This window comes from Streptomyces sp. CC0208 (assembly GCF_003443735.1).
In the GTDB taxonomy this organism is placed as follows: domain Bacteria; phylum Actinomycetota; class Actinomycetes; order Streptomycetales; family Streptomycetaceae; genus Streptomyces; species Streptomyces sviceus.
Window position 1 is genome coordinate 2,745,065 of record NZ_CP031969.1, and the last position, 57,671, is coordinate 2,802,735.

The window sequence follows — 57,671 nt, forward strand, 5'->3', positions numbered from 1 at the left end:
CGTGCCGGGTACGCGGTCGTCGCGGGCGGCGAGGTGATCGGCGAGGTCACCTCCGGCGCCCCCTCCCCCACCCTGGGCAGGCCGATCGCGATGGCGTACGTCGACGCCGCGCACGCGACGCCCGGCACGACCGGTGTCGGTGTGGACATCCGGGGCAGCCACGAGCCGTACGAGGTCGTGGCGCTGCCGTTCTACAAGCGCCAGAAGTAGCCGCACAGAAGTAGCCGTCGTAGGTGATGCTGGGCACAGAGTCGCTGCTCACGCACGCCTTTCGCAGTCCCCCCTTCATCACCACTCCCCCGCGTACAGGAGAATTCAGGCCATGAGCAACCCCCAGCAGCTGCGTTACAGCAAGGAGCACGAGTGGCTGTCGGGCGCCGAGGACGGCGTCTCGACGGTCGGCATCACGGAGCACGCGGCCAACGCGCTCGGCGATGTCGTCTTCGTCCAGCTCCCGGAGGTCGGTGACACGGTGACCGCGGGCGAGACCTGCGGCGAGCTGGAGTCGACCAAGTCGGTGTCCGACCTGTACTCCCCCGTCTCCGGTGAGGTCACCGAGGTCAACGAGGACGTCGTGAGCGACCCGGCGCTGGTGAACTCCGCCCCCTTCGAGGGCGGCTGGCTGTTCAAGGTACGCGTCGCGGAGGAGCCGGCCGACCTGCTCTCCGCCGACGAGTACACCGCCTTTTCCGCCGGCTGAGGAGTCCGCACCTGATGTCCGCACTGAACACGCCCCTGCACGAGCTCGACCCGGAGATCGCGGCCGCGGTCGACGCCGAGCTGGTCAGGCAGCAGTCCACCCTCGAGATGATCGCCTCGGAGAACTTCGCTCCGCTCGCGGTCATGGAGGCCCAGGGCTCGGTCCTCACCAACAAGTACGCCGAGGGCTACCCGGGCCGCCGCTACTACGGCGGCTGCGAGCACGTCGACGTGGCCGAGCAGATCGCGATCGACCGGGTCAAGGAGCTGTTCGGCGCCGAGTACGCCAACGTGCAGCCCCACTCCGGTGCCTCCGCGAACCAGGCCGCCCTGTTCGCGCTGGCCCAGCCGGGCGACACCATCCTCGGTCTCGACCTCGCGCACGGTGGTCACCTGACCCACGGGATGCGGCTGAACTTCTCCGGCAAGCAGTTCAATGTCGTCGCCTACCACGTGGACGAGTCGGGTCTCGTCGACATGGCCGAGCTGGAGAAGCTCGCGCGCGAGCACCGGCCGAAGGTGATCATCGCGGGCTGGTCCGCCTACCCGCGGCAGCTGGACTTCGCGGAGTTCCGCCGGATCGCCGACGAGGTCGAGGCGTACCTGTGGGTCGACATGGCCCACTTCGCCGGTCTGGTCGCGGCCGGGCTGCACCCGAACCCCGTCGAGCACGCCGACGTGGTCACCTCCACCACCCACAAGACGCTGGGCGGACCGCGCGGCGGGATCATCCTCGCCAAGCAGGAGTTCGCGAAGAAGCTGAACTCCTCCGTGTTCCCGGGCTTCCAGGGCGGTCCCCTGGAGCACGTGATCGCGGCGAAGGCGGTGTCCTTCAAGGTCGCGGCCTCCGAGGAGTTCAAGGAGCGCCAGCGGCGTACGGTGGACGGTGCGCGCATCCTCGCCGAGCGTCTGACGGCCGACGACGCCCGGGAGGCCGGGGTCAACGTGCTCTCCGGCGGCACCGACGTCCACCTCATCCTCGTCGACCTGCGCGAGTCCGAGCTGGACGGCAGGCAGGCCGAGGACCGTCTCCACGAGGTCGGCATCACGGTCAACCGCAACGCCGTCCCGAACGACCCGCGCCCGCCGATGGTGACGTCGGGCCTCAGGATCGGCACGCCCGCCCTGGCCACCCGCGGCTTCACGGCCGAGGACTTCGCCGAGGTCGCGGACGTCATCGCCGAGACCCTGAAGCCGTCGTACGACGTGGAGTCGCTGAAGGCCCGGGTCAAGGCCCTGGCGGACAAGCACCCGCTGTACCCCGGCCTGAACAAGTAGTTCGAGCAGTTCCGCGGTGGGGGCACCCGACGATGTGTGCCCCCACCTTTTTGTGAAGGAGTTCCCGTGGCCATCTCGGTCTTCGACCTGTTCTCGATCGGCATCGGCCCGTCGAGCTCCCACACGGTCGGCCCGATGCGCGCGGCCCGCATGTTCGCCCGCCGCCTGCGCAACGAGGACCTGCTGCCGGCCGTCGCCTCGGTCCGCTGCGAGCTCTACGGCTCTCTGGGCGCGACCGGCCACGGCCACGGCACCCCGAAGGCGGTGCTGCTCGGCCTGGAGGGGGCGTCCCCGCGCACGGTGGACGTGGAGAACGCGGACGACCGGGTCGCGGAGATCAAGGCCGCGGGCGTCCTGAAGCTGCTCGGCGAGCGGGAGATCCCGTTCTCCTTCGACGACGACCTGGTCCTGCACCGCCGCAAGGCACTCCCGTACCACGCGAACGGCATGACGGTGTGGGCGTACGACGCCTCGGGCGCGGAACTGCTGTCCAAGACGTACTACTCGGTCGGCGGCGGCTTCGTCGTGGACGAGGACGCGGTCGGCGAGGACCGCATCAAGCTGGACGACACGGTGTTGAAGCACCCCTTCCGCACGGGTGACGAGCTGCTGCGCCTGACCAAGGAGACCGGCCTGTCGATCTCCTCCCTGATGCTGGAGAACGAGCGCGCCTGGCGCACCGAGGACGAGATCCGGGCCGGGCTGCTGGAGATCTGGCGCGTGATGCAGGACTGCGTATCCCGGGGCATGTCCCAGGAGGGCATCCTGCCGGGCGGTCTGCGGGTGCGCCGCCGCGCCGCCATGACGGCCCGTCAACTGCGGGCGGAGGGCGACGCGTTGGCCCACTCCATGGAGTGGATCACGCTGTACGCGATGGCGGTCAACGAGGAGAACGCGGCCGGCGGCCGGGTGGTGACGGCCCCGACGAACGGCGCGGCCGGGATCATTCCCGCGGTCCTGCACTACTACATGAACTTCGTTCCCGGCGCGGACGAGGACGGCGTGGTCCGCTTTCTCCTCGCCGCGGGCGCCATCGGCATGCTCTTCAAGGAGAACGCCTCCATCTCCGGCGCCGAGGTCGGCTGCCAAGGCGAGGTCGGCTCCGCCTGCTCGATGGCCGCGGGCGCCCTCGCCGAGGTCCTCGGCGGCTCCCCCGAACAGGTCGAGAACGCCGCCGAGATCGGCATGGAGCACAACCTGGGCCTGACCTGCGACCCGGTCGGCGGACTGGTCCAGATCCCCTGTATCGAGCGCAACGGCATGGCCGCGGTGAAGGCGGTCACGGCGGCGAAGATGGCGCTGCGCGGGGACGGCTCGCACATGGTGTCCCTGGACAAGGTCATCAAGACGATGAAGGACACCGGGGCGGACATGAGCGTGAAGTACAAGGAGACGGCTCGGGGCGGGCTGGCTGTGAACATCATCGAGTGCTGAGGTCCTCGCAGTAGGCCATCGCTCACCTACTGGGGTCGTGCGCGCCGCCTCCGGAGGTTCCTTCAGTGCCGTGCCGTGCCCCCAGCCCTCGCGGTCGACAAACCGCTCTACCTCGGGCATGACAGACCTGTACGGCGTGTCCCTCGCATTCCGCCCCACCGTTCCCCCGGAGGTGGAGGTCGGAGCAGGCGGACGTACTGCCCAGGTCCGGGGCTCCTGGTGGGCGAGGTTCTCCCGCCGGGCATGTGGGGCATCATCAACGTCCGTTCCCCCACTCTCACTTCGAGGAGCCCCCACATGCTCCGCGGCATCGATGTCAGCGCCTACCAGTCCTCCGCCTTCAGCACCGAAGGGCTCTCCTTCGTCTTCATCAAGGCGACGGAGGGCCGCTCCTACACCAACCCGAAGCTCTCGGCGCAGACCAAGCACGCCCGTGACGCCGGGCTGGTCGTCGGCTTCTACCACTTCCTGTGGCCCGGCAACCTCACCGCGCAGGCCGAGTACTTCGTCAAACACGCCCCCGAGAAGGGCGGCGACATCCTCGCGGTCGACTGGGAGACCACGGGCGACGGCACGCACGCGAGCAACGCGGAGAAGGACTCCTTCATCCGCAAGGTGCGCCAGCTCCGCCCGAACAACCGGGTCGTCCTCTACACGAACCGGCACTACTGGCTGAACGTCGACACCACGTCGTACGCCGGCGACGGGCTCTGGATCGCCGACTACGTCACCGCCGGCAAGCCCCGCATCAAGGCGAAGTGGCGCTTCCACCAGTACACCGACGACCCGGTGGACAAGAACGTCGCCGACTTCGCGAGCAAGGCGGCCCTGCGCGAGTGGGCGGCCGACGCCTGACCCGCGCCCCGCCCGTAGGCTTGCCATATGGGCGGGAAGATCACTGCGGTCAGCAGCAACGGGACGTACTCCTTCACCAAGCCGAACCGGGAGAGCATCACCCTGCTCGCCGGATTCGGGGTGGAGGGGGATGTTCATGGCGGGGCCACGGTGAAGCACCGTTTCCGGATGAAGAAGGACCCCTCGCAGCCGAACCTCCGGCAGGTGCACCTCATGCACGAGGAACTGTTCGACGAGGTACGGCGGGCCGGGTTCGAGGTGGCCGCGGGAGAGCTCGGCGAGAACGTCACCACGCGGGGGATCGACCTGCTCGCGCTGCCCCGCGGTACGCGGCTGCGGCTCGGCGAGACGGCCGTCGTCGAGGTGACCGGGCTGCGGAACCCGTGCGCGCAGATCGACCGGTTCCAGAAGGGGCTGATGAAGCAGGTCGTGGGCCGGAGTGAGGACGGCCGGGCGCTGTTCAAGTCCGGGATCATGGCGGTCGTGCTCGCAGGCGGCGTGGTGCGGGCCGGGGATGCCGTGGCAGTCGAGCTGCCCGAGGGCCCGCACCTGGCCCTGGAGATCGTCTAGCCAGCGAAGGGGGCGTCCCGGACTGCCGGTCGCCCCCTTCCGTGTATGCCCTACTTGTTCAGGTAGGCCCAGAACTCGTCGAACGACAGGAGCTTGTCGCCGTTGAGGTCGCGGCTCTTGATGATCGCCTCGGCGACCGACTCGGTCACGTTCCAGTCGCCGCCCTGGGCCAAGGCGGACTTGAATTCGGCGGCGGTGATGGTGCCGTCACCGTCCGCATCGATCCGCTCGAACTGCTTGCGTGCTTCCTCGATGTCGATGTGCGCCACCGGTCCGCCCCTTTTCTTGCCTTTGTCGTGTCCTGCTGGCTTGCTGCCGCAGGTCAGATTAGCGGCCCGGCGCGATCTCCGGTGCGGCGCCCACCCGGGGAAACGGCGGTGCCGTGCTCGATCATGTCTGCGAGTGTGGACCTTCCAGGGGGCGCGGACTCGGGGAGCGGTGTGATGGAGACCTTGCGGGACATTCTCGACGCGGCGGCCCGCGGGGTGTTCCCGCCCGCGGACGGCGGCACGACGGTCGTACCGCAGGCGTGTCACCGGGACGCGGGCGTGCTGTCCTTCACGGCGCACTCGGTCGTGTTCACCGACGAGGACCCGGAGTGGGTCCACGCCACCCTGCGCGGCCTGGACTGCGACGCGCTGGCCGCGACCCTGAACCCGCGGTTCCTGACCGCCTTCCTGGACCGGACCGGGCGCAGGTCGGAGACCGTCGACGCGATGCTGGTCGGCGACCCGCTGCCGGGCGGACCGCCGCTCGCGCTGCGGGAGATCGAGGACGCACACCATCCCCGCATCGCGTACGCCCGCAGGCGGCGCGACGACATTCGCGCCTGGACGGCGGAGGGCGGGGTGCTGGTGACGGGGCGGGGCGTCGGCGGCCGGCTGGAGGTCTCGGTCGAGGTGGACGCGGACGTACGGCACCGGGGGCTGGGGCGGGCGCTGGTGACCGCGGCCAGGCATCTGGTCGCGGAGCCGCTGTGGGCCCAGGTCTCGCCGGGGAACGCCCGCAGCATGCGGGCGTTCCAGGCGGCCGGTTACCGTCCGGTGGGCGCGGAGGCGGTGCTGCTGGCCCCGGCCCCACGGGGCGTCGACGGCTCAGCGGAAGATGCCGGTGTGACCGAGTGAGTACCGGCCCGGCTGGGGGTACACCGCGAGCCCGTGCGGTCCGCTGCCGACCTTGACGCGGGCGAGCTGGGCGCCGGTGCGGGTGTCGATGGCGTAGACCTCGGCGTTGTAGCGGCCGGACAGCCACAGGACCTTGCCGTCGGCGGAGACGCCGCCCATGTCGGGGCTGCCGCCGTCGGGCAGGTGCCACTTCTTGGTGACCCTGTTCTCGGTGAAGTCGAAGACGGAGACGGTTCCTTCGCCGCGGTTGGAGACGTACATCTCGCGGGAGTCGCGGCTGATGTAGAGGCCGTGGGTGCCCTTGCCGGTGGGCAGCAGCGTCGGCTTGTCGAAGGTGTCGCCGTCCAGGACCCAGACCCCGTCGGCCATCATGTCCGCGACGTAGAACCGCTTCCCGTCCGGCGAGACCTTGACGTCCTGCGGCATGGCCCCGCGGAAGGGGAGCTTCTGCTGCCCGATCACCTTCATCTTCTCGGTGTCGACCTTCAGCAGCTCTCCGCTGAACTCGCAGGACACGATGAAGTACCTCCCGTCCAGGGAGAAGTCGGCGTGGTTGACGCCGTAGCAGCTGACCGGAACCGTCTTCTTCCGCTCCATCGTGTGCGGGTCGCGGAAGACGAGTTCACGGTCGAGGGAGGCCATCACGACGGCGTATCTGCCGTTGGGCGTGAAGTAGAGGTTGTACGGGTCGTGCACCTCGACGGGCTTGCCCGCCCTCCCGGTGCTCGGGTCGATCGGGGTCAGGGTGTTCCCGCGGTCGTTGTTGACCCAGAGGGTCTTCATGTCCCAGGAGGGCACGACGTGCTGGGGCTGCCGCCCGACACGGATCGTGTCGACGATCTCGTACGTCCTCGGGTCGATCACGGAGACGGTGTCGGACTCGGTGTTGGGCACGTAGACCCGCGACGGGAAGTCCTTGACCACCGGTGACAGCTTGTTCGGCCGGTCGGCGGCGTAGACGTCCCGCGGGTCCAGGACGGGCGGCATCCCGGGCAGCCCGTGGACCTGCGCCTTCACCGGTTTCGCCGGGGCCGGGACGGCCGCCTTGGTGCCACGGGCCCGGTCCGTCCCGTCCTTGGCCCCGGTGCCGCAGGCGGCGAGGGCGACGAACGCGGCGCCCGCGATCAGGGTGCTCTTCACAAGGGTGCGCTGCAATGGAGTGGGGGGCATCAGCTGAACAACTCCGTGGTGGTCACCGCGGCCAGGCCGCGCCGGTCGAGTTCTTCCAGTACGACGGGGAGGGCGGCGACCGTGTCGTCGTACCCGAAGTGCAGGCTCACCACGGATCCTTCGCGGATCTCGGCGAGGACCTTGCGGGCGACGGCGGCGGCGCCGGGCGAGGTGAAGTCGAGGGAGTCGACGTCGTAGGAGAGGACATGGGGGTAGCCGGCCTCCTGGGCCAGCCGCGTGACGAGCGGGGAGGCGGTGGGCGAACGGGAGGGGCGGAACCAGCTCCCCACCGACCCGGTGAGCCGCTTCAGGCGCTCCGCGCACCCGGCGATCTCCGCTCTGGCCTCCGCCTCGGACATCGCGTTGATGTCGAGGTGGCGGAGGGTGTGGTTGCCGAGGTCGTGGCTGCCGTCGCGGATCCGGCGAGCGAGGTCGGGGTGCGCGTCGAGCCAGGTCCCGACGGCCAGCACGGTGACGCGCGCCCCGTGCTTCTCGGCCTCGGTGAGCAGGGCGCGGGCGGTGGCCGGATCGCCGCCGCCGTGGAAGGTGAGGGCGACCCGGGGACGGTCCCGGGGACCGTGGGTGAGCTGGGCGGGCAGGGCGGGCGGGGCCGGGGCCCTGCTGGAGGCGGGCACGGGATGGGCGACGGCATTCCTGGTCGCACATCCGGCGGCCAACGCCAGCCCGGCGCCGGCGAGAAGCACGGCTCGACGTTCGGTAGCGGTCACCCGCCCCATTTAAGGCGTTATGGCGGTGATTGCCGCTGACCGACCCACCGGCTACCTGTCGGCCACCCGCATCTCGAACCACGTCGTCTTGCCGCGAGGCAGCAGGTCGACGCCCCAGCGGTCGGACAGCTTGTCCACGAGGAACAGTCCCCGCCCGCTGACATCCGTCTCCTGCACCGGCAGCAGGCAGGGCAGTCCGCGCGAGGGGTCACGGACCTCTATGCGGATCCACCCCCGCCGACGCCGCATCCGCAGGCCGAACACCCGTGCCCCCGTGTGCCGCACCGCGTTGCCGACGAGTTCGGACACGAGGAGGACCGCGTCCTCGGTCATCTTCGGGGTGAGCCCCCAGTGCCGAAGAACGATCACCTGGGTCAAGCGCCGCGCGGTCGCCGCGGACTCCGGGCGGGAGGGCAGCGGGACCTCTGCCTCGGTGGGGTTTCCGAACAGTTCGAGCGCCTTCAGTGCGTGCTCGTCCTCGACCGCCGGAGACCAGCGCGCCGCCGTCAGACGGTTGTCTCCCCGCGGCTGTTCGAAACCCTCCAGCCCCGCCATGCCCCCATCATGGCCGCCCGCAGCGTCCTCCGGGGCCGTTCCTGACGAATACGCCCCCCGGAATGCGCCGTTCCGAAGAGGCTCATCGGCATATGCCACAGGCACTTCGGCGTCGTCAACAGCCCGTCTGACCTGCAGCGGAGGCTCACTGGGAGGCAATCGACGGACTCCCTCGACAAGGCAGACTTAAGGTTGCGTTAAGGCTCCCATAATCCGCCCCATCGAGGGACTCGGATCAGACATCGTGTCAATTGCAAGTGGTTCAGAGGAATTTCGCCTTGCCGGGGCCCTCCTCGACGAAGCTCTTCATGCCCCGCTCGCGGTCCTCGGTGGCGAACAGGCCTGCGAACCAGTTCCGTTCCACCGCGAGGCCCGTCTCGATGTCGGTCTCAAGACCCGTGTCGATCGACTCCTTGGCGGCGCGCAGCGCGATCGCCGGGCCCTGTGCGAGCTTCGCCGCCCAGGCGTGCGCCTCGGCGTACACCTCGCCGGCGGGTACGACCCGGTCCACGAGGCCGAGCGCCAGCGCCTCGTCGGCCTTGACCATACGGCCCGTGAAGATCAGGTCCTTCGCCCTGGACGGGCCGACCAGCCGGGCCAGGCGCTGGGTGCCGCCCGCGCCGGGGATCAGACCGAGCAGGATCTCGGGCTGCCCCAGCTTGGCGTTCTCCGCGGCGATCCGGAAGTCCGCGCACAGCGCGAGCTCGCAGCCGCCGCCCAGGGCGTATCCGGTGACGGCCGCGACGACCGGCTTGGGGATGCGGGCCACGGCCGTGAACGAGTCCTGGAGGGCGCGGGCGCGCAGGACCATCGCGGTGTGGTCCATGGCCTGCATCTCCTTGATGTCCGCGCCGGCCGCGAACACCTTCTCCCCGCCGTACACGATCACGGCGCGCACGTCCTCGCGCCGGGTCGCCTCCTCGGCGAGCTCCTTCAGCCGGTCCTGGGTGGCCACGTCCAGCGCGTTCATGGGCGGGCGGTCCAGACGGATGGTGCCGACGCCTTCGGCGACTTCGAGATTCACGGTCATGCCAGCAGGTTAACGGCGACTAACGGCGACCGGCCGGGTGCGGTCGCTCACATTCGGCCGGCGCGGCACGCCACCGACGACGGCGGCCCCGGTGTCGTATCCGCAACACCGGGGCCGCTGAGCGCCACAGGTCCTACGCCTTCCACTTCTCCCACGACATGTTCCAGCCGTTGAGGCCGTTGTCCGGTGCGACCGTCGCGTCGTCGGAGTTCTTGACGACGACCACGTCGCCGATCATCGAGTGGTTGAAGAACCAGGCGGCCGGTACCCCGCTGTCGTAACCGCCCTTGACGTCGCGCAGGCCCACGCAGCCGTGGCTGGCGTTGTAGTTGCCGAAGGCGTCGCCGCCCCAGTAGTTGCCGTGGAGGAAGGTGCCGGAGTCGGTGAGGCGGGAGGCGTGCGGGACGTCCTTGATGTCGTACTCGCCGCCGTAGCCGACCGTTTCGCCGTTCATCCGGGTCACCGCGAGCTTCTCGCTGATGACCATCTGGCCGTTCCAGGTGTCGTAACCGGGCTTGCCGGTGGTGACCTTGAGGGTCTTGATGGTCCTGCCGTCCTGGGTGATCTTCATCGTGTGCTTCTTGGAGTCCACGACGGAGACCTGGTTGCGGCCGATGGTGAAGGAGACGGTCTTGTCCTGCTTGCCGTAGACGCCGTCGCGGCCCTCGACCCCGTTCAGGTCGAGGTCGACGGTGACCTTGGTGCCTTCCTTCCAGTACCGCTCGGGACGGAAGTCCAGGCGGTCGTTGCCGAACCAGTGGCCCTGGACGTCGACGGCGGGCGAGGTCTTGATCGTGATGGCCTTCTCGACGTCCTCGGGGCTGGTGATGCCCCGGGTGAAGCGGATGGAGAACGGCATTCCGACGCCGACCGTCGAGCCGTCCTCGGGCGTGAAGGTACCGATGAAGGTGTTCTTCGGGGTCAGGGTGGTGAAGCTGGAGTCCTCGGCGGCCGTGCGGCCCTCGGCGTCCTTCGCGACCGCGTGCACCAAGTACTTGGTGCCGGAGGCGAGGTGGGTGGACGGCGTCCAGGAGGCGCCGTCCGCGGCTATCTTCCCGGCTATCGCGGTGCCCTTGGCGTCCTTGACCCGGACCTCGGTCAACTTGCCCTTGGTCGCGCCGACCTTGAGGGCACCGCTGGTGTCGACGGACTTCGCCCCGTCCTTCGGGCTGATGGAGACGACCGCCTCGGACTGCTTGGTCTCGGTGGCGGACGAGTCGCCCTTCTCCGCCTTGGCGTCACCGGAACCGGAATTCCCCCCGCCGCAGGCGGTGACGGCCAGCAGCAGAACTCCGAGTATCAACGCCAGCAGTCCTCTGGCCCCGCGCCCTCGCGCGTCAACCGACGCCCCCGATATCGGTCGCACGTTCAAGTGTTTCTCCCCTCGAAGGGCCAGGTCAGGCCCGCTCCCCCGCGCGTTCTCCGCACGCGTTGGCGAATATTAACCGCAGACTTTTGAGCATCGTGTAAGTCCAAGGTCACCATTTCGTCCCAACCGCGACGGAAAGTCGGGCCAAGCCGCCCCCCTGTCACCGTCCCTGTCGGGCTACTTCACCGCGCTGCCCGCCTTCCACTCCTTCCAACCCATATTCCAGCCACCGAGGCCATTGTCGGGAGCGACCTTTTTGTCATCGCTGTGGACGACCTCGACGACGTCCCCGACGAGGCTGCGGTCGAAGAACCAGCCCGCGGGCGTGTCCGAGCTGCCGCCCTTCACATCCCTGAGGCCCACACAGCCGTGGCTGACATTGACCCGTCCGGGGGCGGTGGGCGACCAGTAGTTGCCGTGCAGGAAGGTGCCGGAGTCGGTCAGCCGCAGGGCGTGCGGGACGTCCGGGATGTCGTACTCGCCGCCGAAGCCGACCGTGCGGCTGTTCATGCGGGTCACTTCGAGCATCTCGGTGACGACCATCTTGCCGTTGTAGGTGGTCGTCTTCGGCGCGCCGGCGGTGATCGGCACGGTGGCGAGCAGCGCGCCGTCCCGTCTGACCTGCATGGTGTGGGCGGCCGCGTCGACGAGGGAGACCTGGCTGCGGCCGACGGTGAAGGAGAAGGTCCGGTACTGGAGGCCGTAGACGCCGGGCGCGCCCTCCACATCGCGGAGTCGGAGCGCGACGGTCACCCGGGTGCCCGGTGTCCAGTAGTGCTCGGGACGGAAGTCGAGGCGGCCCTTGCCGAACCAGTGCGGACGGATCTCGACGGGCGGCTTCGCGGTGACGTGTACGGCGCGTTCGACGGCGGCGCGGTCCTCGATCTCCCGGTTGAACTCCAGGGAGACGATCATTCCGGTGCCGACGGTGGAGCGGTTCTCGGGGCTGACATACCCGATGAAGCGCTCCTCGGGGACGTAGGTGGTGAAGGTGGTGTGCCGGGCCGAGCGGCGGCCGTGGGCGTCGAGCGCGACCGCGTCGACCGTGTACTTGGCGGCCAGCGCCAGCTGTGCCTCGTCGGGTTCCCAGCGCAGGCCGTCGGCGGAGATGTGCCCGGGCACCGGGAAGTCCTGCGCGTCCTGGGACTTGACGACGGTGACCGACTCCAGACGCCCGCCAGGCACCCGGACCCGGAGCTTCTCCTCGGGCGGCACGCCCTTGGTCCCGTCGTCGGGGGCGACCCGGATGACGTCCTCGGGCGCGGGAGGCTTCCCGAACCCGCCGACGCCCTCGATCCCGCCACCCCCGTCCGCCGTGCAGCCGGCGGCTCCGGCCAGCAGTCCTGCCCATGTCATTACGGCGGCCAAAGCGGCCCCCACGCGCCGAGCGCGCCCATGTCCTTGCGTCACGGCAATCCCAACGACCGGGCCCACCCAGGGGAAACGTGAGGTCGGTGGCCGCGGGCGGGTGCGCCTCCTTGGCGACCTGACCTGGCAGATCCTCGGGCACCTCGCCCAAGCAAGCGCGGTGAAACGTGAGTGCGAGGCAAGCGGTGGGCAGAACAGTGGGGAGAACGACGTGAGAGGGTGCCGCGGACGGGACGCCGTGCGCTCGTTTCCACCTCGTTCCACGAGCCGTGGGAGGCCGACCGGTGTCCAGCGCAGCCGAGCAGGAGGCGGTGACGGAAGCCGCCGAGGAGCGCCCCGCCGCGCTGGTGAACGGCGAGCGGCGGGCGGTACCGGCCGTGCCGGTGTGGCCCGGTGCGCCGACGCCCTTGGGCGCCCGGTTCCGGGTCGGCCCGGACGGAGTGGCGGGGACCAACTTCGCCCTGTGGGCGGGCGGTGCCGAAGCGGTCGAGCTGTGTCTGTTCGACGCGCACGGCAAGGAGACCCGGGCCCGGCTCACCGAGCTCACGCACGAGATCTGGCACGGCTTCGTGCCCGGCGTCATGCCCGGTCAGCGCTACGGCTTCCGGGTGCACGGCCGCTGGGACCCGTGGACCGGCGGCCGCTGGAACCCGGCGAAGCTCCTCCTGGACCCGTACGCCCGCGCGGTCGACGGCGACTTCAGCCTGCCGCCAGAGGTGTACGGCCATGTCCGCGACTGGCCCGAGCAGCAGGTCGCGGACACCGTACGGGACGACCGCGACTCGGCGCCGTACGTCCCGAAGGGCGTGGTCGTCCACGATGACGCCACCGACGACGAATGGATGGAGGACCGGAGGCCGAAGACGCCGTGGGCGGACTCGGTGATCTACGAGGTCCATGTGCGGGGGTTCACCGCGCTGCACCCCGGCATCCCCGAGGAACTGCGCGGGACGTACGCCGGGCTGGCGCACCCCGCCGCGATCGAGCACCTCGTGAAGCTGGGGGTCACGGCCGTGGAGCTGCTCCCCGTCCACCAGTTCGCGCACGAGGACCATCTGCTGCGGCGCGGTCTCAAGAACTACTGGGGCTACAACTCCATCGGCTACTTCGCGCCGCACGCGGCCTACGCCGCCTCCGGTACGACGGGCCAGCAGGTCGGCGAGTTCAAGCGCATGGTGCGCGCGCTGCACGCCGCGGGGATCGAGGTCATCCTCGACGTGGTCTACAACCACACGGCGGAGGCGGGCGAGCTGGGCCCCACGCTGTCGCTCAAGGGCATCGACAACCGCGGGTACTACCGGTTGCAGTCCGACGCCCGGCGCTACGCGGACTACACGGGCTGCGGCAACACCCTGCACGTGGTCCAGCCGCATGTCCTGCGGCTGATCACCGACTCCCTGCGCTACTGGGTGACGGAGATGGGTGTGGACGGCTTCCGCTTCGACCTGGCCGCGGCGCTGGCCCGTTCCATGCACGACGTCGACATGCTGTCCCCGTTCCTCGCGGTCATCGCCCAGGACCCGGTGCTCAGGCGCGTGAAGCTGATCGCCGAGCCCTGGGACGTGGGCTCCGGGGGCTATCAGGTGGGCGCCTTCCCGCCCCTGTGGACGGAGTGGAACGACCGCTACCGCAACGCCGTGCGCGACTTCTGGCGGGGCGCGCTCCCGGACGTGCGGGACCTCGGCTACCGGCTGTCCGGCTCCAGCGACCTGTACGCGTGGGGCGGGCGGCGCCCGTACGCCTCGGTCAACTTCATCACCGCGCACGACGGTTTCACCCTGCGGGACCTGGTGTCGTACGAGAGGAAGCACAACGAGGCGAACGGCGAGGGCAACCGGGACGGCACGGACGACAACCGGGCCTGGAACTGCGGGACGGAGGGGGAGACGGACGACGAGCGGGTACGGGCGCTCAGGCGGCGGCAGTTGCGGAACCTGCTCACCACACTGCTGCTGTCGACGGGCGTGCCGATGCTGGTCGCGGGCGACGAACTGGGCCGTACCCAGCGCGGCAACAACAACGCCTACTGCCAGGACAACGAGATCAGCTGGGTGGACTGGGGACTGCTGGAGGACCCCGGCTGGAAGGCCCTGTTCGACCTCACCGCCCGTCTGATCGACCTGCGCCACCGGCATCCGGTGCTCAGGCGCCGGGCGTTCTTCTCGGGGCGGGCGCACTCGGCGGACGGGCTGCGGGACCTGGCCTGGTTCACGGCCCGCGGCACGGAGATGACCGAACGGGACTGGTACGCGCCGGCGGCCTCGCTCGGCATGTACCTGTCGGGGCGGGACATCCCCGGCCGGGACGAACGCGGCGCGCCGATCGTCGACGACAGCTTCCTCGCCGTCCTGCACGCCGGGGACCGCCCGGCGAGCTTCCTGCTGCCGGGGCCGCCGTGGGCGGAGCGCTACGAGGTGGTCGTCGACACGTCGAGGGAGGAGCAGGGCGAGGCGCCGGGGGTGGTACACCGGGCCGGGGCGTCGATCACGGTGCCGGCGCGGGCGGTGCTGCTGCTGCGGGTGGCGGGGTGAGATTGCAGTCCCGTGAACAGCCCAGGTGATCGCTGGCCAGGGCGCCGATCCGCTGACCAGACTCGATCACATGCCCGAGATCTCCCGCCGTGCCTTCGGCGGTCTCGTCGGCGGCGGTGCCGTGACCGCCGTCGCCGCCACGACGACCGCCGCCGAAGCCGCTCAAGCTCCCGCCGAACGTCCCTTCAGGGCCCGGACCGGGGGCTCCGCGGGCAGACGCCCCAATCTCCTGGTCATCCTCGGTGACGACCTCGGCTGGGCCGACCTGTCGTCGTACGGCGCCCCGCACATCAGGACGCCGAACCTGGACCGGCTGGCCCGGCAGGGCGTGCGGTTCACCGACGCGTACTCGGGGTCCTCGACCTGCTCCCCGACGCGGTTCAGCCTGTACACCGGACGGTATCCGGGCCGTACGAAGGGCGGCCTCGCCGAGCCGATCGCCAACCGGACGCAGGGGCTCGACCCGAACCACCCGACCCTCGCCTCGCTGCTGAGGAAGGCCGGCTACGCCACCGCCCTCATCGGCAAGTGGCACTGCGGCTGGCTGCCCGACTACAGCCCCACCAAGTCCGGCTGGGACGAGTTCTTCGGCAACCACGGGGGCGTCCTTGAGTACTTCTCCAAGCTCGGCCAGCTCGGTGACCACGACCTCTACGAAGGCGACGCCGAGTACCAGGACCTGCGCTACTACACGACCGTCCTCACCGAACGGGCCGTGGAGTACGTGAGCCGCGACCACGACAGGCCGTGGCTGCTCAACCTCAACTTCACCACCCCGCACTGGCCGTGGCTCGCGGAGGGCGACGAGGAGACCGGCGCGGAGATCGCCGAGAAGATCCGTAACGCGAAGAGCCAGGCGGAGGTCTCGGCCGCGCTCAACCACTACGACGGCGGTTCGGTCGCCAAGTACACGGAGATGGTGCAGAGCCTGGACGCGGCCGTCGGCGAGGTGCTCGCGGCCCTGCGCCGCTCCGGGCAGGAGGAGCACACGCTGGTGTACTTCGCCAGCGACAACGGCGGCGAGCGCTGGTCGTACCTGTGGCCGCTCAGCGGTGAGAAGTTCGTGCTCCAGGAGGGCGGCATCCGCGTCCCGACGATCGTGCGCTGGCCGCACCGGATCGACGGCCACCAGGTGAGCCACGAGCCGAACTTCTCCCCCGACTGGACGGCGACCTTCCTGGACGTGGCCGGTGCGCGACCCGATCCGGCCTACCCGCTGGACGGCACGAGCCTGGCCGGGTACCTGCTGCGGGGCGAACGGCTGCCGGAGCGGGACCTGTTCTGGCGGGTGCGGGCCAACCGGGCCCTGCGGCGCGGGAGGTGGAAGTACTACCAGGACGCGGCCGGCAAGGACCACCTCTACGACCTCGGCGCCGACCTGCGCGAACAGGCCGACCTGGCTCCCGACGAGCCGGACCTGCTCGCCGAGCTGAAGGCCGCCTGGGAGCGGACCGCCGCCGGACTGCTGCCATATCCCGGTTAGCCGAGGATCCCCCGCTCGTACGCCGTCGCGACCGCCGCCGCGCGGTCCTTGACGCCCAACTTGGCGTACAGGTGGGTGAGATGGGTCTTCACGGTCGCCTCGCTGATGAACAGCTCGCGGGCGATCTCGCGGTTGGACGTGCCCTTGGCGACCAGGGCCAGCACCTCGCGCTCGCGGGCGGAGAGGGTCTCGTTGCCGGGTGCCCCGGGAGCGCGGACCGCGGAGACCAGACGGGAGGCGACGGCCGGGGACAGGACGGTACGGCCCTGCGCCGCGGCCCGCACGGCGGTGAACAGCTCGTCGCGCGGGGCGTCCTTGAGGAGGTAGCCGGTGGCTCCCGCCTCGATGGCGGGCAGGGTGTCGGAGTCGGTGTCGTACGTCGTCAGGACGAGGACCTTCGCGCGGGCCCGGGCGCGGGTCAGCTCGCGGATGGCGTCCACCCCGCCCCCTCCCGGCATCCGCAGGTCCATCAGGATCACGTCCGGGTCGAGCACGGCGGCCCGCTCGACGGCCTCGACGCCGTTGGACGCCTCGCCGACGACGGCGAATCCGGGCGCGGACGCGAACATACCGCGCAGACCGTCCCGTACGACGGGGTGGTCGTCGACGATCAGCACCGAGATGTCACTGGTCATGGCGGACCAACGGTACGCGAGCCGACAGGGCGGTGCCGTGCCCCGGTTCGGACTCGACGGTCAGGGACCCCGCGACGCGTTCGGCGCGGGCCCGCATGCCGTCGAGGCCGAAGCCGCCGGTGCGGGTGCGGGGCGGGAGGGCGAGGGGGTCGAAGCCGACGCCGTCGTCGCGGATGTCGAGGATGACCTCCTCGTCCAGGAAGGTCAGGGTGACCCCTAGGCGGCCCGCCCGGGCGTGCCGGGAGGCGTTGGAGAGGGCTTCCTGGGCGATGCGCAGGAGGGTGGCCGCGATCTCGTCGTGGAGCTGCTGAGCGATGCCGGTGACCGTGAACTCGGCGCGCACGCCGGTGCGTTCGCCCCAGTCGGCGACGGTCTGCTTCAAGGCTTCGGGAAGTCCGGCGTCGTCCAGGGCGACCGGAGCGAGGTTGTGCACCGAGCGGCGGGCCTCGCCCAGGCTGTGGCGGGCGAGGTCCATGGCCCGGTGGACGTGCTCGCGGGCCTGTGCCTGGTCGGGGGTGTTCACGACGACCTGGAGCTGGGCGATGATCCCGGTCAGGCCCTGGGCGAGGGTGTCGTGGATCTCGGCGGCCAGCCGCCGGCGCTCGTCGGCGACGCCCGCTTCCCTTGCCTGGACGAGGAGTTGGGCGTGAAGGGCGGCGTTCTCGTCGAGCGCCTGTTGCAGGGCCTCGATGGTCGAGGTGCGCTCGCGTGAGCGCTGCTCCTCCTGCTCGGTGATGTGGGCGACCACCGACTGGAGGCCGAAGTTGGCGGCCAGGAGCGCGGCGAACCCGAGCCACTGGGCGATGCCTTCCGGCATCAGTCCGCCGGCCTGCGCGCCCGCCACGGTGACCGCGCTGGCGAACAGCCCGAGCCGCCGCCACCGGCCCGGGATCAGCTCGTCGGCGTCCATGTAGCCGCTGGCCGCGAAGAACGCGAAGAACGGGTTGAGCCAGGTGAGGAGGAAGGCGATCGCCCAGCGGGCGCAGTAGTAGACGGTCCCGGCCGCGGAGGGGCTGCGGCCGCGGCGGACGCGGCGGTGCCGGGTGCCCTGCCACCACGTCTGGAGCAGGAGAGCGGCGCCGACCAGGGCCCCGATGAGATACCAGTCGACGGGGCCGTCCATGATGCCCGCGGAGACGACCGCGAGGACGAGGCCCGTGCCGAGCAGTCCGTACGGCCCCCAGACGTGCAGCCGCTCCCAGTACCTGTCGATCCTGGCGTCCGACGCGTTCATCTGCCCAGTCTGCACGGCCCGTTCCTCACTCCCACCGGAACCAGCGCGACGCGGCGGCCGTGAGCAGCACCGTCCAGACGACGAGGACGGCCAGGTGGGTCCAGCCGGGCCAGTCGCCGGACGCGGCCCGGTTCAGGGCCTCGGCGGCCGCGCCGAACGGCGTGTACCCGACGATCCGGGCGAGCACGTCCGGCATGGTCTGCACCGGCGCCCACACCCCCGCGCAGAACATCGCCGGGAAGAACACGGCGGACCCGATGGCACCGGCGATCTTCGTGGTCCGGGACAGCGCGGAGACCACCGCGCCGAGCGCGAGGGCGGCCAGGACGGCCAGGACCAGCGCGAGCACGTATCCGAGGGGCTGTTCGGGCAGTCGTACGGCGAAGGCGAACCGGCCGACGAGGAGGGCGAGCAGCGCGGACGCCAGGGCGGCGCCGCCGTAGACGGTCATCTGCGCGGTGAGCAGGGCGGTGGGGCGGACCGGGGTGGTGGACATGCGGCGCAGGATGCCGCGTTCGCGGTAGCCGGTGAGGGTCTGCGGCATGGACTGGAGGCCGCCGACGATCATGCCGAGCAGCACGGCCACGGGGACGTAGACGTCGATGGTCCTGAGGCCGCCGAGGTCGGCGTCGTGGTCCCGGAAGGACGGGATCGAGCCGAGGATCACCAGGAGCAGGGTCGGGAACAGCAGGATCCAGAACAGGGCGCCGGGTTCGCGGCGGAAGAGGCGGACCTCGGTCCGCAGTACGGCGGTGTTCATGCCGTGGCCTCCTGGGTGTCGGTCTTCGTGAGGTCGAGGAACGCGTCGTCGAGGGTGGCGTCGACGACGCGGAGCTGGTGGGCGGTGACGTGCCGGCGGGCGAGCAGGGTGATCACGGCGTTCACGGTCTCGTCGGTACCGGACAGGGTGAGACGACCGTCCCGGTCCTCGATCGAGGCGAGGGCGGGCAGCGCGTTCAGCTCGTGCGCGTCGAGCGGGGCGGACGGCGTGAAGCTGATGACGGTGGCGCCCGCCGAACGCCGGATGAGCCCGGCCGGGGTGTCCAGGGCGGCGACCCGGCCCTTGTCGATCACGGCGATCCGGTCGCAGAGCCGCTGCGCCTCCTCCATGAAGTGGGTGACGAGCAGGACGGTGACGCCGCCCGCGCGGACGTCCTCGATGAGCTCCCAGGTGTCGCGGCGGGCCCGCGGATCGAGACCGGTGGTGAGCTCGTCCAGGACGACGACCCGGGGGTTGCCGACGAGGGCGAGCGCGATGAACAGGCGCTGCTTCTGGCCGCCGGAGAGCTTGCCGAACCGGGTGGTGAGCTTCTGGGTGAGCCCGAGGCGCTCGGCGAGGGGCCGCCAGTCGAGGGGGCGCTCGTAGAACGTCGAGTAGAGCTCGAGCGCCTCGCCGACGGTGAGTTTGGCCTGGAGTTCGCTCTCCTGGAGCTGGGCGCCGAGGATCCGGGCCACGCGCGCGTGGTCGGCGACGGGGTCGAGGCCGGTGACCCGGACCCGGCCCGCGTCGGGAATCCGCAGACCCTCGACGCACTCGACGGTGGTGGTCTTCCCGGCGCCGTTCGGGCCAAGAATTCCAAAAATCTCGCCCTCCTCGACGGCGAAGGAGACACCGTCGACGACGGCCCGGCCGCCGTAGAACTTGCGCAGTTCGCTGACTTCGATGACGGACATGGCATCAGCGTCCCGGTCCGGGCCCCGCCGCCACATCGCCCGTCGCGCTCGACCCGGCATCAGCCGATCGGTGGATGCGGCGGTACGACCCCTCGGCTCGTCCGGTACGGCCCCTCGAACATGCAGGTCGTAGGTCCAGCGGCCGATTCGGGTCCGGCCAAAACTCGGTGGGCGTTGTCAGTGCCGATCCGTAGGCTCGCAGCTGATGTCCACGACACATGCAACCACCAAGAACCGATCGGCCGTGAAGAGCCTGCTGCGCCTGTGGCCGTATGTCCGGCCGGTCCGCGCGCGGCTGTTCACGGCCGCGTCCGTGGCCGTCCTCGCCTCCTGTACGGGGCTGGTGATCCCACTCGTCCTGAAGTGGATGGTGGACGGGCCGGTCGCCGACGGAGACACGGCGGGCGTATGGCTCGGCGCGCTGTACCTGCTGCTGCTCGGGTTCGCGGAGGCACTGCTGTTCGGGCTGCGGCGGTGGCTGGTGGCGCGGCCGCTCTCCCATGTCGAGGCGGAGATGCGGGCGGGCCTGTACCGGCACCTCCAGCGCCTCCCGGTGGCCTTCCACGACCGCTGGGCGTCCGGCCAGTTGCTGTCCCGGGCCACCACGGACCTCATGCTGCTGCGCATGTTCCTCGCCTTCCCGCTGACCTTCCTGCTGGTCAACGGCGTGACGATCCTCGTCGGCGTGATCATCATGCTGCTCCAGGACTGGGCGCTCGGCCTGGTGATCCTCGGCCCCGCGATCCCGGTCGTCGTCACCTGTGTGATCTTCGAGAAGCGGTACGCCGGTGTGGCCCGCCTCGCCCAGGACCAGGTCGGCGACCTCACGACGGTCGTCGAGGAGAGCGTGCTCGGCATCCGCATCATCAAGGGGTTCGGGCGCCACCGGTCGCAGGCGCGGGCGTTCCGGGAACTCTCGGGCACCCTGCGCGGCACGGAACTGCACAAGGCCCGCCTCCTGGCCACGATCTGGGGCGTCATCGTGACCCTGCCGGAGGTGGCGATCGGAGCGGCGCTGGTGCTGGGCTGCGTACAGGTGGCGGACGGGGAGTTGTCGGCGGGGACGTTGGTGGCGTTTCTCTCCACCGCGCTGGCCCTGAGGTGGCCGGTGGACTCGATCGGCTTCCTGCTGGCGATGAGCCAGGAGGCGGCGACGGCGACGGAGCGCTATTTCGAGGCGATGGACGAAGTACCGGAACAGGAGACCTGCTCAAGTCGCGCGGCAGGCCCGCACCGGCCGGCGGACGGCCTCCGGTTCCACGACGTCCGTTTCCGCTACCCCGACGCCCCCGAGGACTCGCCGCCCGTCCTCGACCTGATCGACCTCCACATCCGCCCGGGCGAGTCCATGGCCCTGGTCGGCGCGACGGGCAGCGGCAAGACCACCCTCACCGCGCTCGTGCCCCGCCTCCACGAGCTCACCTCCGGCCGCATCACCCTGGACGGCGAGGACATCACCGCCATGCCCAGGGAAGAGCTGCGCTCAAAGGTCGCCGTGGCCTTCGAGGACCCCACCCTCTTCTCCGCCGGCGTCGGCGAGAACGTCCTGATGGGCGCGGACGAACGGGAACTGGACCGCGCCCTGTCCGTGGCCCAGGCCGACTTCGTGCACGCCCTTCCCCACGGCACCGGGACCCAGGTCGGCGAACAGGGCCTCAGCCTCTCCGGCGGCCAGCGCCAGCGCCTGGCCCTCGCCCGAGCCGTCGTGGGCAGACCGAGGTTCCTCGTCCTGGACGACCCGCTGTCCGCCCTGGACGTCCACACGGAGGCCGCGGTGGAGGCGGCCCTGCGGGACGTGCTGGCGGACACCACGGCACTGATCGTCGCCCACCGCCCCTCCACCGTGCAGCTCGCCGACCGGGTCGCCCTGTTGTCGGGCGGCCGGATCACGGCCGTGGGCACCCATCACGAACTCCTGCGCACGAACGCCGAGTACGCCCATCTGATGTCCGGGTCCGGGGATTCCGGAGAAGAGGAGGACACCCGATGACGGCCCCCACGACGTCCGCGCCCACCGCGGACCAGGAGCCCGGCCCGCCCGGGCCGAAGGACACCGACGACGCCTTCGACCACGACCGCCTGCCCGCTCCCCCGGGCGCCACCGCTCTCCTGCTGCGCTCACTGCTCGCGCCCATGAAGGCGCGGGTCGCCGTGACGACCCTTCTGCTGCTGCTCCAGCAGGCGGCCGTGCAGGCGGGTCCGCTGCTGGTGGCGTACGCCATCGACCGCGCGGTGCCCGCGTTCCGGGACCACGACAACGGCCCGCTGATCGCGGTCGGCGCCGGCTATCTGCTGTGCTCGCTGGCCTCCGGCGGGCTCCAGTACGCGTTCATCCTGGCCTCCGCGCGCGTCAACCAGGACGTGCTGCTCGACCTGCGCGGCCGGATCTTCCGGCACGCCCAGGCGCTGAGCATCGACTTCCACGAGCGCTACACCTCGGGCCGGCTGATCTCCCGTTCGACGACGGACGTGGAATCGCTGCGCGAGCTGCTCAGCGAGGGTCTTCAGGAACTCGTCACCGTCATCCTGTCCTTCCTCTACATCTCCGCCCTGCTGCTCTGGCTGGACCTCGGTCTCGGCGCGGTCGCGGTGGCGTCCTTCGTGCCGCTGTACCTGCTCGTGCGGGTCTACCGGCAGCGCGCGGGCCGGGTGTACCAGAAGCGCTCGACCGCGATCGCCGCCGTGATCGTGAAGTTCGTGGAGACGATGAACGGCATCCGGCCGGTGCGCACGTTCCGCCGCGAGGCCGCCAACGACGCCGACTTCGCCGTACTGAACAAGCGGCACGAGCGGGTGAACGGCGACGCGCTCCTCGAGATGGCCCGCTATGTCGTCGGGTCCCGGCTGGTCGCCAACACGGCCGTCGCGGGGATCGTGCTGTGGGGCGCCTACCGGGTGGCGCAGGACTCCCTGGAGCTGGGTGTGCTGGCCGCCGCGGTGCTGTATCTGCGCAGGCTGTACGACCCGATCGACCGGCTCGGGATGTTCCTGAACTCCTACCAGTCGGCGGCCGCCTCCCTGGAGAAGATCGCGGGCCTGCTCGCCCAGACCCCGACCGTGCCCGAGCCGTCCACGCCCAGGCAGCTCCCGGTGCTCGAGACCTCGGACCGTCCCGGCCGTGAGGTCGTCTTCGAGGGTGTCTCGTTCGGCTACCGCACCGGTGGCGAGGTGCTCCCCCGGTTCGACCTCACCCTGCCCGCCGGGCAGACCGTCGCGGTGGTCGGCTCGACCGGCGCCGGCAAGTCGACTCTGGCGAAGCTGCTGGCCCGCTTCTACGACCCCTCCCACGGGCGGATCCTGCTCGACGGCGTCGACCTGCGCGAGCTGGCGATGCCCGAACTGCGGCGCGGGGTGGTCATGGTGACGCAGGAGGCGTTCCTGTTCTCCGGCACGGTCGCCGAGAACATCGCGATCGGCCGCCCGGACGCCGGCCGCGAGGAGATCGAGCGGGCCGCGAAGGCGATCGGGGCGCATGACTTCATCAGCGCGCTGCCCGACGGGTACGACACGGACGTTCGCAAGCGGGGTGGCCGTATCTCGGCAGGGCAGCGCCAACTCGTGGCGTTCGCGCGGGCGTTGCTCGCCGATCCGGCGGTGCTGATCCTGGACGAGGCGACCAGCTCGCTCGACGTACCGGGCGAGCGAGCCGTGCAGCGCGCGATGGCGACGGTCCTGAAGGGCCGAACCGCCGTGGTGATCGCGCACCGGCTGTCGACCGTGGAGATCGCCGACCGGGTCCTCGTCATGGAGCACGGCAGAATCGTCGAGGACGGCACACCCGCCGAACTCGTCGCGGGCACGGGCCGGTTCGCCGATCTGCACCGGGCGTGGCGGGACAGTCTGGCGTGAGCCGCCACATGTACGACCAGGGGGATGTGTGATCGACGCGTACGAGGATCCCGGCACGCCCGATGTCCGGGGCGGCTGGCGGTATCTGTGGTGGCTGGTGCGCTGCCAGCCGGGGCGGTCCGTGGCCGGGGCGCTGCTGGGCAGTTCCTGGATGGTGCTGCTGGCGGCGACGCCGTATCTGATGGCGAAGGCGATCGACGAGGGCCTGGAGCCGGGCGACTGGGCGGCGCTGGCCGGCTGGAGCTGCGCGCTGTTCGTGGTCGGTTCGTTCAACGCCTGGCTGAGCATCATGCGGCACCGCACGATGACCCGGGTGCGGATGGACGCCAACTTCCGCACGGTCAAGGTGGTCGTCGGACAGGCGGTCCGTCTCGGCGCCGCCCTCTCGCGCCGCACCGGGGCCGGGGAGGTCGTCACGATCGGCGTGGGCGACGTGCAGACGATCGCCGGCGCCCTGACCGTCGTCGGCCCGGGCGTGGGCGCGTGTGTCGCCTACCTGACGGTCGCCGCCCTGCTGGTGTCGGTCTCCCCGGTCCTCGCTGCCGTCGTCCTCCTCGGCATCCCGGCGATCGTCGTGCTCGTGGGCCCCTTCCTGTCCCGCCTCCAGGGCACCGAGACGGAGTACCGCGACCGCCAGGGCGTCCTCACCGCCCGTATCGCCGACCTCGCGGGCGGCCTGCGCGTCCTCAACGGCCTCGGCGGCAAGAGCCTGGTCGCCGACGCCTTTCACCGCGACTCCCAACGCCTGCGGGCCCAGGGCTACCGGGTCGGCGCGGTCACCAGCTGGGTGCAGGCCCTCGGCGTCGGCCTGCCCACCCTGTTCCTCGCCGTCGTCACCTGGCTGGCGGCCCGCCTGGCCGCCGAAGGGGACATCACGGTGGGCGAGTTGGTGGCGGTGTACGGCTATGTCGCGGTCCTCGTGGGGCCGGTGGCGTTCTGGGTGGAGTGCGGGTACCAACTGAGCCGGGGGGTGGTGGCGGCGAGGCGGGTGGTGCGGTTCCTGCGGCTGGAGCCGCTGGAGGACCGGGGCACGAGGGATGCCCCGGCGGAACCGTCGGTCCTGCACGACCCGGAGTCGGGGGTGAGCATCCTCCCGGGCCGCCTGACGGCACTGGCCTCGGCGCACCCGGCGGATTCGGCAACGGTCCTGGACCGCTTGGCCCGCTACACCCCGTCGGGGGCGACCTGGGCCGGCGTCCCGCTGGACGAGATCAGGCTGCCCCAGATCAGAGAGCACATCCTGATAGCGGACCACGAGGCGGACCTGTTCGCAGGCGATCTACGTGAGATGGTCGCGCCCCAAAGGGGCGCGGGGCTGTATCAACATGCGGCTCCGCCGCAGGGCGCGACCAGCCACAACGAACTCGCAGCCGCCCTGCACGCGGCCGTGGCAGACGACATCGTGCAAGGTCTCCCGGACGGCCTCGACTCCCCCATCGACGCCCAGGCCCGTAACCTCTCCGGCGGCCAGCGCCAGCGCATCCGACTTGCAAGAGCCCTTCTCGCCGACCCGGACGTCCTCCTCGCCATAGAACCCACCTCCGCCCTGGACGCTCACACAGAGGCCCTCGTGGCCGAACGCCTACGCGCGGCGAGAGACGGCCGCACCACAGCCGTCACCACCACCTCCCCCCTGGTACTGGACCACGCCGACACCGTCCTCTACCTGGTCGACGGCAAGCTCGCGGCGACCGGAACCCACCAGCGACTCCTCACCGAGGAACCGGGATACCGGGCCCTGGTCGCCCGAGACGTGGAGGTCATGAAGTGAGCAAGGGCCACCTCCCGGTCGCCGACCAGGCCGCCGTCCGGCAGGCCGCGGTCCGCCTGATCCGCAAGGACGCCCGCGCCTTCACCGCCGTACTCGCCCTGAACGCGGCCGCCGCCCTCACCGGCCTCGCCGGCCCGTGGCTGCTCGGCCGGATCATCGACGAGGTGCGCGCCGGTGCGGGCGTGGCCGCGGTGGACCGGCTCTCCCTCGTCCTCGTGGGGTGCGCGAGCACCCAGCTCCTCCTCGCCCGCTGGGCCCGCTACGTCGGCCACCGCTTCGGTGAACGCACCCTCGCGCGCGTCCGCGAGGAGTTCGTGGAGCGCACGCTCGCCCTGCCCGCCTCCGTCGTGGAACGCGCGGGCACCGGTGACCTCACCGCCCGCGGTACCGCCGATGTCGCCACCGTCGGCACCACGCTCCGCGACGCGGGTCCCGAACTGCTCATCAACTCCGTGCAGTTCCTGTTCCTGCTCGCCGCGGTCTTCGTCCTGGACCCGCTGCTCGGCGCGGTCGGCGTGTTCGGACTGCTGCCCATCTGGTTCGTCCTGCGCTGGTATCTGCGCCGGGCGAGGGACGGCTACCTGGCGGAGGGCGAGGCCACCTCCGACGTCGCCGAGATCCTGGCGGCCACCGCGTCCGGTGCTCGCACGGTCGAGGCGCTGCGGCTGCAGGAGCGGCGCGTCCGGGCGAGCCGGGAGGCCCTCGACACGGCTCGCCGCACCCGCCTCTACACCCTGTACCTGCGCAGTGTGTTCTTCCCCGTGGTGGAGGTGGCGTACATCCTGCCCGTGGCCGGTGTGCTCCTGGTCGGCGGGATGCTGCACGCGCGGGGACTGATGAGCCTGGGCTCGGTCGTGGCGGCCGCCCTTTATCTGCAGCAACTGGTCAATCCGCTCGACCAGATCCTCGTACGGGTCGAACAACTCCAGTCGAGCGGCGCCTCGTTCGCCCGGGTGGAAGGCCTCGCCGAGGCTCCGCGCACCGACTCCGGGGACTCCCCCACCCCCGACGGCGACCGCATCGACGTCACCGACGTCCGCTACTCCTACGGCCGCGGGATCGAGGTCCTGCACGGCGTCGACCTGACCGTGCGCCCCGGCGAACGGCTCGCGGTGGTCGGGCCGTCCGGCGCCGGGAAGACCACTCTGAGCAGGCTGCTCGCGGGCGTCGACGCGCCGACCTCCGGATCGGTGACCGTGGGCGGGGTCCCGGTCGTCGGCCTGGATCCCGAGCAGCTGCGCCGCCAGGTCGTCCTGGTCACCCAGGAGCACCACGTCTTCCTGGGCACGGTCCGCGACAACCTCCTCATCGCCGAACCCGGCGCCCGGGACGAGGAGTTGTGGGCCGCCCTGGCCGCCGTGGGAGCCGACGGGTGGGTGCGGGAGCTGCCCGAGGGGCTCGACACCGCTCTCGGCGAGGACGGTTGCCGTACGGACGGCTCACAGGCGCAGCAACTCGCCCTGGCCCGGGTGGTGTTGGCGGACCCGCACACTCTGATCCTCGACGAGGCGACCGCGCTCCTCGATCCCACGACCGCGCGGCACACCGAGCGCGCCCTGGGCGCCGTACTCGAAGGGCGCACGGTCATCGCGATCGCGCACCGGCTGCACACCGCGCACGACGCCGACCGGGTGGCGGTGATGGAGGACGGCCTGCTGACCGAACTCGGCACGCACGAGGAACTGGTGGCGGCGGACGGGGCGTACGCGGCGCTGTGGGGGTCGTGGCACGGGGGGCCGGGCGGCAGCTGACCCGACGGGACCGTATATCGAACATGAACTACCGGACAACGGACCGTTTCCGGCCAAGTTTCTGACGCGCTCCTGACAGTACGGGCTTTCCGGTGCCACTCTTCCCACGGCCGCTTCACAGCAACCTCACAGATTTCTCGCTGTGTTCTGATCCGCGGCCGCCTGCACCTCGTTCCGCGTACCGCCCGGACGGTCGACCCACCGTCCGGTCTCCCCTGGCCGCGCGATCCGCGGCCGCGCAGAAGGAGTCAGTGTTGAGAGACAGTTCCTCCCACAGACGCGCCCCCCACACGCTGCACCGCAAGGCCGCCGCCGTGGCCCTGGTCGGTGTCTCCGCCCTGATCGCCGCGGCCGTCCAGTCGGGCGCCGCCACCGCAGCCCCGGCGAAGGCACCGTCGGCCGCGGGCAAGGTGCTCCCGGGCGCCGAGTCCCTCAAGCTCACCCCCGCCCAGCGCGCCGCGCTGATCCGCGAGGCGAACGCGACCAAGGCGGACACCGCCAAGGACCTCGGCCTCGGCGCCAAGGAGAAGCTGGTCGTCCGTGACGTCGTCAAGGACGGCAACGGCACGCTGCACACCCGCTTCGAGCGCACCTACGACGGCCTGCCCGTCCTCGGCGGCGACCTCGTCGTGGAGACCACGAAGTCGGGCGCGACCGAGGGCGTCGTCAAGGCGACCACCAAGACCATCAAGGTCGCCTCGGTGACGCCGAAGGTGTCCGCGGCCAAGGCGTCGGCACAGGCCCTCAAGGCAGCGCAGGCGGCCGGCGCCGACAAGGCCGGCACCGACCGCGCCCCGCGCAAGGTGATCTGGGCCGGCAACGGCACCCCGACCCTGGCGTACGAGACGGTCGTCGGCGGCCTCCAGGAGGACGGCACGCCGAACCAGTTGCACGTCATCACCGACGCCGCCACCGGCGCGAAGCTGTACGAGTACCAGGGCATCGAGACCGGCACCGGCAACACCATGTACAGCGGCACGGTCACCCTCGGCACCACGCAGTCCGGGTCGACGTACAACCTGACCGACGGGGCGCGCGGCAACCACAAGACGTACAACCTCAACCACGGCACCTCCGGCACCGGCACCCTCTTCTCGGGGCCCGACGACGTCTGGGGCAACGGCAGCGCCTCCAACGCGGAGACGGCCGGCGCGGACGCGCACTACGGTGCCGCGCTCACCTGGGACTACTACAAGAACGTGCAGGGGCGTTCGGGCATCCGCGGTGACGGGGTCGGCGCGTACTCCCGCGTCCACTACGGCAACAACTACGTCAACGCGTTCTGGGACGACAGCTGCTTCTGCATGACGTACGGCGACGGGTCGGGCAACACCCACCCGTTGACGGCGATCGACGTGGCCGGTCACGAGATGACCCACGGCGTCACGTCGAACACCGCGGGGCTCAACTACTCGGGTGAGTCCGGCGGGCTGAACGAGGCGACCTCCGACATCTTCGGCACGGCCGTGGAGTTCTACGCCAACAACTCCTCCGACGTCGGTGACTACCTCATCGGCGAGAAGATCAACATCAACGGCGACGGCACCCCGTTGCGGTACATGGACAAGCCGAGCAAGGACGGCGCGTCCAAGGACAGTTGGTACTCGGGGATCGGGTCGGTGGACGTCCACTACTCGTCCGGGCCCGCGAACCACTTCTTCTACCTCCTGTCGGAGGGCAGCGGCACCAAGACCATCAACGGTGTCACCTACAACTCCCCGACCTCGGACGGCCTTCCGGTCACTGGTATCGGCCGGGACAAGGCGGAGAAGATCTGGTTCCGCGCGCTGACCACGAAGTTCACGTCGACGACGAACTACGCGGCGGCCCGCACCGGCACCCTCGCGGCGGCCGGTGAGCTGTACGGCACGACGAGCGCCGAGTACACGGCCGTGGCGAACGCCTGGGCGGGCGTGGCGGTCGGCTCGCGTCCCGGCGGCGGTGGTGGCGGCACCTCGTTCGAGTCCACCACCGACGTATCGATTCCGGACAACGGGGTGGCGGTCAATTCGCCTATCACCGTCTCAGGGCGTACGGGCAACGCGCCCTCGAACCTCGCGGTCTCGGTCGACATCGTGCACACCTACATCGGTGACCTCCGGGTGCAGCTGATCGCCCCCGACGGCACGGCGTACACGCTCAAGGCGTACGGCACCGGTGGCAGCACCGACAACCTCAACACCACGTACACGGTGAACGCGTCCTCCGAGGTCGCCAACGGGACCTGGCAGTTGCGGGTCCAGGACAACGCGGCCCAGGACACCGGCTACATCAACGGCTGGAAGCTGACCTTCCCGTAGGTCGCTCCCGCGCGGACAGGGCGCCGCTCCGGTGGTTCGAATCCCCCGGGGCGGCGCCCTCTTTTTGCCTCTCCATGACCGATGGCTTGTTGGGGCTTTGCCCAGGTCAACGCGGTTTACATGCCTGCAATGTTCATCCAGCCGTCGACTTTCGGCCAACATCACTTGGGGGTCATGACATGTACGCGCCTTGATGCCACTCTTCCTCACAACCGCCGCACAACTTCACAACCACCCCGGCAGGCAACCCCACGCCGTCCGGGCTCCCCCACGAAGGAGCTTGTGTGACCCCCCTCTACGCGCGTCACAAGCGCACCACCCTGGCCATCGCCACCGCCGTCGCGGCCGGGGCCCTGCTCACCACCGGTCTGACCACCGGAAGTGCCGCCGCTGTGGCCGAAGGCACCGGCAAGGCCACCCTCGCGGGCGCCCCGGCCCAGCTGTCCGCGGCCGCGCGCACCTCCCTCATCAAGGAGCAGCAGGCCGACGCCGGGACCACGGCCCGGGAGATAGGCCTCGGCGCCAAGGAGAAGCTGGTCGTCAAGGACGTCGTGAGAGACGCCGACGGCACGGTCCACACCCGCTACGAGCGCACCTACGACGGCCTGCCCGTCCTCGGCGGCGACCTGGTCGTCCACGAGTCGAAGTCCGGTGCGACCGAGGGCGTCTCCAAGGCGACGAACAAGACCATCAAGGTCGCCTCCCTGACCCCGAAGCTCACCGTCGCCAAGGCCGAGGCCCAGGCGCTGACCGCCGCCAAGGCCGCGGGCTCGGACAAGACCGCCGCCGACGGCGCGCGCAAGGTGATCTGGGCCGGCTCGGGCACCCCCGTCCTCGCCTACGAGACGATCGTCGGCGGCTTCCAGGACGACGGCACCCCGAACCAGCTGCACGTCATCACCGACGCGGCCACCGGCAAGAAGCTCTACGAGTACCAGGGCATCGAGAACGCCACCGGCACCGGCAAGAGCCTGTACTCGGGCACGGTCAGCCTGGAGACCACCCTCTCGGGCTCGACGTACCAGCTGACCGACGGCACGCGCGGCAGCCTCAAGACGTACAACAAGTCGCACGGCACCAGCTCCTCCGCCGGCACCCTGTTCACGGACGCCGACAACACCTGGGGCACCGGCGCCGCCTCCAGCTCCACCACGGACCAGACGGCGGCCGTCGACGCCGCCTACGGCGCGGCGGAGACCTGGGACTTCTACAAGTCCACCTTCGGCCGCAGCGGCATCAAGAACAACGGCGTCGGCGCGTACTCCCGCGTGCACTACGGCAACCAGTACGTGAACGCGTTCTGGGACGACAGCTGCTTCTGCATGACGTACGGCGACGGCGAGGGCAACGTCAGCCCGCTCACCTCGCTGGACGTGGCCGGGCACGAGATGAGCCACGGCGTCACCGCGAACACGGCGGGCCTGAACTACTCCGGCGAGTCCGGCGGCCTCAACGAGGCGACCTCGGACATCTTCGGCACCGGTGTCGAGTTCTACGCCAACAACTCCAAGGACGTCGGTGACTACCTCATCGGCGAGAAGATCGACATCAACGGCGACGGCACCCCGCTGCGCTACATGGACAAGCCCAGCAAGGACGGCGGCTCGGCGGACTCCTGGTCCTCCTCCGTCGGCAACCTGGACGTCCACTACTCGTCGGGCGTGGCGAACCACTTCTTCTACCTGCTGTCCGAGGGCAGCGGCGCGAAGACGATCAACGGCGTGTCCTACAACTCGCCGACGTCCAACGGCTCCACGGTCACCGGCATCGGCCGCGCCAAGGCGCTGCAGATCTGGTACAAGGCGCTGACGACGTACTTCACGTCGACGACCAACTACAAGTCGGCGCGCACCGGCACGCTCTCCGCGGCGTCCGCCCTGTACGGCTCGACCAGCGCCGAGTACAAGGCGGTGGCGGCGGCCTGGTCCGCGGTCAACGTGAGCTAGTACCCCGAGAGGCTCCACGGGCGGTACCCGGAACGAAGGCAATTCCGGGTACCGCCCTACTCTTGGGTCCCATGTCCTTCACGTACGACGACGTCGGCGCGACCCGGCGGAGCGGTTTCTGCCCGCCCGGCTTCCACCCCCTGCATGTCCGCGCGCGCATAGGCGAGGGCCACGACGTCTTCCGGAAGGCCTCCGAGGCGGTCCTGACCTGGGAGATGCACCGCGCTCTGGGCGTGGGCATAGACGCCACCGCGGACCGCGCGGCCCCCGACGTGGACGTCACGGTCACCCTGGCCGGTGTCATCAAGGCCCCCTGCCGGGTCGTCTGGACGGTCGAGGAACACCGCCGCGCGGGCTGGGCCTACGGCACCCTGACCGGTCACCCCGAGTGCGGCGAGGAGTCCTTCGTCGTCGACCGCACGGGCGACGGCACGGTGTGGCTCACGGTGTCGGCCTTCAGCAGGGGCGCGAAGTGGTACTCCAGGGCCGGTGGCCCGGCGACCCGGGGCTTGCAGCACGCGTACGCGCGCAAGTGCGGGACGGTCCTGCGGAAGCTGTGCGGCGGAGAGGACGCGGGCTGAGCGGACAAGCCCGACCCGCGCCCCCCTCCGGTTCACCGCATGAGCACCCCGGCCCCCTCCACCACGTCCTCCGAAGGCACCGCCACCACTCCCAGTTCCGCGCCCGACGCGAGCAGTCGATGCGCGGGCAGGATGCGGACCGTGTAGCCGAAGGGGCCCGTGCGGTCCAGGGACAGCGGGCCTTCGTACACCCACCGGCCCTCCGGATCCGGGCCGCCCACCGGCTTCAGCGGGACCGTCGCCGCGTCCGCGATGCGGTCCTCCTCGTCCACCCGTCCGGAGACCGCCTGGACCTCCACGTCGTCCGGGCCCAGCGTGCCGAGGCCGACGCGGACCCGGAGCCCGAGGGTGGTGCCGAGTTCGGCCGTGGTCGTCGCGACCGTGGTCTCCACGTGGTCGACCGTCACGTCGTGCCACTGCTCCCGCACCCTGGCCTTCCACTCGGCCAGTTCGCGCGCCGCGTCCGGGGCCATCGTGCGGTGGGCGTGGGCCGCGGGGGCGTACAGGCGCTCGACGTACTCGCGGACCATGCGGCCCGCCAGGACCTTCGGGCCCAGCAGGGTGAGCGTCTGGCGGACCATCTCGATCCAGCGGTCGGGCAGGCCGCCCTGGCCGCGCTCGTAGAAGCGGGGGGTCACCCGCTGTTCGAGCAGGTCGTAGAGGGCGTCGGCCTCTATGTCGTCGCGGCGGTCGGGATCGGTCCCCACCCCGTCGGCCGTCGGGATCGACCAGCCGAAGTCGGGCTGGAACCACTCGTCCCACCAGCCGTCGAGGACGGAGAGGTTCAGGCAGCCGTTCAGCGCCGCCTTCATCCCGCTCGTCCCGCACGCCTCCAGCGGCCGCAGCGGGTTGTTGAGCCAGATGTCGCAGCCCGGGTAGAGCTTCTGCGCCATCGCCATCCCGTAGTCGGGCAGGAAGACGATCCGGTGGCGGACCCGCGGGTCGTCGGCGAACCGCACCAGCTCCTGGACCAGCCGCTTCCCGCCGTCGTCCGCCGGGTGCGCCTTGCCCGCCACCACGATCTGGATCGGGCGCTCGGGGTGCAGCAGCAGATCCATCAGACGGTCGCGATCCCGCAGCATGAGGGTGAGCCGCTTGTACGACGGGACGCGGCGCGCGAATCCGATCGTCAGCACATCGGGGTCGAGGACGCCGTCGATCCAGCCCAACTCCGCGGTCCCGGCGCCGCGTTGACGCCAGGACGCGCGCAGCCGCTCGCGCACCTCCGTCACCAGCTGCTCCCGCAGCGAACGACGCAGTTCCCAGATGTCCTGGTCGGGGATGTCCCCCACGGCGTCCCAGCGTTCCGAGCCGCCGACGGTCAGCGCGTCCTCGGTGCGCTGGGCGCCGATCTGCCGGGCGCCGAGCCGGAACACCTCGGGCGCGACCCAGGTCGGGGCGTGCACCCCGTTGGTCACGGAGGTGATCGGCACCTCCTCCGGGTCGAATCCCGGCCAGAGTCCGGAGAACATCTCCCGGCTGACCTGCCCGTGCAACAGGGAGACGCCGTTGGCGCGTTGGGCCAGGCGCAGGCCCATCACGGCCATGTTGAACAGGTTGGGTTCGCCGCCCTGGTAGGTCTCCATGCCCAACGCCAGGATTCGGCCCACGTCCATGCGCGGGAGCTCGGCGTCGGGGCCGAAGTGCCGGGCGACCAGTTCCCGGTCGAAGCGGTCGATGCCGGCCGGGACGGGGGTGTGCGTGGTGAACACGGTCCCCGCCCGGACCGCCTCCAGGCCCGCGTCGAAGTCGAGGCCCTGGTCGCAGAGTTCGGCGATCCGCTCCAGGCCGAGGAACCCGGCGTGCCCCTCGTTGGTGTGGAAGACCTCGGGGTCGGCGTGGCCGGTCAGCCGGCAGTACGTGCGGACGGCGCGGACACCCCCTATGCCCAGCAGCATCTCCTGGAGCAGGCGGTGTTCGCTGCCGCCGCCGTAGAGCCGGTCGGTCACCCCGCGTTCGCCGAGGTCGTTCTCCTCGACGTCGGAGTCCAGCATCAGCAGGGGCACCCGGCCGACCTGGGCGAGCCAGATCCGGGCGTGCAGCTGCTTGGCGCCGGGGAGGGCCAGCGACACCTGTGCCGGGGTGCCGTCGGCCTCCCTCAGCAGCGCCACCGGCAGCTCGTTGGGGTCCAGGACCGGATAGTGCTCCTGCTGCCAGCCGTCCCGGGACAGGGACTGGCGGAAGTAGCCGTGGCGGTACAGCAGGCCCACGCCGATCAGCGGTACGCCCAGGTCACTGGCCGCCTTCAGATGGTCGCCGGCCAGGATTCCCAGTCCGCCGGAGTACTGCGGCAGGGCAGCGGTGACGCCGAACTCGGGTGAGAAGTAGGCGACGGCCGCCGGGAGTTCACCGGGATGGGCCTGGTACCAGCGCTCCCCGGTGACGTAGTCGTGGAGATCGTCGGCCACCGCGGTGAGCCGGCGCAGGAAGCGGCGGTCCTCGGCGAGTTCGGCGAGCCGGGCGGGGCGCACGCTGCCGAGCAGCCGTACGGGATCACCGCCCGACGCGGCCCAGTGCTCCGGGTCGACGGACTGGAAGAGATCACGGGTCTCCGCGTGCCAGGACCAGCGCAGATTGCGCGCCAGATCGCTCAGGGGCCGCAGGGCATCGGGGAGTAGGGGTCGGACGGTGAATCGACGGATCGCCTTCACATTCCACCTCGGCGCGCGAGCGGAGTGGGACACACGACGGTGTGCGTCCCGTCTTCAACCTCGACCGTATCCGGGCGGAGGGTCTCGTCACCACGGCGCGGTTCACGGCGGAAGGCCGTGTCACCCCCAAGCCGTTCCGCATCGAACAGTCCGGAAATCACCGCAACCTCCCCACGTCCCCCGATAGCCGATATGGCCGATTACACCCCCACAGGCGTCCTTGTGGTACTTCACACCGCACGAGAGGCTTCCCCATGGCGTGTCGGCCGCCGCCGGGTGATCCGGCGGACCGCGGCCGCGTACGCCGAGCTGAGGAGGGGAACGCACGTCATGGCACGGACGCGAGAACGGCGTCTGCGCTGGGTGGGGGGCCTGACCGCGGCGAGCTGCGCTGCCGCACTTTCGGCCATCACCCTGCCCGCGCACGCCGCATCGGAGGGGCGGATACTCGGCGCCGGAGAGCCCGGTTCCGTCAGCGGGAGCTACCTGGTGACACTCAAGGGGGGAACGAAGGCACCCTCGGCGACCGGTAAGCGTCTCGCCGAGAAGTACGGGGCGAGAATCAGCCATACCTACGACACGGTCCTCAACGGCTATGCCGTCCGGGCCGACGAGAGACAGGCCCGGAGACTCGCGGCGGACCCCCGGGTGACCTCGGTCGTCCAGGACACCCGGGTGACCCTGGAGGGCACCCAGAAGAACCCGCCGTCCTGGGGCCTCGACCGCGTCGACCAGCCGAAGCCGTCGTTGGACAGGTCCTACACCTGGCCGCGGTCCGCGGGCGCCGGGACGACGGTGTACGTGATCGACACCGGCATCCGGATCTCCCACAGGGACTTCGGGGGCCGCGCGTCCTACGGCTGGGACTTCGTCCAAGGCGACGGCTCGGCGGGCGACGGCAACGGCCACGGCACCCATGTGGCGGCCACCGTCGCGGGTGTCGGGTACGGCGTCGCCAAAAAGGCCGAGGTGGTCGCCGTACGCGTCCTCGACAACACCGGATCGGGCACGACCACCCAGGTCATCGCCGGTATCGACTGGGTGACGCAGCATGCGCGCAGGCCGGCGGTCGCCAACCTCAGCCTGGCCGGCTATCACAGCGCCGCACTGGACGCCGCCGTACGCGCCTCCATCGCGTCCGGGGTGACCTACACGGTCGCCGCGGGCAACGACGGGCAGTCGGCCGGGCTCTACTCGCCCGCCGACGTACGCCAGGCGATCACGGTCGGCGCGACCGACCAGAAGGACCGGCGGGCGGGCTTCTCCAACTACGGCCCGTCCCTCGACCTCTTCGCACCAGGAGTCTCGATCACCTCGGCGGCCATCACCAGTGACACCGCCAGGGCGACCTCCTCGGGTACGTCGATGGCGTCCCCGCACGCGGCCGGCGCGGCCGCGCTGTACCTGGCCGACCATCCGAGGGCCACTCCGGCACAGGTTTGCAAAGCGCTGGTGAAATCGGCGGCGACCGGGAAGGTGTCCGGTCGTGGGGCCGGTTCACCGGACAGACTCCTCCAGGTGCGCGGTTCCTAGGGGAAGTGTCCGCAAAGCGGTCCCGTTCGGCCAGAACGGGGCCGGTTTTGTGTAAAGACATACGCGTGAGTAGTTAGCAAAGTGCCGGATTGCTCACCCGAAGAGGGTGGGAAGGCTCCTCCGGTACACGCCTCAGGTAGGTTCACCGGTACGCCCCGCAGGACCACCTCCCCACATCCATCCGCCCACCCGAAGTTGACGCGGACAGGAGCGGTCATGCCCGCCACGCACCAACCGTCAGCACCCCTGACGTCCAGCACCGACGCATCCACCAAGCGCGCCGTCGACCCCGGACCACCGCCCCAGGAGCGACCCTCCACCCAAGCGGAACCGGCTCCGGTCGTCGGGCGCATACCCGTCCTCGACGTCCGCCCGGTCGTCCAGCGCGGACGCCGGCCCGCCAAGGCGGTCACCGGTGAGACCTTCGAGATCTCGGCCACCGTGTTCCGTGAGGGTCATGACGCGGTCGCCGCCAATGTCGTACTGAAGGATCCGGACGGCCGCGCCGGACCCTGGACACCCATGCGAGAACTGGCCCCGGGCACCGACCGCTGGGGCGCCACCGTCTCCGCGGACACGCCCGGCCTGTGGACCTTCGCCGTCGAGGCCTGGGGCGATCCCATCACCACCTGGCGGCACCACGCCCAGATCAAGATCCCGGCCGGCATGGACACCGAACTGGTCCTGGAGGAGGGCGCCCGGCTCTACGAACGGGCCGCGGCCGGAGTCCCCGACGACGGGCGCAACGGTGTGATCCTCGCGGCCGTCCGCGCCCTGCGCGACGAGACCCGGCCGGCCGCCGCCCGCCTCGCCGCCGCGCTGACGCCGGAGGTGGACGCCGTGCTGGCGCGGTATCCGTTGCGTGAGTTGATCACGGCGTCGGAGTCGTTGCCGCTGCTGGTGGAGCGGGAGCGGGCGTTGTTCGGGTCGTGGTACGAGTTCTTCCCGCGCTCGGAGGGCACGCCGGAGCGTCCGCACGGCACGTTCCGTACGGCGGCCCGCCGGCTGCCGGCGATCGCCGCGATGGGCTTCGACGTGGTCTACCTGCCGCCGATCCATCCGATCGGCACGACGTTCCGCAAGGGCCGCAACAACACCCTGTCCGCCGGCCCGGACGATGTGGGCGTGCCGTGGGCGATCGGCTCGCCGGAGGGCGGCCATGACGCGGTCCACCCGGACCTGGGCACGATCGAGGACTTCGACTGGTTCGTGAAGGAAGCCGGGCGGCAGGGTCTGGAGGTCGCGCTGGACTTCGCCCTGCAGTGCTCGCCGGACCATCCGTGGGTGCACAAGCATCCGGAGTGGTTCCATCACCGCCCCGACGGCACCATCGCCTATGCGGAGAACCCGCCGAAGAAGTACCAGGACATCTACCCGATCGCCTTCGACGCCGATCTGGACGGGCTGGTCGCGGAGACGCTGCGGGTGCTGCGGCACTGGATGGGCCACGGGGTGCGGATCTTCCGGGTGGACAACCCGCACACCAAGCCGGTGGTGTTCTGGGAGCGGGTGATCGCCGACATCAACGCCACCGACCCGGATGTGATCTTCCTGGCGGAGGCGTTCACGCGGCCGGCGATGATGCACACCCTGGCCCAGATCGGCTTCCAGCAGTCCTACACCTACTTCACCTGGCGCAACACCAAGGAAGAGCTCACCGAGTACCTGACGGAGCTCTCGGGTGAGGCGGCCTCCTACATGCGGCCGAACTTCTTCGCCAACACCCCCGACATCCTGCACGCCTTCCTGCAGCACGGCGGCCGTGGCGCGTTCGCGCTGCGCGCGGTCCTGGCCGCCACCCTCTCCCCCACGTGGGGCATCTACTCCGGCTACGAACTCGCCGAGAGCACCCCGCTGCGCGAGGGCAGCGAGGAGTACCTGGACTCGGAGAAGTACCAGCTCAAGACCCGCGACTGGGACAGGGGCGACTCCCTCGCCCCCCTGATCACCCAGCTCAACACCATCCGGCGGGAGAATCCGGCCCTACGGCAGTTGCGCGACCTCCACTTCCACCACGCGGACAAGGACGAAGTGATCGCGTACTCGAAGCAAAGCGGCTCGAACACGGTTCTGGTGGTCGTGAACCTCGACCCGCACCACACCCAGGAGGCCACGGTCTCGTTGGACATGCCGCAACTCGGCCTCGATTGGCACGAGTCGGTGCCGGTGCGCGACGAGCTCACCGGTGAGACCTATCACTGGGGCAGGACGAACTACGTGCGTCTCGAACCGGGCACGCGCCCCGCGCACATCCTCACCGTCCTGCGACCGTCCACCCCGCAGATCGGAGGGTCACCCACAATATGATCGTCAACGAGCCCGTCCACGACACCTTCGAGGACACCCCGGCCAAGGACCGTGACCCGGACTGGTTCAAGCGGGCGGTGTTCTACGAGGTCCTCGTCCGCTCCTTCCAGGACAGCAACGGCGACGGCGTCGGCGACCTCAAGGGTCTGACCGCCAAGCTGGACTACCTCCAGTGGCTGGGCGTGGACTGCCTGTGGCTGCCGCCCTTCTTCAAGTCGCCGCTCAGGGACGGCGGTTACGACGTCTCGGACTACACCGCCGTCCTCCCGGAGTTCGGTGACCTCGCCGACTTCGTGGAGTTCGTCGACGCCGCCCACCACCGCGGCATGCGCGTGATCATCGACTTCGTCATGAACCACACCAGCGACCAGCACCCGTGGTTCCAGGAGTCCCGCAAGGACCCCGACGGCCCCTACGGCGACTACTACGTGTGGGCGGACGACGACAAGCAGTACCAGGACGCGCGAATCATCTTCGTCGACACCGAGGCCTCCAACTGGACCTTCGACCCGGTCCGCAAGCAGTACTACTGGCACCGCTTCTTCTCCCACCAGCCGGACCTCAACTACGAGAACCCGGCGGTCCAGGAGGAGATCATCTCCGCGCTGCGGTTCTGGCTGGACCTGGGCATCGACGGCTTCCGCCTCGACGCCGTGCCGTACCTCTACCAGGAGGAAGGCACCAACTGCGAAAACCTTCCGGCAACCCACGAGTTCCTCAAGCGGGTCCGCAAGGAGATCGACGCGTCCTACCCGGACACGGTGCTGCTGGCGGAGGCGAACCAGTGGCCTGAGGACGTGGTCGACTACTTCGGCGACTACCAGGCCGGCGGCGACGAATGCCACATGGCCTTCCACTTCCCGGTCATGCCCCGCATCTTCATGGCGGTCCGCCGGGAGTCCCGCTACCCGGTCTCGGAAATCCTCGCGAAGACCCCCGCGATCCCCGCCAACTGCCAGTGGGGCATCTTCCTGCGCAACCACGACGAGCTGACCCTCGAAATGGTCACCGACGAGGAACGCGACTACATGTGGGCCGAGTACGCCAAGGACCCACGGATGCGCGCCAACATCGGCATCCGGCGCCGGCTCGCCCCGCTCCTCGACAACGACCGCAACCAGATCGAGCTGTTCACCGCTCTGCTGCTGTCCCTGCCCGGCTCGCCGATCCTCTACTACGGCGACGAGATCGGCATGGGCGACAACATCTGGCTCGGCGACCGGGACGCGGTCCGCACCCCGATGCAGTGGACACCGGACCGTAACGCAGGCTTTTCCTCCTGTGACCCCGGGCGGCTCTACCTGCCGACCATCATGGACCCGGTCCACGGCTACCAGGTCACCAACGTCGAGGCGTCGATGGCGTCGCCCTCCTCGTTGCTGCACTGGACGCGCCGGATGATCGAGATCCGCAAGCAGAACGCCGCCTTCGGCCTCGGCTCGTACACCGAGCTCCCGTCGTCGAACCCGGCGGTGATCGCGTTCCTGCGGGAGTACGAGGACGACCTGGTCCTGTGTGTCAACAACTTCTCCAGGTTCGCGCAGCCGACGGAACTCGATCTGAGCGCCTTCAACGGACGGCACCCGGTCGAGCTGTTCGGTGGGGTGCGGTTCCCGGCCATCGGTGATCTGCCGTACTTGCTGACGCTCGGCGGGCACGGGTTCTACTGGTTCCGGCTCCGCAAGGACGCCGCATAAAAGACGAGGACCCGGGTGGGGCGGTTTCCACCGTCCCACCCGGGGCACGCATCAGTAACACCCCGACCAGCCAGCCCGGGGAAAGGACGCCACGCCATGTCGGAAGCCGTCACCCGTACCGCCACGACAAGTCCAGGCCTCCTCGCCTCACTGGACCCCCTCCTGCGCGAGTGGCTGCCGCGGCAGCGCTGGTTCGCGGGCAAGGGGCGCCCGGTCACCGGGTTCTCCCTGGTGGAGGCCACCGAGCTGCTGCCACCCACCGCCAAGCTCGGTCTGTACCACCTGCTGGTCCGCGCCCATCAGCCACTCACCGTGGGCGCCCCGCCGCACCCCGGGGACTGCTACCAGCTCCTGATAGGCGTGCGCGAGGCGCTGCCGCCCCGGCTGGCGCCCGCGCTGATCGGCCATGTCGAGGAGGGCCCGCTCGCCGGGCGTACCGCGTACGACGCCCTCCACGACCCACTGCCCGCCGAACTGCTCCTGGAGGCGATCCGCTCCGGGAGCCGGATCGGCGGGCTGCGTTTCGAACGGGACCCGCACCAGGAGATCCGCGAGGGTCTGGTGGCCCGGGTGATGACCGCCGAGCAGTCCAACTCGTCGATCGTCTACGGAGATACGTTCATCCTGAAACTCCTGCGCCGGATCGTGCCCGGCGTCAACCCCGACCTTGAGCTGCCGCTGGCGCTGGCCCGCGAGGGCTGCCCCCGGGTGCCCGCGCCGACGGGGTGGCTGCGGGCGGAGCTGGCGGGAGAGCCGTACACCCTGGGGGTGCTCCAGCCCTTCGTGCAGGGTGCTTCGGACGGCTGGGAGCTGGCCCTGCGGGAGCTCGCCAAGGGCGAGGACTTCAGCGCCGAGGCGCACGCGCTCGGGCGGGCCACCGCCGAGGTGCACACCGCGCTGGCCCGGGCGCTGCCGACCGTGACGCTGGGCCACCAGCAGCTCCAGATGCTGGTCGACGGCATGATCGAGCGGCTGGAGGCGGCCGTGCAGGCGGTCCCCGCGCTGCGGCCGCACGCGCCGGGCCTGCGCTCCGCCTTCACCGCGCTGGGCGACCTCGCCTCCGAGGGCCGCACCTGGACCGCGCAGCGCATCCACGGCGACCTCCACCTCGGCCAGTGTCTGCGCTCGGCCGCCGGACACTGGTCGCTCATCGACTTCGAGGGCGAGCCGTCCAAGCCGCTCTCCGAACGCCGGCTGCCGCAGCCCACGGCCCGGGACGTCGCCGGGATGCTGCGCTCCTTCGACTACGCGGCACACTCGACCGACCTGCCGGTACCGGGCTGGGCCGAGGCGTGCCGGGCCGCGTACTGTTCCGGATACGCCGAGGTCAGCGGCGTGGACCCGCGGACCGATCCGGTGCTGCTGCGCGCGTACGAGACCGACAAGGCGATCTACGAAGTCGTCTACGAGGCCCGGCACCGCCCGGACTGGCTGCAGGTGCCGATGGCCGCGGTCGCGCGGTACGCGACCACCGACCCGATCTGATCCGACCTGACCTTCGCCTAGGAGGCTCCGCCAGTGACCCCCCGCCCCACCCCCAGCGGTTCGGACCCGAAGAAGACCGCGAAGAAGAAGGTCGCGGAGAAGGCAGTGACCAAGAAGGCCTCGGCGCAGAAGGCGGAGCCGGTGGCCAAGAAGGCGACCGCGAAGAAGGCGGGCGCCGGGAAGACGGCCGCGGCCCCGGGCACGGGGGCTGCGGGTACCGCAGCGGCGGCCGGTGCGGCGGCTGCCGAGACGGCCGGAGCTGCGAAAGCCGGCGCCAAGAAGGTCGCCGCCGGGACAGCCGGTGTCGTGAAGGCCGTGGCCAAGAAGGTCGGCGCTGAAACCGCCGGTGCCGCCGAAGCCGGCGGCAAGAAGGCCGGTACCGAAAAGGCCGCCGCCGAGAAGGCCGTCGCCCGGAAGACCGTGGCCAAGAAGGCGCTGGTCAAGGAGGCGGGCGTCGACAAACCGGTCGTGAAGAAGGCTGCCGCCAAGAAGGGCGCGGTGAAGAAGGTGACGGCGAAGAAGGCGACCGACAAGAAGGTGCCTGCCAAGAAGGTGCCTGCCAAGAAGGTGACCGCCAAGAAGGCCGCGGCGCCGAAGCCGGGCGATGAGACCCCCGTGGCGGAGCCGGTCGCCGCCCCGGTCCTCGCGCCGGACGAATTCGCCTCGCTCCCGGCCGCGTCACCGGAGGTGCCCGCCGCCGACCGGGACCGGCTGCTCTCCGGCACCCACCACAATCCGCACGGGGTGCTGGGAGCCCACCCGGTTCCCGGCGGGGTGGCCTTCCGGGTCTTCCGTCCGTACGCCCGGGGCGTCACGGTCGTGGCCGGGGACGTGCGGGCCGAACTGCAGGACGACGGCGAGGGCTTCTTCTCCGGCCTGCTGCCGCTGCGGGAGATCCCCACCTACCGGCTGCTCGTCGCGTACGAGGAGACGGTCCAGGACACCGAGGACGGGTACGCCTTCCTGCCCGCGCTCGGCGACCTCGACCTGCATCTGATCGGCGAGGGCCGGCACGAGCAGCTGTGGACCGTGCTGGGCGCGCAGCCCATGACCCACCAGGGCGTGACGGGGACCCGCTTCACGGTGTGGGCGCCGAACGCGCGCGGTGTGCGGGTGGCCGGCACCTTCAACTTCTGGGACCCCTCGGCGTTCGCGATGCGCTCGCTCGGCTCCACCGGGGTCTGGGAGCTGTTCGTGCCCGGTGTCGGCGAGGGCGAGCTGTACAAGTTCGAGATCACCCGCCCCGACGGCTCCAAGACCCTGCGCGCGGACCCGCTGGCCCGCCGCACGGAGGTCCCGCCCAACACCTCCTCGATCATCCACGCCTCGCACCACGAGTGGCAGGACCAGGAGTGGCTGGCGAACCGGGCGGCCGGCGCCCCCGCCCACGAGGCCCCCTTCTCGGTCTACGAGATCCATCTCCCCTCCTGGCGACCCGGCCTGACCTACCGTCAGCTCGCCGAGCAACTGCCCTCCTACGTCAAGGACCTGGGCTTCACCCACGTCGAGCTGATGCCGGTCGCCGAGCACCCCTTCGGCGGCTCCTGGGGCTACCAGGTCACCGGCTTCTACGCGCCCACGGCCCGGCTGGGCACCCCCGACGACTTCAAGTACCTCGTCGACGCGCTCCACCAGGCCGGGATCGGCGTACTGATGGACTGGGTGCCGGCCCACTTCCCGCGCGACGACTGGGCGCTCGCCGAGTTCGACGGCCGCACCCTGTACGAACACGAGGACCCGCTCCGCGCGGCCCACCCCGACTGGGGCACGCTGGAGTTCGACTACGGACGCCGGGAGGTGCGCAACTTCCTGGTGGCCAACGCCGTGTACTGGTGCGAGGAGTTCCACATCGACGGCCTGCGGGTCGACGCGGTCGCCTCGATGCTCTACCTCGACTACTCGCGCGAGCCGGGCCAGTGGATCCCCAACGTGCACGGCGGCCGGGAGAACCTGGACGCGGTGGACTTCCTCCAGGAGATGAACGCGACGGTCTACCGCCGGGTGCCGGGCGTGGTGACGATCGCGGAGGAGTCCACGGCCTGGGACGGCGTGACGCGGGCGACGCACCACATGGGCCCGGGCGGCTTCGGCGGCCTCGGCTTCGGCCTGAAGTGGAACATGGGCTGGATGCACGACTCACTGGACTACATGGCCCACGAGCCGGTGCACCGCAAGTACCACCACCACGAGATGACGTTCTCGATGGTGTACGCGTACAGCGAGAACTACGTCCTGCCGATCTCCCACGACGAGGTGGTGCACGGCAAACGCTCACTGGTCTCGAAGATGCCGGGCGACTGGTGGCAGCAGCGTGCCAATCTCCGTGCCTACCTGGCCTTCATGTGGGCGCATCCCGGCAAGCAACTCCTGTTCATGGGCCAGGAGTTCGCCCAGGGCGCCGAGTGGTCGGAGGCCCACGGTCCCGACTGGTGGCTGCTCGACCCGGCGTACGGCGCCGAGGCGGACCACCGGGGCGTCCGCGACCTGGTCCGCGACCTGAACGTCGTGTACCGCCACACCCCGGCCCTGTGGCAGCGCGACACGGACCCCTCGGGCTTCCAGTGGATCGTGGGCGACGCGTCGGAGGACAACGTCTTCGCCTTCCTGAGGTACGACGCGGAAGGGATCCCCCTGCTGTCGGTGTCCAACCTCGCCCCGGTGGTCCGCCCCGGCTACCGCCTGGGCGCCCCGGACGACGTCCCGGCCTGGCTGGAGTCCCTGAACACGGACGCCGCCAGGTACGGCGGCGGCGACGTGACCAATCCGGAGATCGTGAAGCCGGACCCGCAGAGCTGGCACGGCCGCCCGGCCAGCCTCCAGCTGACGCTGCCGCCCCTGGCCACGGTGTGGCTGCGCCCGGCCTGAACCAGAACTCCGGAGCGGACCCGTGGGGGTCCGCTCCGGGACGCCGGGGCATCCTCGCAAGGGCCGAGGTGACCCATGACGCTCAGGTGGTGACCAGCGCCTTCGGCAGCCGGCCCGTGTGCAGCACGCCCAGCCGCTGGGTTGCCCGGGTCAGCGCCACATACAGGTCGCTCGTGCCGTAGAGGCCCGGCTCGACCACGAGCACGGAGTCGAACTCGAGCCCCTTCGACTGCCGGGGGTCGAGGAGCACGACGGGGTGCGTCAGGTCGGGTTCCGCGCCCGCCGTCACCCCGTCGAGACGGGCCGCGAGCCTGCGGTGCAGATGGCGGGGGGCGATGACCGCGAGCCGGCCCTCGGCGGGGGTCAGCTCCTTCACCGCCTCCGCGACCGCGCCGGGCAGGTCGTCGGTGGCCCGCACCCACGGCCGTACCCCCGTCGACCGTACCGAGCTCGGCGGCTCGAAGCCGGGGTCCGACGCGCGCACCACGGCCGCCGCGAGCTCCATGATCTCGGCCGGGGTGCGGTAGTTGACGCCCAGCCGCGCGTGCTCCCAGCGGTCCTGGACGTACGGCTGAAGGATCTGCTGCCAGGAACCCACGCCCGCCGCCTCCGCGGTCTGCGCCGGGTCCCCGACCAGGGTCATCGAGCGGGTCGGACTGCGCCGCATGAGCAACCGCCAGGCCATCGGCGACAGTTCCTGCGCCTCGTCGACGATGATGTGCCCGAACGCCCAGGTGCGGTCGGCCGCCGCGCGCTCGGCGGCGCTGCGGTGGTCGTCCTCCTCCTGCCGCTCGGCGAACCGCTCGGCGTCGATGATGTCGTGCGCGGACAGGACCTCGGAGTCCTCCTCGTCCTTGTCGTCGAACTCGTAGGTGCGCGAGGCGTACGAGACGTCCAGCACGCCCTGTGCGTACGCGACCTGGGACTCGCGCTCGCGCTCGGCCCGGGCCCGCGCCAACCGCTCGTCCACGCCGAGGAGTTCGGCCGCCTCGTCGAGCAGTGGCACGTCCGCCACGGTCCAGCCGCGGCTGACCGGGCGGCGGATCGCGGCCGCGTCCTCGTCAGGGAGGTAGCCGACGGGGTCGGCGAGGAAGTCGGCGACCAAGCGCTGCGGGGTCAGGCGCGGCCACAACTGGTCGATGGCGGCCCAGACCTCGGGGTTCTCGGCGAGTTCGTCGCGGATCTGCGTGATGTCGCTCGGGTCCAGCAGATTGGTCCCGTCGAAGGGGTCCGTGCCGATGCGTTCGGCGACCATGTCGGTGAGCGTGTTGAGGATGTGGCCCTCGAAGTGCTCACGGGCGACGTTGTGCGGCAGCCGGGCGGCGCGGGTCTTCTCGCGGGCGACCTTGACCAGGCCGTCGTCGAGCATGAGGATCTCGCGGTCGTGCTCGATCGCGATCACCGGGTCGGGCAGTGCCTGCCAGTCGCGTACGACGTCGGCGAGGACGTCCGCCATGGCGGCGCGCCCCTTCACCGCGGCCGCGGCACGGCTGTCGGTCGCCGTCGCCTTCACGCCGGGGAAGAGCTCCCCGACCGTCGCGAGCAGCACGCCCGTCTCGCCCAGCGAGGGCAGCACCTCGCCGATGTAGCCGAGGAAGGCGGGGTTGGGGCCGACGATCAGCACCGCCCGCTTGGCCAGCAGCTCCCGGTGTTCGTACAGGAGATACGCGGCCCGGTGCAGGGCGACGGCCGTCTTGCCGGTGCCAGGGCCGCCCTCCACCACCAGTACCCCGCGGTGGGGGGCGCGGATGATCTCGTCCTGCTCGGCCTGGATGGTCTGCACGATGTCGCTCATGCGGCCGGTGCGCGCGGAGTTGAGCGCGGCGAGCAGTACGGCGTCGCCGGTCGGGTCCTCGTGGCCGGTCCGTTCCTGGTCGCCCAGGTCGAGGATCTCGTCGTGCAGGTCGGTCACCCGCCGGCCCTCGGTGCCGATGTGCCGACGGCGGCGCAGGCCCATCGGGGTGTGGCCGGTGGCCAGGTAGAAGGGGCGGGCGACGTCGGCCCGCCAGTCGATGAGGATCGGGGTGCGGTCGGCGTCCTCGGTGCGCAGTCCGATCCGGCCGATGTGATGAGTGGTGCCCGAGGTGAAGTCGATCCGGCCGAAGCAGAGGGAGCCGTCGACCGCGTTCAGCGCGGCCAGCAGCCCCGAGCGCTCGGCGACCAGGATGTCCCGCTCCAGCCGGGCCTGCATCGGGGTGTTGCCCTGGCCGAGCGCGTCCGTGACGGAGGCCTCGGTGTCGCCGCGCAGGGCGTCCACATGTGCGTACAGCCCGTCGATGAATTCCTGTTCCTGCCGCAATTCATCGTCCGGAAAACCGGTGTTTGACAATTCCACTCCCGCCCGGATATACTGTGCTCACTGAACTTCTTTGCGACCCACGCCTTTATGCACAGATTCGAAGTCGCGAATCATTGAATATACGCAAAGAAATCCCCCGAGCGCAATCGCTCGGGGGATTTCTGTGTATGGCGCGGGCTCACAGCACGTCGGTCAGCTCCTCCAGCAGCCGCCGCTTGGGCCTCGCCCCCACCATCGACCGCACGGGCTCCCCGTCCCGGAACACCATGAAGGTGGGCATCGACAGCACCTTGTACGCGTTCGTGGTCAGCGGATTGGTGTCGACGTCCAACTGGACGACCTTGAGCCGCTCGCCCTCCTGAGCGGCGACAGCCGTGAGCACCGGCCCCATCTGCCGGCACGGCGGACACCAGTCGGCGGTGAATTCCACCAGCACCGGCAGCTCCGAACCGAGCACCTCCGCCTCGAAGTCCGTGTCCGTCACTTCGGCCACACCCGCTGCTCTGATCATCTGTGGTCCCCTCCCAGTTCGCACACCGGCTCCGGACCGCCCGGAACCTCCGCGTCGGCGGCCAGCTCGGCGCGCGCCCGCTCGGCCCGCTCCAGCTGCTGCCCGACCTGGGCGCGCACGGTCTGCAACTCACCGATCAGCGCGTCCAGTTCACCGAGCTTGCGCCGGTAGACCGCGAGCGAGGCGGGACACGAGTCGCCCTCGGGATGGCCGGCCCGCAGACACTCCACGAAGGGCCGCGTCTCCTCCAGGTCGAACCCGAAGTCCTGGAGCGTCCGGATCTGCCGGAGCAGCCTCAGGTCGTCCTCGTCGTAGGTCCGGTATCCGTTGTGCCCGCGCCGCGCGGGCAGCAGCCCCCGCGCCTCGTAGTAGCGCAGCGTCCGCGTCGTGGTTCCGGCCCGTGCGGCCAGCTCGCCGATTCGCATGCACACGAACGTAGTCCTTGACGCCGACGTCAAGGCAAGAGCGGTCGGAGACCTCTTCGAGAACCCCCTGGGGCGCGGGGAACTGGGCCCGTCACCGGGAAGCCGTGACCCCCGTCCACGGCTCCCCGGTGCGCTCCGCCCACTCCCGGGCCGCTTCCGGGCGTCCGGTGAGCAGCAGGAGCAGGGAGGTGACGGGACCGCGGATCTCCTCACCGGCCCCGCGCGTCCATTCGATGTCGGTGGCGACGAGCCGTGCCTTCGGCAGGGGCCAGGGGCGGGGCGGGAACCGCATGGTCCACACCCGCTCGGCGGCGTCCCGGGCGGCCACCGGCGGCACCGGGCGCTCACGGCCGAGGGCGAGGGCGATGTCCTGGCCGTGGACGAGGAGGTCGAGGAGGGGTTCGTGGGGCGAGGTGGTCGGCGCGAGGCGGCGGGAGCCGATGATCGAACGCAGGTTGGCGACGATCTCCGCGACCGGCAGTTCGGCCTCGCGGACCGCCGAGTCATGGATCATCCGGTTCCAGTTCCCCCGGGCGCGGACCATCTCCCGTACGACCTGACCGGAGGAGAAACGCGCCGCGACCGTCAGATGCGCGGCGACGTCCCTGACCCGCCAGTCCCCGCAGCGCGTGCGCCTCTCCCACTGCTCCGGACTCAGGCCCTCCAGCAGGTCGGCCAGGCTCGCCCGCTCCCGGTCGACGATCTGCCAGAGCTCGCCGGTGTCCAGCACTGCACCCACGGGAATCACCCACTCAAGTGGTAAGCTTCTCTGACCAAAGTAGTCAGAGAGCCTGACCAATGTCAAGCAGTGCGAGGAGTGTCGACGATGGTGGCGGAGAGCGAGCTCAACACGGGGCTGCTCCTGTTCCTGCCGTACCGGGCCCTGGAGAATCGAATCTTCGCCGCGCTCGCGGAAGCCGGCTTCGACGACTTCACACCCGCCCAGGCCCGGGTCATGCAACGGATCGGTCCCGACGGCACCCGGCTGACGGAACTGGCCGAGCAGGCCCAGATCACCAAGCAGACCGCGGGCTTCCTGGTCGACCAGCTGGAGAAGGCGGGCTATGTCACCCGCGTCCCGGACCCGACCGACAAGCGGGCCCGGCTGGTGCGGGGCGCGGCGAAGGCGTGGGCGGCGAAGGAGGTCGCCGACGGGGTGGTCGCCGAGGTGGAGAAGGAGTGGGAGGAGCATCTCGGCAGGCGGCGCATGAAGCAGCTGCGTGAGGCGCTGACCCTGCTGCGGGAGATCACGGATCCGTGGGCCTAGACGGCGTCCGCATCGCGTCGAACGCGGCGAGGGTGTTCGTGGCGGACCCGCCGTACCCGAAAGAACTCGTGGGCGTCGGCGAGGTCCTGGCGGACACCCTCCGCGACAGTCCGGCCCCCGGCGTCGGCCTCGGCCGCGGTCGGCCGGGCGGCCTCACGGGTGTCGAGACGCCTGACCGGATGCGCTGACCTCACGCAGACCGCCGGCCTCCTCGACCTCCAGCAGCGACGCGCTCTGCCGTTCCTCCTCGAAGGCCCGGTGACCGCCGCGCAGGCCGAACAGGCGCTTGGCCAGGAGGATGTAGAGGACGGCGAGGATGTTGAGGAACAGCGTGGCGATCTTCAACCAGCTGATGCGCTCGGTGAGTTCGTAGATCTCCAGTGGAAGGAACGCAGCGGTCGCGACCACCGTCAGGTACTCCGCCCAGCGCTTGGCGTACCAGAGTCCGACCGCCTCGACGAGTTCGATCAGGGCGTACGCGAGCAGCAGCACGGCCACCAGGACAAGGGTGTTGTGCTTGTACCCGAACGTCTTCTGGACGGTGTCGACGATCGGTGAGTGGTCGAGGTCGTAGTGGAAGTGCCGGAACACCGGCCGGAAGACGTCCAGATACTCGTCGAAGAGCCGGCGCACCGCGTCCTGGCTGTTGCTGAACTTCCACACCGCCACCGCGGCCAGCACGATGAACACCCCGCGCACCGCCCGCTCGATCGCGAGGAAGCGCAGCACGAACAGGTCCCTGAGCACCTTGCCGCGCGGCACGAGGGGCGCGTGGTCCGCGGGGCCCGAACCGTGCGGCTCACCGAGGGCGAAGTCGCCGCAGCGCAGGCAGCGCCACGCCCCGCCCAAGGCGGTCTCGGCGTGCAGCCGCTCCCTGAGGCGGGGTTCGTCCGGCGCGTACGTCACATGCCCGCGGCGGGCGCACGTCCGCCGGTCCCAGTCGATCTTCATCCCCCGTGTGCCTCCGATGACAAAGCGTGCCGTCCGAGGACGGCACGCTAGTGGGGCCGGGTAAGAATTCGGTGAGTCAGCGGGTGCCGACCAGCTCCTTCTCCTCCTCGGTCACGGAAGCGGGCTCGGCGGGCTTGCGGCCGGGCAGCAGCACCGCGACCAGTACCGTCCCGACGCCCAGCACGATCGCTCCGACCAGGCTGGTGTGCGCCACCGCGTCGGAGAAGGACGAGCCGACCACGTCCGCCATCTGCCGGGCACCGGAGGCGAGTTGCCCCGCCTGCGCCTTCAGCTGGGCCGCCTGCTGGGGGTCGGCGGCCTTCGCGGCCTGCCCCGCGACCTGCCGGGCCTTCTCGCCGAGGCCCTGCGCGACCGTGTATCCGGCGCCCACGGAGTCCTGCGCGCTCTCCAGCGCCGAGGCCGGGAGCTTGCTGCCGGCGGTCGCGTCGGAGAGGTGGTCCGAGTAGGAGGTGGCCAGCAGCGAGCCGAGGATCGCGATGCCGAGCGAGCCGCCGAGTTCGATCGAGGTGTCGTTCACCGCACCGCCGACGCCCAGCTCGGACTCGGGGAAGGCTCCCATGATCGCGTCTGTGGCGGGCGAGAGGGCGAGGCCGATCGCCAGGCCCAGCACCATCAGGGGCGCGACGAAATCGCCGTACGACGAACTCGCGTCGATCCGGGTGAGCAGCGCGAGGGCCGCCGTGCCGCCGACCATGCCCGCGGTGACCGTCCACTTCATGCCGACCCGCGGGGTGAGGAACCCGGTGAGGGCGGAGCCGGCGAAGACCGCGCCGGCCAGCGGCAGCATGCGCAGGCCGGTCTCCAGGGCGCTGTAGCCGAGGACGAACTGGAGGTCCTGGGTGAGGTAGTAGAAGGCGCCGAAGACGGCCAGGAAGAACAGGGCGACGGCGAGGTTGGCGCCCGCGAAGCCGCGGTCGGTGAAGCGGCGGACGTCGACGACGGGGCGCGGGTGGCGCAGCTCCCAGGCGACGAAGAGCGCGAGGCCGATGCCCGCGACCAGCGCGGCGGCGATCGCCCTGGCGTGCCAGCCGAAGTGCGGACCCTCGATGATCATGTAGACCAGCGCGCCGATCCACACGACCGACAGCAGACCGCCGACGTAGTCGATACGGCCGTGCCGCGCGGCCCTGGACGGCGGGACGAGGACGAGGGCGGCGACCAGCGCCACGGCCGCGATCGGGACGTTGATCAGGAACGTCGACGTCCAGGCGTGGTGCTCCAGGAGCGCGCCCGCGACGAGCGGTCCGGCCGCGATCGCGACACCCGAGGTGGCGGTCCACACGGTGATCGCCTTGGCGCGCTCACCGCGCGGGAAGGTCGCGGCGAGCAGGGACAGCGTGGCCGGCATGATCATCGCGGCGCCGGTGCCCATCACCGCGCGGGCCGCGATGACGGTCGTGGCGCTGTCGGCGAAGAAGCCGAGGACCGCGCCGCCGCCGAAGACCCCGAGGCCCAGCAGGAGCGCGCCGCGGCGGCTGTACTTGTCGCCGACGGCGCCGAACAGCAGCATCAGGGCGGCGTACGGGACGGTGTAGCCGTCGATGACCCACTGCAGGTCGGCGCTGGACAGGCCGAGGTCCTCGGTCATGTCGGGGGCCGCGACCGTGAGGGCGGTGTTCGCCATCACGATGATCAGCAGGCTCAGGCAGAGGACGAGGAGTGCCCACCAGCGGCGGGCGTAGGGGCGCTCCATCTTCTCGACCGGTTCGGTCATGACGAGTCGCATGGCAGGGGTGGCCTTCCTCAGCAGACTTGCACAGTGATGTGCATTTGCTCAACACCGTGCAATGTACGCCTGTTGCACAACGCTGTGCAAGTCTGGCCGGGAGGGGCACAATGGCGCCCATGACCACGGGCCACTCCAGTCGCGCCGACGCCAACCGACGCCGCATCCTCGACATCGCACTCGCCGAACTGCTGCGGGACCCCGACGCGTCCATGGACCAGATCGCGCGCGCCGCCGGTGTCGTACGGCGGACCGTGTACGGCCACTTCCCGAGCCGTGAGGCGCTGATCGGCACGCTCGTCGACGGAGCCGTGGAGGCGGTGGCGGCCGCGCACGCGGCGGGACGCGCGGGGAGCGAGGACCTGGCGCAGGCCGTCGCGGGCTCCGTGCTCGCGGTCTGGAAGGTCGCCGACCGCTACCGCATCCTCGTCGCACTCGCCCAGCGCAGCGTCACGGTGCAGGGCATCCGCGAACGGCTCGCCCCCGTGCGGGACGCCTGCACCGAACTGCTCCAGCGCGGTCTGGACGAGGGCGTCTTCGTCTCACCGCTGCCCGCGCCCGCGCTGGCGTACGTCCACGAACAGATGATGTTCGCGGTGATGGAGGCGGTGAACGACGGGCTGCTGGACGCGGAGGAGGCGGGCCGCTCCACCGCGGTCACCGTTCTGACCGCGGCGGGCGTACCCGCCTCTCTGGCCACCGCGCTGGTGGCGAGACTGAGCGACTGAACCCTTCGGGGAAATGGACCCGGGCGGCCGGGCTACGGGGGAGTACTCGGCCGCCCGGGGCGGGAGCCGGGCCCGGGTTCAGGTCGGGCCCGGCTCGGCTCTGTGTGGTCCTGCGACCACGGGGGTGCGGCCCCTCAGGCCTTGGCCAGCTCCTTCTCGCCGCCCTGCTCGGGGATGTCCGCCGCCGGGGCCTCGTCATCGTGGTCGAGGAGCGTCGTCTCGTCGAAGGGCAGGTGACCGGCCAGCACCTGGCCGACGCGCTCGCGGTCGATCTCCTTGGTCCAGGTGCCGATCAGGACGGTGGCGACGGCGTTGCCCGCGAAGTTGGTCAGGGCGCGCGCCTCGCTCATGAAGCGGTCGATGCCCACGATGAGGCCGATGCCGTCCACCAGGGCGGGCTTGTGCGACTGGAGACCGCCGGCCAGGGTCGCGAGACCGGCGCCGGTGACACCGGCGGCACCCTTCGAGGCGACGAACAGGAACAGCAGCAGCGGGATCTGCTCGCCGATCGACATCGGCGTACCCATGGCGTCGGCGATGAACAGCGAGGACATGGTCATGTAGATCATGGTGCCGTCGAGGTTGAACGAGTAGCCGGTCGGGATGGTGATGCCGACCACCGGCTTGCTGACGCCCAGGTGCTCCATCTTCGCGATGACCCGCGGCAGCGCGGACTCGGAGGAGGAGGTCGACAGGATCAGCAGGAACTCGCGACCCAGGTACTTGAAGAGCGTCAGGATGTTCAGGCCCGCGACGAGCCGCAGCAGCGTGCCGAGCACGATGAAGACGAACAGGAAGCACGTGATGTAGAAGCCGACCATCAGAAGCGCGAGATCCTTGAGCGCGTCCACGCCCGCCGAACCGACGACGGCGGCCATCGCACCGAAGGCGCCGACCGGGGCCGCCCACATCACCATGGCGAGGACCCGGAAGACCAGCCGCTGGATGTGCTCGACACCGCGCAGGACCGGCGCTCCGACCGGACCCATGGCCTGCAGCGCGAACCCGACCAGCAGGGCGACCAGCAGGGTCTGGAGCACCTCGCCCTCGGTGAAGGCGGAGACGAAGGTCGTCGGGATGATGCCGAGCAGGAACTCGGTGGTGTCCTTGGCCTCCGCGCTGACCTGCGCATGGCCGACGTCCTTGACCGCGTCGGTCACGGCGAGGCCGGTACCCGGGTCCAGGATGTTGCCGACGACCAGGCCGATGCCCAGCGCGACCAGCGACATGATCGTGAAGTAGAGCAGCGCGATACCGCCGACGGCGCCGACCTTGGCGGCCTTCCGCACCGATCCGATACCGAGGACGATCGTGCAGAAGATGATCGGCGAGATCATCATCTTGATCAGGTTCACGAACCCGGTGCCGATCGGCTTCAGCTCGACCGCGAAGTCGGGTGCGACCAGGCCGACGGTGATACCCAGGGCAACCGCGACGATCACCGCGATGTACAGGTAGTGCGTGCGGTCCTTTTTGACTGTGGGTGCCGTATCGGGGGTGCTGGCGGCCACGGCTGCCCTCCTTGACGTCTTCGTCGGATTGACCGGCGTGCGGCTCACGTCCGGGCTATTGAAGGAATGCCGTGACTATCTCCCGCCCTGTGAGGGCGGTCACCCTTCCGTTCATTTAGTTCACAATCAGCCAGGGAGGCAGACTGAGACCATGCGCATCCCCGTACCGAGACCCCGGAGCCTCGCGGCCCAGCTCTTCGCCATGCAGGCGGTGCTGATCGCCGTGGTCGTGGCGGGGTACGCGCTGTTCACGTACGTCAGTGACCGGGGCCAGGCCGAGGAGGCGGCGCGCAGTCAGGCCAGGGCCGTGGCGCGGGCGGTCGCGGACTCGCCGTCCGTGCGGGAGGCGATCCGTACGCCGAAGCCGACGGTCGAACTTCAGCCGTACGCGCTCAGGGTGATGGCCGACACCGGGGTCGACTTCGTCACGATCATGAGTCCGCAGGGCATCCGCTGGACCCACCCCGACAAGGACCAGATCGGCAGGCACTTCCTCGGCAACACCGAGCGGGCCCTCAAGGGCCACACCTTCACGGAGACCTACACGGGCACGCTGGGCGCCTCGGTGCGGGCGGTCACCCCGATCAAGGACGAGGACGGGAAGGTCATCGGCCTGGTCAGCGCCGGCATACAGGTCGCGAAGATCAGCGAGCGGGTGCAGGGCCAGCTCACCGCTCTGCTCGCGGTCGCGGGCGGCGCGCTCGCGCTCGGCGCGATCGGCACCTACGTCGTCAACGCCCGGCTGCGCCGGCACACCCACGGCATGAACGCGGCCGAGCTCAGCAGGATGCACGACTACCACCAGGCCGCCCTGCACGCGGTACGCGAGGGGCTGCTGATGCTGGACGGGCAGTACCGTGTCGCGCTGATCAACGACGGTGGACGGGAGTTGCTGGGTGTGTCCCCGCAGGACGAGGTGATCGGGCGGTCGGTGGCGGACCTCGGGCTGCCGGCGCCGCTGACGGGTGCGCTGCTCTCCTCCGAGCCACGGGTCGACGAGGTCCATCTGACGTCCACACGCGTCCTGGTCGTCAACACCTCCCCGGTCTCCGGCGGAGAGCAGCGCGGCACCGTGGTCACCCTTCGCGACGTGACCGAACTCCAGTCCCTGATGGGCGAGTTGGACTCCGAGCGCGGCTTCACCCAGGCCCTGCGCTCCCAGGCCCACGAGGCGGCGAACCGGCTGCACACGGTCGTCTCCCTGATCGAACTGGGCCGCGCGGAACAGGCGGTGGACTTCGCGACCGCCGAACTGGAGCTGGCGCAGGCACTGACCGACCAGGTCGTGGCGGCGGTCGGCGAGCCCGTGCTGGCCGCCCTGCTGCTGGGCAAGACCGCGCAGGCGAACGAGCGGGGTGTGGAGCTGGTCGTGTCGGAGGACAGCCGGCTGGACGACGGGTTGCTGCCGGAGAGCCTCCCCGCCCGGGACCTGGTCACGATCCTCGGCAACCTCATCGACAACGCGGTGGACGCGGCGCAGGGCAGCGCGCGGGCGCGGGTGACGGTGACGGCGTACACGGCGGGCACAGCCGGTACCCCCGGCACAGCGGACACGGCGGACACGGCGGGCCGCGGGCTGGTCCTGCGGGTCGCGGACACCGGCGCGGGCGTCGACCCGGCCCACGCCGAGGCGGTCTTCCAGCGCGGCTTCTCGACGAAGCCGGCGGGACCGGGAGGGCGCGGACTGGGCCTCGCACTCGTCCGCCAGACGGTCAACCGCTGCAAGGGAACACTGACGGTGGCGGAGGCGGAGGGGGGCGGCGCCGAGTTCGAGGTACGACTGCCACTGGGGGACCAGGAGATACGGGTGCCTGCAGGGGATCAGGGAGTACGGCTTCCCGCCGGAGGCCAGGAGGAACCCCTCCCCGCCGGAGGCCAGGAGGAACCCCTCCCCGCCGGAGGCCAGGAGGAACCCCTCCCCGCCGGAGGCCAGGAGGAACCCCTCCCCGCCGGGGACCAGGAGGTACTCCTCCCTGCCGGAGGCCAGGAGTTCCCCGCCGGACGCCAGGAGGAACCCCTCCCCGCCGGAGGCCAGGATGAACGGCTCCCCGCCCGGAACCAGGAGATACCCCTCCCCGCCCGAGGCCAGGAAGAACCGCTCACCGCCCGAGACCGGGCCGAGGGCTCCGGAGGCACCACAGGTTTCCGGGGCCCCGGGGGCGCGGGAGGCCCTACGGCCGCCGAGAGCGCCACGGTCTCGGAAGGGTCGGCGAGCCCGGCAGGCTCCACGACCACCGCCGACGCCACCGCCCCGGAAGGTCCCGCGAGCCCGGCAGGCTCCTCGGCCACCGGAAGCCTCGCCCTCCCGCAGGGCTCCACCGGTCCAACAGGCTCCACCGCACACGCCGGCACCCCGGAAGCCTCCTCCGCCGACCCGGGAAGCTCCACGACCACCGACGGCACCACCGTCCCGGAACGCCCCCCGAACCGGAAAAGCTCCGCAACCCCCAAGAACGCCACACCCCCGGATGGCCCCCCGACCCCCCTCGGCCCCCCGGTCCCCGACGGTGCCAAGGTTCCCGGAGGCGATGTATGACCACCTCGCAGCCCATCCGTGTGCTGGTCGTCGAGGACGATCCGGTCGCCGCCGACGCGCATGTCCTGTACGTCAACCGGGTCCCCGGCTTCACAGCCGTCGGCAAGGCCCACACCGGCGCCGAGGCCCGGCGTCTGCTGGACCGTACGGCCGTAGACCTGCTCCTGCTCGATCTGCACCTGCCGGACGGGCACGGCCTCCAGCTGGCCCGTTCGCTGCGCGCGGCCGGGCATCAGGCGGACGTGATCGCGGTGACGTCGGCCCGGGATCTGACGGTCGTGCGGGAGGGCGTCTCGCTGGGGGTCGTGCAGTACGTGCTGAAGCCGTTCACCTTCGCCACCCTGCGGGACCGGCTGATCCGGTACGCGGAGTTCCACGCGTCGGCCGGTGAGGCGAGCGGTCAGGACGAGGTGGACCGCGCGCTGGCCACGCTCCGGGCGCCGGGCCCGGCCGCCCTGCCCAAAGGGCTCAGCTCGCCGACGCTGGAGCGGGTGACGGTGGCCCTGCGGGACTGCGCGGAGGGGCTCACGGCGACCGGCCTGGCCGAGGTGGTCGGCATCTCCCGGATCACGGCCCGCCGCTACCTGGAGCATCTGGTCGACGCGGGCCGGGCGGCCCGCAGTCCGCAGTACGGGACGGTGGGCCGGCCGGAGTTGCAGTACCGGTGGGTCAAGGGGCAGCAGTAGGCCAAGGTCCCGCAACGGCCAAGCCGTGCACGCTCATTGACCTGACTAGACCACTCCTCCTACCGTCACCGGGCAACCACCCCGCGCCACAACGACGTGCGCCCGCAGGAGGTCATGCCCGTGCGCCCCACCGCCGCTAGGACCGCCTTTCTCGCCACCGCCCTCGCCCTCGCCGCATCCGCCCTCACCGCCTGCGGCGGCGGTTCCGGCAGTGATCCGGACACCGTGAGGATCTCGTTCAAGCAGTCCACGGACAACTCGATCCACGTGATGGACGACTATCTCGCGGACATCAAGAAGCAGTTCGAGAAGGCGAACCCGGGCAAGAAGGCCGAGCTCGTCCCGATCAAGGCCCCGGACTCGGAGTACTACACCAAGCTCCAGCAGATGCTCCGCTCCGCGAAGACCGCGCCCGACCTGGTCTATGAGGACACCTTCCTCATCAACTCCGACATCACCAGCGGGTACTTGAAACCGCTCGACGCCTATCTCGCCAAGTGGCCGGACTGGAACCGGTTCATCGACACCGCGAAGGCC

45 protein-coding genes and 1 pseudogene (2 of these 46 running past the window's edge) are annotated in these 57,671 nt (G+C 70.6%); 27 read left to right on the top strand and 19 right to left on the bottom strand.

All coding sequences use genetic code 11. The annotated features are described in order from the left end of the window. The 6 genes from gcvT to D1369_RS12325 form a co-directional block, all read left to right on the top strand. On the top strand, positions 1-210 hold the end of the coding sequence (gene gcvT, locus D1369_RS12300; protein ID WP_007384831.1) for a glycine cleavage system aminomethyltransferase GcvT. Its footprint begins 909 nt before the window's first position; only the last 210 of its 1,119 coding nucleotides appear in the window; its start codon lies off the left edge, out of view; the stop codon is at positions 208-210. Positions 211-322: 112 nt separating this feature from the next. After that, positions 323-700: a glycine cleavage system protein GcvH gene (gene gcvH / locus D1369_RS12305; protein ID WP_007384830.1), complete on the top strand. Its 378-nt coding sequence runs from the start codon at positions 323-325 to the stop codon at positions 698-700. A 14-nt stretch (positions 701-714) separates the two neighbouring features. Then, on the top strand, positions 715-1,977 hold the full coding sequence (glyA, locus tag D1369_RS12310) for a serine hydroxymethyltransferase (RefSeq protein ID WP_007384829.1): 1,263 nt from the start codon (positions 715-717) through the stop codon (positions 1,975-1,977). 66 nt (positions 1,978-2,043) lie between these two features. Further along, entirely contained in the window at positions 2,044-3,411 is a 1,368-nt protein-coding gene (locus D1369_RS12315) for an L-serine ammonia-lyase (protein WP_007384828.1), read from the top strand. 297 nt (positions 3,412-3,708) lie between these two features. Continuing rightward, the gene (locus D1369_RS12320; RefSeq protein ID WP_007384827.1) at positions 3,709-4,266 is read left to right on the top strand and encodes a glycoside hydrolase family 25 protein; all 558 of its coding nucleotides are present in this window, start codon (positions 3,709-3,711) and stop codon (positions 4,264-4,266) included. Positions 4,267-4,293: 27 nt separating this feature from the next. Then, positions 4,294-4,836, top strand: a complete 543-nt coding sequence (locus tag D1369_RS12325) for an MOSC domain-containing protein (RefSeq protein WP_007384826.1) — start codon at positions 4,294-4,296, stop codon at positions 4,834-4,836. Between the two features lie 50 nt (positions 4,837-4,886). Here D1369_RS12325 and D1369_RS12330 read toward each other — a convergent pair whose 3' ends face one another. Further along, positions 4,887-5,105 (bottom strand): EF-hand domain-containing protein, encoded by a 219-nt coding sequence (locus tag D1369_RS12330; RefSeq protein WP_007384825.1) that lies wholly within the window; start codon positions 5,103-5,105, stop codon positions 4,887-4,889. A gap of 174 nt (positions 5,106-5,279) precedes the next feature. Between D1369_RS12330 and D1369_RS12335 the strand changes: the two genes are divergently transcribed. Next, positions 5,280-5,960 carry a GNAT family N-acetyltransferase gene (locus tag D1369_RS12335; RefSeq protein ID WP_007384824.1) on the top strand — a complete coding sequence of 227 codons (681 nt, stop codon included), beginning with the start codon at positions 5,280-5,282 and terminating at the stop codon, positions 5,958-5,960. Here the strand turns inward: D1369_RS12335 and D1369_RS12340 are convergent. The 6 genes from D1369_RS12340 to D1369_RS12365 all read right to left on the bottom strand — a co-directional run bounded on the left by D1369_RS12340 (position 5,931) and on the right by D1369_RS12365 (position 12,168). Beyond that, entirely contained in the window at positions 5,931-7,130 is a 1,200-nt protein-coding gene (locus tag D1369_RS12340; protein ID WP_007384823.1) for a hypothetical protein, read from the bottom strand. The genes D1369_RS12335 and D1369_RS12340 overlap by 30 nt on opposite strands. Beyond that, on the bottom strand, positions 7,130-7,867 hold the full coding sequence (locus tag D1369_RS12345; protein ID WP_007384822.1) for a polysaccharide deacetylase family protein: 738 nt from the start codon (positions 7,865-7,867) through the stop codon (positions 7,130-7,132). Before D1369_RS12345 ends, D1369_RS12340 begins: the two co-directional genes overlap by 1 nt. A 42-nt stretch (positions 7,868-7,909) precedes the next feature. Further along, positions 7,910-8,518 (bottom strand): ATP-binding protein, encoded by a 609-nt coding sequence (locus D1369_RS12350; protein ID WP_007384821.1) that lies wholly within the window; start codon positions 8,516-8,518, stop codon positions 7,910-7,912. A 157-nt stretch (positions 8,519-8,675) separates the two neighbouring features. After that, positions 8,676-9,443, bottom strand: coding sequence for an enoyl-CoA hydratase-related protein (locus tag D1369_RS12355; protein ID WP_007384820.1), 768 nt, complete (start codon positions 9,441-9,443; stop codon positions 8,676-8,678). A 133-nt stretch (positions 9,444-9,576) separates the two neighbouring features. After that, complete coding sequence (locus D1369_RS12360; protein ID WP_037903657.1) at positions 9,577-10,755, bottom strand: Ig-like domain-containing protein; 1,179 nt, start codon at positions 10,753-10,755, stop codon at positions 9,577-9,579. Between the two features lie 234 nt (positions 10,756-10,989). Beyond that, the gene (locus tag D1369_RS12365) at positions 10,990-12,168 is read right to left on the bottom strand and encodes an Ig-like domain-containing protein (RefSeq protein ID WP_050789754.1); all 1,179 of its coding nucleotides are present in this window, start codon (positions 12,166-12,168) and stop codon (positions 10,990-10,992) included. 296 nt (positions 12,169-12,464) lie between these two features. Here D1369_RS12365 and glgX point away from each other — a divergent pair, with 296 nt between their 5' ends. Together glgX and D1369_RS12375 are read left to right on the top strand one after the other, a co-directional pair. Then, positions 12,465-14,711, top strand: a complete 2,247-nt coding sequence (gene glgX / locus D1369_RS12370) for a glycogen debranching protein GlgX (protein WP_037901481.1) — start codon at positions 12,465-12,467, stop codon at positions 14,709-14,711. Between the two features lie 70 nt (positions 14,712-14,781). Further along, positions 14,782-16,194 (top strand): sulfatase-like hydrolase/transferase, encoded by a 1,413-nt coding sequence (locus D1369_RS12375; protein WP_202477092.1) that lies wholly within the window; start codon positions 14,782-14,784, stop codon positions 16,192-16,194. Here the strand turns inward: D1369_RS12375 and D1369_RS12380 are convergent. The 4 genes from D1369_RS12380 to D1369_RS12395 are packed head-to-tail and all read right to left on the bottom strand — an operon-like array spanning position 16,191 to position 19,737. Then, positions 16,191-16,829, bottom strand: coding sequence for a response regulator transcription factor (locus D1369_RS12380; protein WP_007384814.1), 639 nt, complete (start codon positions 16,827-16,829; stop codon positions 16,191-16,193). The genes D1369_RS12375 and D1369_RS12380 overlap by 4 nt on opposite strands. Continuing rightward, positions 16,819-18,063, bottom strand: a complete 1,245-nt coding sequence (locus D1369_RS12385) for a sensor histidine kinase (RefSeq protein ID WP_037901478.1) — start codon at positions 18,061-18,063, stop codon at positions 16,819-16,821. Before D1369_RS12385 ends, D1369_RS12380 begins: the two co-directional genes overlap by 11 nt. A 25-nt stretch (positions 18,064-18,088) precedes the next feature. After that, on the bottom strand, positions 18,089-18,823 hold the full coding sequence (locus D1369_RS12390; protein ID WP_007384812.1) for an ABC transporter permease: 735 nt from the start codon (positions 18,821-18,823) through the stop codon (positions 18,089-18,091). Further along, entirely contained in the window at positions 18,820-19,737 is a 918-nt protein-coding gene (locus D1369_RS12395; RefSeq protein WP_007384811.1) for an ABC transporter ATP-binding protein, read from the bottom strand. Before D1369_RS12395 ends, D1369_RS12390 begins: the two co-directional genes overlap by 4 nt. A gap of 205 nt (positions 19,738-19,942) precedes the next feature. On the opposite strand from D1369_RS12395, the gene D1369_RS12400 reads away from it, so the two are divergent. The 7 genes from D1369_RS12400 (at position 19,943) to D1369_RS12430 (ending at position 31,935) form a co-directional block, all read left to right on the top strand. Further along, positions 19,943-21,727: an ABC transporter ATP-binding protein gene (locus tag D1369_RS12400; protein ID WP_007384810.1), complete on the top strand. Its 1,785-nt coding sequence runs from the start codon at positions 19,943-19,945 to the stop codon at positions 21,725-21,727. Then, positions 21,724-23,586 (top strand): ABC transporter ATP-binding protein, encoded by a 1,863-nt coding sequence (locus D1369_RS12405; protein WP_007384809.1) that lies wholly within the window; start codon positions 21,724-21,726, stop codon positions 23,584-23,586. The genes D1369_RS12400 and D1369_RS12405 overlap by 4 nt, the downstream gene beginning before the upstream one ends. Before the next feature lie 28 nt (positions 23,587-23,614). Then, positions 23,615-25,357 carry an ABC transporter ATP-binding protein gene (locus D1369_RS12410; RefSeq protein WP_007384808.1) on the top strand — a complete coding sequence of 581 codons (1,743 nt, stop codon included), beginning with the start codon at positions 23,615-23,617 and terminating at the stop codon, positions 25,355-25,357. Beyond that, entirely contained in the window at positions 25,354-27,108 is a 1,755-nt protein-coding gene (locus D1369_RS12415) for an ABC transporter ATP-binding protein (RefSeq protein WP_007384807.1), read from the top strand. The genes D1369_RS12410 and D1369_RS12415 overlap by 4 nt, the downstream gene beginning before the upstream one ends. A gap of 254 nt (positions 27,109-27,362) precedes the next feature. After that, positions 27,363-29,408 (top strand): M4 family metallopeptidase, encoded by a 2,046-nt coding sequence (locus D1369_RS12420; protein ID WP_037901474.1) that lies wholly within the window; start codon positions 27,363-27,365, stop codon positions 29,406-29,408. Between the two features lie 284 nt (positions 29,409-29,692). After that, complete coding sequence (locus D1369_RS12425; protein WP_007384805.1) at positions 29,693-31,354, top strand: M4 family metallopeptidase; 1,662 nt, start codon at positions 29,693-29,695, stop codon at positions 31,352-31,354. Positions 31,355-31,425: 71 nt separating this feature from the next. Further along, on the top strand, positions 31,426-31,935 hold the full coding sequence (locus tag D1369_RS12430) for a DUF1990 domain-containing protein (RefSeq protein ID WP_037901473.1): 510 nt from the start codon (positions 31,426-31,428) through the stop codon (positions 31,933-31,935). A 32-nt stretch (positions 31,936-31,967) separates the two neighbouring features. Here the strand turns inward: D1369_RS12430 and D1369_RS12435 are convergent, their stop codons facing one another. Then, positions 31,968-34,586: a glycosyltransferase family 1 protein gene (locus tag D1369_RS12435; protein ID WP_007384803.1), complete on the bottom strand. Its 2,619-nt coding sequence runs from the start codon at positions 34,584-34,586 to the stop codon at positions 31,968-31,970. Between the two features lie 330 nt (positions 34,587-34,916). Between D1369_RS12435 and D1369_RS12440 the strand changes: the two genes are divergently transcribed. The 5 genes from D1369_RS12440 (at position 34,917) to glgB (ending at position 44,473) form a co-directional block, all read left to right on the top strand. Next, positions 34,917-36,119: a S8 family peptidase gene (locus tag D1369_RS12440; RefSeq protein WP_007384802.1), complete on the top strand. Its 1,203-nt coding sequence runs from the start codon at positions 34,917-34,919 to the stop codon at positions 36,117-36,119. A gap of 216 nt (positions 36,120-36,335) precedes the next feature. Continuing rightward, a complete protein-coding gene (locus tag D1369_RS12445) occupies positions 36,336-38,426 on the top strand; it encodes an alpha-1,4-glucan--maltose-1-phosphate maltosyltransferase (RefSeq protein ID WP_007384801.1) in 2,091 nt (696 codons plus the stop codon). Further along, positions 38,423-40,123, top strand: coding sequence for a maltose alpha-D-glucosyltransferase (gene treS, locus D1369_RS12450; protein WP_007384800.1), 1,701 nt, complete (start codon positions 38,423-38,425; stop codon positions 40,121-40,123). The genes D1369_RS12445 and treS overlap by 4 nt, the downstream gene beginning before the upstream one ends. A 96-nt stretch (positions 40,124-40,219) precedes the next feature. Further along, positions 40,220-41,608 carry a maltokinase gene (locus D1369_RS12455; protein ID WP_037901471.1) on the top strand — a complete coding sequence of 463 codons (1,389 nt, stop codon included), beginning with the start codon at positions 40,220-40,222 and terminating at the stop codon, positions 41,606-41,608. Positions 41,609-41,641: 33 nt separating this feature from the next. Continuing rightward, a complete protein-coding gene (glgB, locus tag D1369_RS12460) occupies positions 41,642-44,473 on the top strand; it encodes a 1,4-alpha-glucan branching enzyme (RefSeq protein ID WP_118082451.1) in 2,832 nt (943 codons plus the stop codon). A gap of 82 nt (positions 44,474-44,555) precedes the next feature. On the opposite strand, the gene D1369_RS12465 is transcribed toward glgB, so the two are convergent. The 4 genes from D1369_RS12465 to D1369_RS12480 form a co-directional block, all read right to left on the bottom strand. Continuing rightward, a complete protein-coding gene (locus tag D1369_RS12465; RefSeq protein WP_037901470.1) occupies positions 44,556-46,772 on the bottom strand; it encodes a UvrD-helicase domain-containing protein in 2,217 nt (738 codons plus the stop codon). A gap of 178 nt (positions 46,773-46,950) precedes the next feature. Further along, positions 46,951-47,283 carry a thioredoxin domain-containing protein gene (locus D1369_RS12470; protein WP_037901469.1) on the bottom strand — a complete coding sequence of 111 codons (333 nt, stop codon included), beginning with the start codon at positions 47,281-47,283 and terminating at the stop codon, positions 46,951-46,953. Further along, positions 47,280-47,708: a MerR family transcriptional regulator gene (locus D1369_RS12475; RefSeq protein WP_007384795.1), complete on the bottom strand. Its 429-nt coding sequence runs from the start codon at positions 47,706-47,708 to the stop codon at positions 47,280-47,282. Before D1369_RS12475 ends, D1369_RS12470 begins: the two co-directional genes overlap by 4 nt. Before the next feature lie 91 nt (positions 47,709-47,799). After that, positions 47,800-48,456 (bottom strand): maleylpyruvate isomerase family mycothiol-dependent enzyme, encoded by a 657-nt coding sequence (locus D1369_RS12480; RefSeq protein ID WP_037901468.1) that lies wholly within the window; start codon positions 48,454-48,456, stop codon positions 47,800-47,802. A 78-nt stretch (positions 48,457-48,534) separates the two neighbouring features. Here D1369_RS12480 and D1369_RS12485 point away from each other — a divergent pair, with 78 nt between their 5' ends. Both D1369_RS12485 and D1369_RS12490 read left to right on the top strand, forming a co-directional pair. Continuing rightward, positions 48,535-48,975 carry a MarR family transcriptional regulator gene (locus D1369_RS12485; protein WP_037901466.1) on the top strand — a complete coding sequence of 147 codons (441 nt, stop codon included), beginning with the start codon at positions 48,535-48,537 and terminating at the stop codon, positions 48,973-48,975. After that, entirely contained in the window at positions 48,966-49,163 is a 198-nt protein-coding gene (locus D1369_RS12490) for a hypothetical protein (protein ID WP_037901465.1), read from the top strand. Before D1369_RS12485 ends, D1369_RS12490 begins: the two co-directional genes overlap by 10 nt. On the opposite strand, the gene D1369_RS12495 is transcribed toward D1369_RS12490, so the two are convergent. Both D1369_RS12495 and D1369_RS12500 read right to left on the bottom strand, forming a co-directional pair. Next, on the bottom strand, positions 49,129-49,926 hold the full coding sequence (locus D1369_RS12495) for a DUF2127 domain-containing protein (protein WP_007384792.1): 798 nt from the start codon (positions 49,924-49,926) through the stop codon (positions 49,129-49,131). The two genes, D1369_RS12490 and D1369_RS12495, sit on opposite strands and share 35 nt — an antisense overlap. Positions 49,927-50,002: 76 nt before the next feature. Continuing rightward, positions 50,003-51,673, bottom strand: a complete 1,671-nt coding sequence (locus tag D1369_RS12500; RefSeq protein WP_007384791.1) for an MFS transporter — start codon at positions 51,671-51,673, stop codon at positions 50,003-50,005. A 119-nt stretch (positions 51,674-51,792) separates the two neighbouring features. Here D1369_RS12500 and D1369_RS12505 point away from each other — a divergent pair, with 119 nt between their 5' ends. Beyond that, complete coding sequence (locus tag D1369_RS12505) at positions 51,793-52,401, top strand: TetR/AcrR family transcriptional regulator (RefSeq protein ID WP_037903655.1); 609 nt, start codon at positions 51,793-51,795, stop codon at positions 52,399-52,401. A 134-nt stretch (positions 52,402-52,535) separates the two neighbouring features. Here the strand turns inward: D1369_RS12505 and D1369_RS12510 are convergent, their stop codons facing one another. Continuing rightward, the gene (locus D1369_RS12510) at positions 52,536-53,912 is read right to left on the bottom strand and encodes a C4-dicarboxylate transporter DctA (protein WP_007384789.1); all 1,377 of its coding nucleotides are present in this window, start codon (positions 53,910-53,912) and stop codon (positions 52,536-52,538) included. A 151-nt stretch (positions 53,913-54,063) separates the two neighbouring features. Here D1369_RS12510 and D1369_RS12515 point away from each other — a divergent pair. The 3 genes and pseudogenes from D1369_RS12515 to D1369_RS12525 form a co-directional block, all read left to right on the top strand. After that, positions 54,064-55,701 (top strand): annotated as a pseudogene (locus D1369_RS12515) (sensor histidine kinase); the annotation flags it as partial. 743 nt (positions 55,702-56,444) lie between these two features. Continuing rightward, entirely contained in the window at positions 56,445-57,134 is a 690-nt protein-coding gene (locus D1369_RS12520) for a response regulator (RefSeq protein WP_007384787.1), read from the top strand. Between the two features lie 114 nt (positions 57,135-57,248). Further along, positions 57,249-57,671: the beginning of an extracellular solute-binding protein gene (locus D1369_RS12525; RefSeq protein WP_037901463.1), read on the top strand. Its footprint extends 945 nt past the window's final position; 423 of the gene's 1,368 nt are visible here — the first part of the coding sequence; the start codon lies at positions 57,249-57,251; its stop codon lies off the right edge, out of view.

Excerpts from the sequence above, each read along its gene's own strand:
- D1369_RS12325 (WP_007384826.1), top strand. The coding sequence starts at position 4,294 with ATGGGCGGGAAGATCACTGCGGTCAGCAGCAACGGGACGTACTCCTTC.
- D1369_RS12320 (WP_007384827.1), top strand. The coding sequence starts at position 3,709 with ATGCTCCGCGGCATCGATGTCAGCGCCTACCAGTCCTCCGCCTTCAGC.
- D1369_RS12440 (WP_007384802.1), top strand. The coding sequence starts at position 34,917 with ATGGCACGGACGCGAGAACGGCGTCTGCGCTGGGTGGGGGGCCTGACC.
- D1369_RS12345 (WP_007384822.1), bottom strand. The coding sequence starts at position 7,867 with ATGGGGCGGGTGACCGCTACCGAACGTCGAGCCGTGCTTCTCGCCGGC.
- D1369_RS12390 (WP_007384812.1), bottom strand. The coding sequence starts at position 18,823 with ATGAACACCGCCGTACTGCGGACCGAGGTCCGCCTCTTCCGCCGCGAA.
- D1369_RS12340 (WP_007384823.1), bottom strand. The coding sequence starts at position 7,130 with ATGCCCCCCACTCCATTGCAGCGCACCCTTGTGAAGAGCACCCTGATC.
- D1369_RS12470 (WP_037901469.1), bottom strand. The coding sequence starts at position 47,283 with ATGATCAGAGCAGCGGGTGTGGCCGAAGTGACGGACACGGACTTCGAG.
- D1369_RS12475 (WP_007384795.1), bottom strand. The coding sequence starts at position 47,708 with ATGCGAATCGGCGAGCTGGCCGCACGGGCCGGAACCACGACGCGGACG.
- D1369_RS12375 (WP_202477092.1), top strand. The coding sequence starts at position 14,782 with ATGCCCGAGATCTCCCGCCGTGCCTTCGGCGGTCTCGTCGGCGGCGGT.
- D1369_RS12520 (WP_007384787.1), top strand. The coding sequence starts at position 56,445 with ATGACCACCTCGCAGCCCATCCGTGTGCTGGTCGTCGAGGACGATCCG.
- D1369_RS12380 (WP_007384814.1), bottom strand. The coding sequence starts at position 16,829 with ATGACCAGTGACATCTCGGTGCTGATCGTCGACGACCACCCCGTCGTA.
- D1369_RS12365 (WP_050789754.1), bottom strand. The coding sequence starts at position 12,168 with ATGACATGGGCAGGACTGCTGGCCGGAGCCGCCGGCTGCACGGCGGAC.
- D1369_RS12400 (WP_007384810.1), top strand. The coding sequence starts at position 19,943 with ATGTCCACGACACATGCAACCACCAAGAACCGATCGGCCGTGAAGAGC.
- gcvH (WP_007384830.1), top strand. The coding sequence starts at position 323 with ATGAGCAACCCCCAGCAGCTGCGTTACAGCAAGGAGCACGAGTGGCTG.
- D1369_RS12405 (WP_007384809.1), top strand. The coding sequence starts at position 21,724 with ATGACGGCCCCCACGACGTCCGCGCCCACCGCGGACCAGGAGCCCGGC.
- D1369_RS12500 (WP_007384791.1), bottom strand. The coding sequence starts at position 51,673 with ATGCGACTCGTCATGACCGAACCGGTCGAGAAGATGGAGCGCCCCTAC.
- D1369_RS12495 (WP_007384792.1), bottom strand. The coding sequence starts at position 49,926 with ATGAAGATCGACTGGGACCGGCGGACGTGCGCCCGCCGCGGGCATGTG.
- D1369_RS12385 (WP_037901478.1), bottom strand. The coding sequence starts at position 18,063 with ATGAACGCGTCGGACGCCAGGATCGACAGGTACTGGGAGCGGCTGCAC.
- D1369_RS12485 (WP_037901466.1), top strand. The coding sequence starts at position 48,535 with ATGGTGGCGGAGAGCGAGCTCAACACGGGGCTGCTCCTGTTCCTGCCG.
- D1369_RS12335 (WP_007384824.1), top strand. The coding sequence starts at position 5,280 with ATGGAGACCTTGCGGGACATTCTCGACGCGGCGGCCCGCGGGGTGTTC.
- glyA (WP_007384829.1), top strand. The coding sequence starts at position 715 with ATGTCCGCACTGAACACGCCCCTGCACGAGCTCGACCCGGAGATCGCG.
- D1369_RS12355 (WP_007384820.1), bottom strand. The coding sequence starts at position 9,443 with ATGACCGTGAATCTCGAAGTCGCCGAAGGCGTCGGCACCATCCGTCTG.
- D1369_RS12455 (WP_037901471.1), top strand. The coding sequence starts at position 40,220 with ATGTCGGAAGCCGTCACCCGTACCGCCACGACAAGTCCAGGCCTCCTC.
- D1369_RS12395 (WP_007384811.1), bottom strand. The coding sequence starts at position 19,737 with ATGTCCGTCATCGAAGTCAGCGAACTGCGCAAGTTCTACGGCGGCCGG.
- D1369_RS12430 (WP_037901473.1), top strand. The coding sequence starts at position 31,426 with ATGTCCTTCACGTACGACGACGTCGGCGCGACCCGGCGGAGCGGTTTC.
- treS (WP_007384800.1), top strand. The coding sequence starts at position 38,423 with ATGATCGTCAACGAGCCCGTCCACGACACCTTCGAGGACACCCCGGCC.
- D1369_RS12505 (WP_037903655.1), top strand. The coding sequence starts at position 51,793 with ATGACCACGGGCCACTCCAGTCGCGCCGACGCCAACCGACGCCGCATC.
- D1369_RS12445 (WP_007384801.1), top strand. The coding sequence starts at position 36,336 with ATGCCCGCCACGCACCAACCGTCAGCACCCCTGACGTCCAGCACCGAC.